Raw genomic sequence first — 57,671 nt, forward strand, 5'->3', positions numbered from 1 at the left:
CCGCCCAGGCAGGCACCGATTTCCTTCCGATCAGCGGCACCCTGACGAACCTGGTTCCCGGCGGGGAGTGGGAGCTGTCAGTGCCCCTTCTCCCACGGCCGGAGCCTGGGCCGGATCGTTCGTTCTTCGTGATCGTCGGCACCCGCACCAACACCGTGACCATTCTGGATGAGCAGCGACCCGGCTCCGTGAAGGCGGAAGCGCATGCCGTCGCCGCCGATGGCGGTCTGAACTGCCGGTTGCGCGGTGACGGACGGCTGTTGGTCTGGGGCAACTTCTCCACAATTGGCGGGGTTCCCCGGTCGGGCCTCGCGTTGTTGAACCAGGATGGCAGCGTGGACGAGTCATTCCGGCCGCCCGAAATCCTGCTCGGACACCGAAGGATGGCCGGGATTGGCACCACGGAAAGCCAGACCACCAACGCCGTCATCTCCCTCGTGCGACCGTTGCCGGACGGACGATTGTTGATCGCGGGCGAGTTCTCGCGCGTTGATGGTGCCGTCCGGCGCACGCTGATGCGGCTCCAATCGGACGGAGGGGTGGATGAATCCTTTGGCGTGCTCGACCTCAACGGAGCGGTGAAGGAGGTGTTGGTCCAGGCGGACGGACGCATCCTGGTGGGAGGCACTTTCACCCGGTTCAACGGCGAGTCGCGAGCCTACCTTGTCCGGCTTCTTCCGGATGGTTCCATGGATTCCAGCTTCCAACCCAAGGGGGGTCCGACGAGCAATTTCGTCGTGGCCATTCTCTCCCTGGCGCAGCAATCCGACGGACGAATCCTGATGGGTGGGCTGTTCCGGAAGGTGGATGGCCTTGCCATGACGAATCTCGCGAGGCTGAACGTGGATGGCACGTATGATCCGACCTTCCGACTTTCCCGCGGTGCCTCCGGTCCGGTCACCTCGGTACGGGTGATGGAGGATGACCGACTCTTGGTGGCCGGATTCTTCGACACGATTGGCAACCGGAGCAGCCCCCGGATCGCGCGTCTTCAGGCCGACGGCACCGCGGATCCCACCTTCCGTTCGCCCAACCCCGACGCGGAGATCCGCGAAATCCATCCTCTGCCCGACGGACGCATCCTGATCAGTGGACGCTTCACGAAGCTCGGGAACGTCGCCCGCCGCTCGCTGGCGATGCTGAATGCGGATGGTTCAGTCGACCCTTCCTTCGACGCGGGTGACGGCCCGGACGTGGCTCCGGGAATCGCCGCCGCCTTTGCCAGCCAATGTCTCGCACCCTCGCCCGATGGCACCCTCTGGGTCACCGGTGAGTTCAGTCAGTTCAACCGTCACGCAGTCGCCGGGGTGACTCGCCTGAACCTTGGCACGGTGAACCCGCGCCTTGGCTTTCCGCATCGTGCGGAAGGCGGTATGGCGATGACTGTTCACGGTCTGTCGGGCGGCCGCCATCCGTTGGAGACCAGCACCGACCTCGAACAGTGGGAGCGGGCGGGTGAAATCCGCTTGGAAGGGTACGACACCCGGATCGGGATCACGGTCCCGACCGGGGAATCCTCCCGGTTCTTCCGCCTGAAGCCTCCGGGCCATTAGCCCGGCAGGCCGGCGTAGGTTCCTGCGCCTTCCCGGCCCGTGTGGACCGGGCCTGGAGTTTGGACATTTTCTGGGCCCGCCTTGGGCAAATGTGAGGCGAGGGAAATCGACCCAACGCCAACGGCGTTGCGTCCCAGAGCCCAAGGTTCGCGCCCCGCGCCTACCTTGGGTCCACTCGCGATGGATCGCCAACCCCAACGGGGTTGCGCCCCATGGGAGGGCGAACGAACAAGGGTCCGGACTTCCTTCCCGGCGTCGAGGAGCCAGGTGGATTTGCTCATTGATGCGACGGCTCTTTCTGGAATGGGATGAGCGGTGTGTCTGGGACTCGGACGCAACCCCGTTGGGGTTGAGGGCATCCACTTCGTCCCCACCCAAGGTAGGCGCGGGGCGCCAACCTTGGGCTGAGGGACGATACCCCGTTGGGGTAGAGCAGTCGGAACAGTTCGTGTCGAAAATGTCCAAACTCCAGTCCCGGCCCGCCGTCACTTTGTGCCGTTACTTTCGCCTACCCGGGACGGCGGCAGTCGGATTGGATCCGGTGCGGTGAATTCCCCGGAACCCAGTCCAACCAGCCCGGACCCGCCCGCAGGCCGGGTCTTCGCGACGACCCGCTGGAGTGTGGTGCTGCAGGCGGGCGGTGCGAGCCCGGAGCAGGCACAAGCGGCCCTGGAACAGCTCTGTCGGGACTATTGGTATCCGCTCTACGCCTACGTGCGCCGCAAGGGGCACGGTCCGGAGGATGCCTGCGACCTGACGCAGGACTTCTTCGCCAAGCTGCTGGCCAACGACTTCGCCCAGGGCCTCTCGCCCGAGGGCGGCCGCTTCCGCTCCTTCCTGCTCACCGCCCTGAACCGGTTCCTGGTGGACGAATGGCGCCGGTCGAAGTCGCTGAAGCGAGGCGGCGACACGTTCACGACCTCGCTGGAGATGTTGATCAGTGAACGAGGGGAGGCCGGCTATCTCGGGGATGCGGCGACGTTGGAAACGGCGGAACACCTGTTCCAGCGCGCGTGGGCGGAAACCCTGTTCGCCCGGGTCCTGCGGCGGCTGGCCGCGGAGTGTGCCGGCCGGGCCGACACCCGCTTCGAGGTCGTGGAGCCATTCCTCGCCCTCAATGGAGAACCGCCCGCGTTGGCCGACGCGGCGGCCCGACTCGGATTGACCCTGCCCGCCTTCAAGTCGCTGCTCCACCGGTTCCGCCAGCGCTACCGTGAACTGCTCCAGGATGAGGTGAGCCAGACCCTCGGCAGCCACGGGGAGGTGGAGGACGAACTGCGCGGCCTACTCCAGGCGTTGCGGGGAACTTGACGAGGTGTGGAAAATCCGGCGAATCCCCGCTCGATGACTTCCGTGTTCTTCCGGCATGAGTGAATCGGGCCAGACGTGCGGCCGCTGCGGGGCGCCCCAGGGCAATTCCCTGCGGGGTGGCGTCTGCGCCGCCTGCCGGCTGGAGGCCATTCTCCCGCCGGAGGGAGAGTTTGCCCCGTCGGCCGCGGAGCACGCGCTGATGGCGGACGTGGCGCTGGTGCAGCACTTCGGCCCCTACGAACTGTTGGAGGAGGTCGGCCGGGGCGGCATGGGCGTGATCTACAAGGCCCGGCAGCCGGGCCTGGACCGGGTCGTCGCGCTGAAGATGCTGCTGGCGGGCGAATTCGCCGACGCCAGGGCAAGGGAACGGCTCCTGCGCGAAGCCAGGATCGCCGCGCGGCTGACCCACCCGCACATCGTCACCATCCACGAGGTGGGCGAACACCAGGGCCGGCCCTACTTCGCGATGGAATACGTGCCGGGACGCAACCTGGCCCAACATTGCCGCGACGGGCTGCTGCCGGTGGCCACGGCGGTGCGGTATGTCGAGCAGCTCGCCCGGGCCGTCCATTACGCGCACCAGCACGGCGTCATCCACCGCGACCTCAAGCCGGCCAACATCCTCATCAGCCCCGACGACGAGCCCAAGCTCACCGACTTCGGCCTGACCAAGTCGCTGGTGGACCCGACCCAGACCATCGAAAGTGCCGGTTCGCCGAACTTCATGGCCCCCGAACAGGCCGACTCCACGCTGGGAACCACGGGCACGCCCACCGACATCTACGGATTGGGCGCCATCCTTTACTACCTGCTCACGGGCCGGCCCCCGGCGGTGGGGGAAACCCTGAGCGAGACGTTGCGCAATGTGGTGAGCGGGGAACCGGTGGCCCCGCGGCAACTGCGACCGGCGCTGCCGCGGGACCTGGAGACCATCACGCTGAAGTGCCTGGAGAAGGAGCCGGCCCGCCGCTACGGCAGCGCGCTGGAAGTCGCCGACGAACTGGCCCGGTGGCAACGCCACGAACCCATCCACGCCCGGCCCAGCACCGGCGCCGAACGCCTCGGCAAATGGGTCCGCCGCCATCCCGTCGTCGCCACCCTCACTGCGGCCGTCGTCCTCTCGCTGCTCGGCGGCATCGGCGCCACCTCGTGGCAGACCCGGCGCGCCAACCGCGCAACGGCTGAGGCCCGGACGGTCGCCATCGAAGCACGACGGCAAGCCTATGCCTCGGATATGAATCTGATCCAACGTTCCCTAGAACTGAACAATCTTGGCCGGGCCCGTCGCCTGCTGGACCGACACCGGCCTGAGGCTGGAGAGGTGGATCTCCGCGGATGGGAATGGCGTTATCTCTGGCAACTGACCCGAAACGGTTCCCTGACAACTCTGACCAATCGCCCCGTGCGAGGATTCTCCCTCAGTTTCTCGTCCGACGGGTCCGGGTTGGTCGCCGGATGGAGCGATGGTCGGTTGGAATTGTGGAACGTGGTTGCCCGAAGTCTCGTCCGGGTGCTTGCCGATCATCAAGAGGCATTTTTTGCCCGGGGTGTGTTTTCGCCCACGCAAAACCGGCTGGCAGCCACACCTCACTATGACTCCGTGGTGATTCATGACCTCGAGTCCGGCAGGGAGCTGCCGGTTTGGACGGGTCCGTCGGGCGCCGGCTTCGGGGTGCGCGACTTGGCTTACTCGCCCGATGGCACCCGTCTGGTTTTCTATGCGGGGACCTACGACGGGTTCCGAGATGAAATCGTGATCGCCGATGCGGCACGGGCGACGGTGGAACACCGGTTCACAAATGGATGCAACAGTCACCGACACAGCGGTGCGGCCCGGCTGTCACCCGACAACCAACGTCTCTACCTGAGCCGTTCTGAACTGCACAACTACCGCTATGCCCTGCAGTGTCTGGAAGTCTCGTCCGGCAGGGAAGTTTGGCATACCGAATGGCTGCCGGACTCAGGCTTGAGCACATTGGCGGTTTCGCCGGACGGTCGATGGCTGGCCTCCGGGTCTGGCTTTGAAGATGTCTCGGTGCGCATTTGGGATACTTCCAACGGCCGGCAGACGGTGCGACTGGACGGTCATACTGCATGGGTCAGCAAGGTAGACTTTACCCAGGACGGACGGCATTTGCTGACGGCCTCAACCGACCAAACGATCCGGATTTGGGACACCACCACCTGGAAATTGGAGAAGGTGTTGCGCGGCCATCGGCACGAGGTTTACGGACTTGCCTTCTCGCCGGTCACGAGGCGCATTGCAACCGGCAGCAATGATGGCGATCTGCTGCTTTGGAATTGGGGCGATGGCCAAGCAGACGCGGAATACCAACGATACCCTGAGAACAGGGAAGTCAACGAGGTCATTCCCCTGAATGGATGCAATGTGCTTCTGGCCCGCGCAGAGGGCGATATGGCGGTCGGAGAGGGTCGGCGTGGAACCATCACTCGAACGCTGCCAGGCTGGGGATCCCGCACCAATCTGCTAGCACACGGCAATCCGGGCTGGGTCTGTCGCTGGAATGGCACACACCAGATCTTGGTGGAGACCGAGCGAGACGGTGAGTTCAGCCGGCTTGGAGCCATTCCAACGGCTGGATCCCAGCGGCCGGTCGGCGTTGCGTTCAACGCAATTTCCCTGCGATTGGCCTGGAACGAACCAGGCCAGTCAAACGCGCTCTTTTTGGCAGCCTTGGAATCCCCGGACCGCCGGCAGGAACTGGCCTCTTCCATCAGGCAGCCAACGCCATACCGGTTCAGCGAGGACGGCCGCCATCTGGCTGTGCGGGGTCCATCCGGCAAGGGGCTTGAGATCTGGCGGACGGACCGGTTGTCCAAAGTGCTGGAATCCGATATTTCGGCCACGGATGTCGCATTTGCCCTGGGGGGCAAGTTGGCGGTGGTTTTGGTGACCGTGGCGAGTGAACGCCATGAAGTGCGGTTCTATGATCTTGAACATCCAGACCATCCTCCCCGGATCGTTCCCGGCAAACAAACCCCGGCATGGTTGGCGGTGTCGCCGGATGGCCGAATCGTCGCCTCGTCCGGACAAAGCGGCACCGTCAAACTTTGCGATGCCGCCAGTGGCACCCTGCTGAACGACCTGCATGGTCCGCTGAACGGATGTTTTGGGCTGGCGTTCTCACCCGATGGCAAACGGTTGCTGGTGGCCGGAACCGGACGGGAGGCGGTCAAGCTGTGGGACCTGAAGTCGTTTCAGGAACTCCTGACTCTCCCCGGCGTCGGCTCGCAATTGGACCGGATTTGGTGGAGCGAGGCGGGGGAGAGCATTGTTTGTGGACCGCCCTGGCAGAGTTGGACCGCACCGTCATTCGAAGAAATCGTGCGTCGAGAGGCAGACGGTTCCGGCTTGCGATGATAAAGTGCCTGCGCGTTCGGCCGCGGTAATCTGCGAGTCCTTCCATCCTCCTTCGTGTCGCACCTTCGTGTCATTCGGTTGTCGCCTCAATTTCGTGGAAATCGCTGAATCTCGCGGATCGTTTTCCCGGAAGAGCCGTGTGCAATCGGTGCATGAACTCTTATCTTCTTCGCCGGTCGTCACGGTCTCACCGTTCAAGCGGACGGTCCCTGGGCGTCGCCTGCCTGGTTTGGATCTGCGGGTTGCTCCACGCACAGGTTCCAATCCCGTTCAGCGTTGTCACCAACGAAGCCACCATCACCATCACTGGATACACGGGAACAGGAGGCGACGTTGTCATCCCGGCCAGCATCAACGGCCTTCCGGTGACCTCCATCGGCATCCACGCCTTTTCTGAAAACCAGGATATCCGCTCGGTGGTGATTCCTGACAGTGTCAAAGTGATTGAGGCCCGGGCGTTCCACCAATGCGGAGGTCTCCGGCGAGTCATCGTCGGCCAGGGGGTGGTCCGCATCGATAATGAAGCTCTTGATGCCCGGACGCCGATATGTACGCGCGGGGTAGGCGGAGCCTGCTACGAGTTCGTGTTTTACGGGCCTGGAATGGAGGTGATCTTCCTCGGCTCCCGGCCTGACGGCGATTGGCCGTTTGGCTGCCGGGGACCGGGTTCATTTGAGGATCGTTCGGCACCTTCACGGGTCCGCTACCTGCCAGGATCGGGCGCTTGGGGCAGTGAATTCGGGGGAGTTACCGCCTCGGCGCTGGAGGCGCCGTCCATTCAGACCCATCGCAATTCTCCCGTTGTGGAAGACGGGGTGTTCTCCTTCAACGTGTTGTGGATGCCGGGCAGTCGCGTGGTAGTCGAGGCAACGGATGGGCTGACACCGCCCAACTGGATTCAGATTGGCGACATTGTCGTGGGCGCTGCCTGGGACACCCGCTTCAGTGATCCGGAAAAGGCCAGCCATCCCTCGCGTCTTTACCGTGTCCGCCCCCTGTGAGACTCAGTCCCTTGATTTCGGCGGCGGGCGGCGAGAACGAACCGTGGATGCGCCCCGGCCCGCCATTTCCATTCGTCCTGAGCGTAGGGGAAAGATTCTCGAAAGATTCGCGAATCCTCTTCCCGGAGACTCCGTGGGCAATGGGTGCATGAACTCTCTCCCAATATCCCCATCCCGGTTTCGCCGAAGCCTCACCCGCTGGCTGGAAACGGGGTTCCCCTTCGTGTTTGCCGCCGCACTGTTGCTGCACGCGGATTCCCGACCGGAAACTGGTCTGCCATCACGATTGCGCATGGCGGATCCGGTCCCGACTGTGGTCGGAGTCATCGGTCCTCGGCGGGCGCCAGCGAATACCGATGTGGAGCGAGGAATGCCACCTTCCGTGGAGCTGGAAAGGACTCACGAAGTCACCAGAGCCGGCTCGCAGTCGGCAGACTCGCAGGGTTCGTCCGAAACCGCGGACTTCTCGCTCACCTACGCTTCGTGGCCATTGATCGAGAACCACTCGAATCTCATCGTGACGATCACCCAAACACAGGGGCTGCAAAACCCGAATCCAATTCATCTAAAACTCTCAACTTCCTCGGAACCCCATTCCGGGGAGGATCGGCCCTTCCGGCCCGCATCTCCTGGTCTGGACTACCTCCCGGTCCATGGACTCCTCGAGTTTCGACCGGGAGCGCGTACCCAAACCATCCTTATTCCTCTCCTGGACAATCAGGAGGTGGATGGATTCAGGTCCTTTACCCTTCGTGCTGATGGAGTGGGATTTCCATTCGAAAAGGCACTGCATTGCGACATCCAAGATGATGAACCACAGCTCATCAGCAGCCAGTTGGACGTGACTCAGCATGGGGTCCATCAGATCGTGTCCCTGTTCCAGGATGGTGCCGGACGAATCATGGTCGTTGGAATGGAGCACGGCGGAAACACACTGAAGCTCCTCCGCTTTCACGAGAATGGGGATTTGGATGCTTCATTCAACAACGGGCAGGTCGTGGAGGACTCGATGATCTCGGACACCTTCCATTTCATGCCAACGATCACTTCGTCTGGAACCGATGGATTCTGGATCTACTCCCAATCGAGTCTGCGGCGCTATTCCAGTGACGGACGCATTGATCCCAGATTCCAACAGGCTCCTGCGACTCTGGCCATGGGGGGGGATCCCGTCGGAACCCTTCCCATGGCTGACGGAAGAGCCTACGTGTGGGGATACGATCAGGAGGTCTTCAAATTGTATCGCCTGTCTCTCGATGGAGCCGTTGACCCTTCGTTTGATCCGCAGATTGATCCCGAGGAAGGGCTGGGGCAATTCCTGGCGCAACCCGATGGAAAACTCCTGTGGGCATCGGAGAAGGCCGTGAGGAGGTTGTTGGACAACGGACGCGCCGATCCCGCGTTCACCCCGTACTTGCCGGACTCAAATTCGGAGGACGAAACATCTAATCTCCGTGTTCAAACCGACCAGTTCGGGCGAATCTACATCATCGCCAGTTCCCAAACCGCTTCCGACAATCAGGAGTTGGTGCGCCTCAATCCCGACGGAACAAGGGAGGCGGCATATCCCAATCTCAAAGAGTATGGCGGCATTGGGAAGACTTTTGTGAGCGCCCTGGGAGAGGTTACGCTCCAGGGTGTCGGAAAAAAGATCATCGTCTCACCCGATGGACAGGTCTCTCATCGTGCCTCGTTCGTGGGGTCACCTGATGTTGCCACGTTATGCAGTGGACGACTCGCCTATTTTTCCTTTCCGCGTTGCGCCGGCTGCGGGAATGCACTCGTGCACTTCTTCATCGAGACCCCAGACCGCAAAGGCGAGGGCGAACTTGCAGTCTTCGTTCGGGGCGACTGGCCTTGGCCTCAATTGCTCGCAGTCAACGACACAAGCCTCTGGTACAGCTTCTCCGGCAACCTGTTTCGCGCGGTTGCAAATCCTGCCCCATCCATTCGGCCGGCGTCCCGTTGGACAATCACGTCGTCCTTGCGCGGACAACTGTCCTATCGCCGATCCGGCGACCTTTCGAGGCCGGCTTCGGTGGACTGCCGCTTCACCTTGCAGGGTCCCGAAGGTGCCGCTTCGTCCTTCGTGCGAACGCTTGAGTTTGAGCCCGGTCAGGCGGAAGCCCGGCTCGATGTGCTCGATCTCCCCGATGCCCAACGACAGGGTCACCGGGAGTACGCCCTGCAATTGCGCTCGGAGGGGGGAGAGTTTGATCCGGTGGAATCCGCCCACTGGGTGCTGGTTGATCCACGGTCCATCGGGGTGGATGGTCTGGCATTGATTCCGCTTCATTCCATCCGCGGTGCCGGAGTCCTGGTCGCCGCCGGACCCACCCCCTCCACCGGAGGGCCGGGCATCGAGGCGGCGTTTCGGCTTTCAAGTTGGGTTCCGTTTCTCCCGGCGCAGCGGCGGGAGGATGAGGGAGCGCACGGCTTCTGGTTGGAGGATCCTGACCGGCTTCGAGTGCTGGTGGCCGAATGGATCACATTCGGGAATCCGGATGCCACGTTCTTCCGAAGCATCCATCCTTAGTCCGGATTTCTCACCGGGTTTCATCGCGAGGCGCCGCGAAAGCCCTTCTGGCACGGCGGCCAATGCGGTTCCGAGCCGGGCTGCATGAGACCATACTGTCCAGTGAGGAACCCGAGGCCAACGCGGCCAGACGGGATTGCAGCAAGCCACAGCAGAAACCCGGTGAAAAATCCGGGTTGGCAGTGCCACTCAGCGCGCCCTTGGGCGCGCCCTGGAGTTTGGACATTTTCGACACGAACTGTTCCGACTGCTCTACCCCAACGGGGTATCGCCTCCCTAGCCCAAGGTTGGCGCCCCGCGCCTACCTTGGGTGGGGACGAAGTCGATGCCCTCAACCCCAACGGGGTTGCGTCCGAGTCCCAGACACACCATTCATCCCACTCCAGAAGGTGCCATCGCAGCAAAGAGCAAATCCACCTGGCTCGTCGACGTCGGGAAGTTCGGACCCTTGTTCATTCGCCCTCCCATGGGACGCAACCCCGTTGGGGTTGGCGATCCATCGCGAGTGGACCCAAGGTAGGCGCGGGGCGCCAACCTTGGGCTCCGGGACGTAACGCCGTTGGCGTTGGGTCGATTCACTTCGCCTCACATGGGCCCAAGTCGGGCCCAAAACAAATGTCCAAACTCCAGAGCGCGCCCTTGGGCGCGCCCGCCGGGCAACCTGCCGGCCAAGCGCGCGTGGTCCGCCTGAATCAGGCCGTTCCCTTCACGCTACCTGCCGCCAGAGCTTCCCAGTTCCTCTGCCTCACAGTTTGAGGCATCTGGCCCCTTGTGGGGGGCGATCAGGCGCCTCGGCAGGCAGGCTTCGCAGTCCCGGACCACCGGTCGAACGTGTCCGTCTTGATCCCCGGAGCCGATCTGCAAATTCCGCGAATCCTCTTCCCGGAGACTCCGTGGGCAATGGGTGCATGAGCTCATCCCAATCACTTCCCGGCCGGCGGCCCCGGGGCTTCTTCCGCCGGGGACTCCACGTCGCACTGACCACACTGGCCTGCGCGTTCCTGTGCATCCTCCAATCCCAGTGCCAGACCCCGCCCGACGGGATCTGGGATCCCTCCACCGAACCGACCGAGGTGGACATCATCGTCCTCTACACTCCGAGGGCGTTGGCGGCGCAGGGCGATGAGGAAGCCCTGCGCCGGTCCATCCGGACAGTCATCGACAGCGCCAACTACTCCTATGCCCGGAGCCTCATCGGCGTGCGGCTGAATCCGGTGTTGATCGGACTGCACAGCACCTGGGTGGAGAGCGGTGACATGTTCATCGAGATTGGCGCGATGTATTCGGACTCTCGAATCACAGCACTGCGCAGCGACTACAAGGCGGACCTCGTCTACCTGGTAATCGAATCTGACGCCAACTTTGCCGGCGGTGGGGCAGCACTCCTGGGCAATCCCAAAGGCGAACCGAATCTGTGCATGGGCATCATGCGGAGGACCGTGTTCGTGGGAAATCCCCGCTGGGCCGAGCATGCCGGCCTGACCTTCATGCACGAGACGGGCCATTTTCTGGGGGCAGGTCATGACGTCGAGCACGGCTATCCCACCCAGTTTCAGTCCACCCGGGCGCTCTTTCCCTACAGCAATGGGCGGCGATTCGAAGTGGGCGGGGTGCTGTATCGCACCGCGATGGCCTACGATCCCGGCATCCAGCTCAACCTGTTCTCGAATCCCAACCTGAACTTCGCCGGTGTGCCCCTGGGTATCCCCGCCGGACAGCCGGGCGAGGCCGACAATGCCCAGACCCTGAACCGGGCGGCGCCCATCGTGGCCGCCTATCGCACCGCCCTCAGCCGGATCGGTTTCGTCAACGACTCCCTCTCGGTCGCTGAAGGAGAAGGCTCGGTGACCGTGCCCTTGTTACGTACTGGCGATCTGAACAGCAGCACCCGGGTCACCGTGACCTTCGACAACACCAGCCCCGCCAGGGTCGGACAGGACTACACCCGGCCGGTGAGCTCCGTCGTCACCTTCGGGACCAACCAAGCCACGGCGGAACTGGTGATTCCCATCCTGGAGGATGACCTGCTCGAAGGGGACGAGACGCTGCGAATTGGACTTTCGACCGTCCAGGGCAATCACGGTCTGAATGCCGACTCCGCCTGTACCATCACCATCCGCGACAACGAACCGGCCATTTTTCTGAGCCAATCTTCCGTGTCTCTTGCGGAAGGCGGCGGCATCGCGGAGGTGACGGTCGAGTTCACCGGTCCCTTGGCGGAAGGTGGGACGCATGAAGTCGATTTGGCCATCGGCAGGGAAGGGGACACCGCGACACCGGGCACTGACTTCGAAGTCACTCCCGTCCACTTGGTGTTCACACCGGAAAACCGGAGACAAACCCTTCAGATCCGCGCGATATCCGACTCCCTTCCGGAAACGGACGAGTTTGCCCGTATCGGCCTCGGAAACGCGGAGCTGAGGGTGGAGATCCTGGATGATTCACGACCCGGAAGCCTCCTGCCCGTCGCCGCGCCGAATGGAACGGTCATCGCCCTGCGTGCCCTCCCTTCCGGCGGCGTCCTGCTGGCGGGCGACTTCACGCAGGTGGGAGGCGTCCGGCGCACCGGGCTGGCCCGCCTGCGAGCGGACGGCAGCCTCAGCACAGAGTTCGTGCCGCCGGAACTTGTCTCGGCACCGTTCGAACTACCGGAGATTCCCCCCACCAAGATTCTCTGTGTGACGCCGCTGGCGAGCGGCCACTGGATGGTGGGCGGGTTCATTGGGCTCGCCGACGGGACACCCGCCCGCAATCTTGTCCGGATCAAACCGGATGGACGTCTGGACACGACGTTCCAACACCCCGGCTTCGATGGCGCCGTCTGGACGGTGGTGGAGCAACCGGACGGGCGGTTGCTGGTGGGCGGCACATTCGAGCATGTCGGCGACCGCCCGGTTCAAGGTTTGGCCCGATTGAACGCCGACGGCTCGCTCGATCCGACGTTTCGCCTCGAACCCGGAGTGCAGGGCACCGCCGTGGCGGTGTCCGGCATCGGCCTTTTGGCCGACGGACGTCTGCTCATCGGCGGTGACAACATCACCCACTACAACAACGCGGCCGCGACAAACCTCTTCCGGCTGAATTCGGATGGCTCGCTGGACACGACATTCCCTCTGCTCAAGACCGGGTCTATATCCGATGTTCTGGCCACCACGGTCCTGTCGGACCAAAGATGCTACGTGGGCGGGTTTTTCGAGCGCATCGGCGGCCGGTCCATTCGGCGTCTGGTGCGCCTGAGTCCGGATGGAAGCATCGATCCCACGTTCACGGCGCCGCAGCCCAACGGCGAGATCATCCACGTGCAGCCGTTGCCCAACGGACAACTTCTGGTGGCGGGCGGGTTCACCGTCATCGCGGGGGCCAATCTGCGCTTCGTGGCGCTGCTGAATGAGGATGGAACCCTCGACCGATCCTTCGACCTCGGGCGCGGCGCCGGCGACCATGTGTGGGCTCTGGCCGCCGGTGGCGACGGCTCACTGTATATCGGCGGGGCATTCCAGAGTTTCAACGGGCAGCCCGCTCCCTATCTTGCCCGCCTGCGCCTCCCCGAAATCGCCGGAGCGTTTGCGGGGACCACCAAAGACGACACGAGCCAGTTCAGCGCGCGCGTGCTCGGCCTTCCCGGTGTCCGCTATGAGATCGAATCCACGACCGATCTCAAGGTCTGGCGGTCTGCCGGCGAGGTGCTGGTGGATGCGCCGGACAATTCGACCGTCTTTTCGGCGTCCGTTTCCAGCGATGCCGAGCTCTTCCGGATCAAAGGCTCAAGGTGACTTTGAGTGGGTGAGGGGTGGCGGGTTCGGGAGATCGAAGTCCAGATGAGAGCCGATGAGGCAGATGATGGCGGAATCGGTTCGCAGCCCTTCGGCTGTTTCTGCCGCGCTTGGGCAATCGTCCTCCTACGCTGTGTTTCCGCCACGGCGTATGCATGCCCCTTGCCGCTTCATCGGACGTCGCAACCGGCGCCGCGCCTTCTACCGCGTGGACACGCAGGCCTGGAAGCGGATCCGCCCGGCAACCGACCGCGGATCGTGATGCCACCAAACCGGTGGTCCTCCCCCCGCACCAGTCCCTCCCTCAACTCACCATCAACCTCGATGTCACCCGGCGTCCCGCCACCCGCCCGACCACCCTGGATTCCCGACCAAACTTGCCGATGTCAAACGCATCGGCTTCCAAACAAAATACGCATTGGCAACCCCGCACCGGCTTGATACTGGTGTGGGCTCCGGCCGGGCCGTCCATCAACGGCCTTCCAGCCGACCACGCCCTATGTCACAGCATCGCAGCCTCCGCAGCGCCGGAACCACCACCGCCAAGCGCAATGTCCTGAAGCGCTTTGAACGCGTCGCCCTCCTGAAGTCGCGCCAGCAGTGGAAGGATGGCGACCGCGTGATCGGGTTGCGCAAGACCCGTCCCGCGGAGTGATGGACCCGGGCCCTTCGGATCGTCCCCGGGCCATTCGGCTCCAAAAGTATCTGTCCGACGCCGGGGTGGCCTCCCGACGGGAGTCCGAGCGGCTGATTCTGGAAGGGCAGGTCTCCCTCAACGGAAACCCGGTCCGGGTCCTTGGTACCCGGGTGGATCCCCGGTCCGACCACGTCACTGTGGACGGCCGCCCGGTGCGCCCGCGACGCAAGTTGTATGTGGCCCTGCACAAGCCGGCGGGCATCCTTTGCACCCGACGGGATCCCGGCGACCGCCAGGTGGTGGCCGAGCTGCTGCCCAAGGAATGGGGACACCTCTTCACCGTGGGACGACTCGATCGCGACAGCGAAGGGCTGATCTTCCTGACCAACGACGGTGAGTTCAGCCTCCACCTCACCCACCCCCGCTACGGGATCAGCAAACGCTACCGGGCCGTGGTGGCCGGACGGGTGACCTCGCCCGAAATCGCCACCTTCACCCAGGGCATCCGCGATGGCGGCGAGGTGTTGCGCGCCGAGCGGGTCCGCGTGGTCAGCGCCAACAACACCCGCAGCACCGTGGATCTGGAGTTGCGCCAGGGAAAAAATCACGAGGTGCGCCGCCTCTTCGAGGCGATCGGCCACCCGGTGGAACGGCTCCAACGCGTCCAGATCGGCCCCATCCCCCTCGGCGAACTCCCCCCCGGACGGTGGCGCGTCATGAGCGAGGCCGAGGTCAAATCCCTCTTGCGGCCGCCGGCACGAGTCCCGGACGATGTCCCCGGGTCTTGATCTCCCCGGAGCGCTCCCGATCCCCGGTACATGAAAACGTTCGTTCGCCTTCTGACCGCCCTGGTGGCCGCGTGGTTTTCCGCCGCCGCCGCGCAGCCCCCAAACCGCGCCGTGGTCACCGCGGACCGCACCAACCTCCGCGCCCAACCGTCGCGCGATGCCGAGGTCCTGGCCTCTCTCCGCAAAGGGGATCCCCTGATGGTCCTCGGCGAGGTGTCCGGGGCCGGCGGACGCGAATCGTGGAGCCGGGTTGCGATGCCGGACTCCGTCGCCCTGTGGGTCCACCGGCCCGGCGTCGGATCGGACGGCACCGTGAAGTCGCCCAAACTCAACTACCGGACCGGTCCCGGCCTGAATTACAGCGTGCTCGGCAGCCTGCCCCGGGGCGGCAAGGTCCGGCGAATTCGCGATCGGGGTGACTGGGTACAAATCGCCCCGCCAGCCGGCGCGGTCGCCTATGTCGCCACGCGGTTGCTGGCGCCGCCGGGAAGCGTCGCCGCCACGCCCGTCCCCGCCCCTGCCCTTACACCGGTTCGCCCGATGCCTTCTGCAGAGGCTGCCCCATCCGTCCCGCCCCCTTCCTCCGCGGTCGTTCGATCACCCGCACCGGAGCGCCCCACCCCACCCACGCGCCCGCTCGCGACGGTGCCCGTTCGTGAGCCCGTTCGTGAGCCATTTGCTGAGCCTCGGGAGGACCAACCGGTGAATGCCCCGGGAGGCACCCCCGTTCCTCCGCCCGTCCGGAGCGCGATCGCCGCACCCGCCCCCCCTCCGGCATCACTCCCAGCCGCCCAGCCCACCGACGCCCTGGCTCCCATCCCTCCCGAAGAGCCCGTGGTCGAACCGGAATCCACCGATCCGGACGAGGCCTCACCGGCGCCCACGCCCCGACGCGGCTCGCCCAAGGATCAGGCATCCCGACGGTTGCCGGGAGTGCCAACGTATCCCGTGCTGACATCCGACTCCGAACCACCCCGCGCCCCTGATCCTGTCCCCGACAGCCCGCGGCAGGTCCTGCGCGAAGGGATCGTCCGCAAGACCTGGAGCCCGCAGGCACCGACGGAGTACGAACTCCGCGAGGCCGAATACAATCAGGGCGTGATGAACTATCTCTTTCTGGAGCCGCAGGCCGACCTCAGGAAGTTCGTGGGCCAGCGGGTGCGGGTTGAAGGCGAGGAGTACCGGGATTCCCGATGGCGCACGCCCGTGCTGAAGATCCAGACCATCGAGCTGGCTCCCTGAACCGTGTGGTCCGCCGCGCGAGACATGCCATGGGCCAGCTGATTGACGGCCGCGCCATTGCCGCAGGCGTCCATGCCGAAACGGCCGCCTCGGTGGCCGCGCTCAAGGCCCGCGGGGTCGTGCCGGGCCTGATGTTCATCCGGGTCGGCGAAGACCCCGCCTCCCAGGTGTACGTCGGCATGAAGGAGAGAAAGGCCGCGGAGCTCGGGTTCCGGTCCGAGACGCGCGTCCTGCCATCAGACACCCCGGAGCCGGCCCTTGTGGATTTGATCGAGGGGATCAATGCCGACCCGCGATGGCACGGACTGCTGATCCAGGCACCCCTCCCCCCCTCCATGGATGCCCCGAAGGTTTATGGACGGGTTTCGCCGGAGAAGGATGTGGACGGCTTCCACCCGGTGAACGTGGGCAAACTATCCCTCGGGGACCGATCGGGATTCGTCCCCTGCACCCCGGGTGGCATCCAGGAGCTCCTGATCCGCTCCGGAGTGGCGCTGGATGGCGCCGAAGTGGTGGTCCTGGGGCGCGGGAACATCGTGGGCAAACCGATGGCGGCGCTGCTGGTTCAGAAGGCGCCGCACGCCAACTGCACGGTGACCGTGTGCCACAGCGGGACCCGGGACATCGCTGCACACTGTCGGCGGGCCGACATCCTGATCGCCGCCCTTGGAGTTCCCGAGTATGTGCGGGGCGACATGATCCGGCCGGGCGCTGCGGTTGTGGATGTCGGCGTAAACCGGGTTCCCGACCCGGCGGCCCGCGGCGGCAGCCGGTTGGTGGGTGATGTTGCCTTCGATGAGGTGGCGCCGATCGCGGGCTGGATCACGCCCAATCCGGGCGGCGTCGGCCCGATGACCATCGCCATGCTCCTCGCCAACACGGCGCGGGCCGCCGCCCAGGCATCCGGGCTCCGTGAAATCCTTTGACCGTTCCGGGACCGGCTGGAACCTTGGCCCTTCTTAATGACTCCGAATCGAATTCTTCCCGACCTTCAATGTTCGCTGCTGTGTGAGGATGTCCGGGCCGAGGCCTCCGGCAACCTGATCCTCATCGGGGTCCTCGGCGTGATCCGCGTGCCGCAGGTGCCAATTTCCGCCCCCAAGGTCTGCGTCATCAACCGTTGGTGCGCCGGAATCGGCCAGTTCACCGAGCAGGTCCGACTGGTGGGTCCCGACGGCCAGCAGGTCATCCGCAAGAGCGCCTCGAAATTCCAACTCCCCGATCCCTCCCAGTCGGCCACGCTCGTCAGCGTCTTCCCCGGAATCGAGTTTCCCGTCGCCGGCGTGTACCACATCGAGGTCCTCGTGGACGACGTCATGAAGCTCCGATTCCCGGTGCCGCTCGTCGTGGTTCAGCAACCGGGCCAGACGGCGCCGGCACCCAAGGCGTCCTAAACCTCCGAAATCGCGCACCGTCCGGCGGGGACCCGATCGCGCCTGCTCGTCGCCTGCCGGGCACCATCGGCGGATCTCCCCCCCGGTGTCATCCGGGTTGAGGCCCGCGGACACACGCATTCGGGTCTGGCACCTCCTGCACACGCGCAGCACGGTTGCGTCCCATGGCAGTCGAGCACCAAAGCCCCGGATGGCGCTCCCTCCCGGGGCGGTGTCTCGACCTGCTTGGGGCCTGGCAGCCCTTCACCGGACGCGGCCTCGCCGCCTTCGCCGGAGTCTCCTGGTGGCATTTGTTGATGTTTCAGACCCTGTTCGCCGGGTTCGTCGTCGCCGGATTCGTCTGGAGCCTCCGGCAGGTCATTTTCCCCGTGGTGCATACGGCACTGGCGGCTCTCCCCGACGGACCGGCATCCATTCAAAACGGCTTCTTCGACTGGCCCGGTTCCGGGGCGGATTTGCTGGCAGCAAGCCCGCGGTTTGCACTGGTCGCTGATCCGGACGCCACCGGTGTCCTCGGCCTCAATGGAGATCTTCAACTGGAGTTGTCGCGGACCCAGGCGGTATTCCGCGGAGTCCTGGGCACCCTGCATCTGCCTTATCCGGCATCGTTGGAACTGCCGCTCGACCGGGGCACCGCGCCGGCTGTTTGGGGTGCCTGGCGCACCCCTGGGCTCGCCCTCATCGCGATCGGAGGTTTCCTCGCATTGATGTCCTCCTGGTGGGTGGTGGCGCTGCTCCACGCGCTGCCCGCATGGATTCTGGGATGGTTGCTACGCCGGGAACTCAGCCTGGGCGGGGCGATCCGGATCGCGGCGGCGGCGCTGCTCCCTGCCGCACTCATCCCCACCGCCGGTATCCTCCTCTACGCGACCCTCTGGCTGCGGGCCCCAGGATTTGCCGCAGTGTGGATCCTTCACTGGCCGGCCGGCTGGGTCTGGCTGGCCTGGGGTGTCGTGCATCGGCCGGCCGCCAACCGGGCGCGATCGGACACCGCGGCGAACCCGTTCACAAACGGACCCGCGACACCCGCCCGGGGAGGGACCCGCCGCAAAAACCCGTTCGCGCGCTGACCCGATTGCCGGTGAACCAATTGCCCGTTGCCAGGAGCCGCTCGGCGTCCCAGCGTGAACCGATGCGGCACTTTTTCACCGGTCCGCGAATCAAGACCGACCTCCTGGTGGTGTGGCTGGAAAAGCACGGCATCCCGGCAACCACCGAGTGGGTGGATCCGGCGCTTCCGGAAGATGACGAAGACCTCGACCGCGAGGCCCGGGTGCTGGTTCCGGAGGCCGACTACCCCAGGGCGTGGCAGTTGTTTTTCGCGGATCGTCAGGACGAGCTATGAGCGCACCCTCCGTAAACGAGCGATTCGCCCGCCTCGAGGGGGCGGTGGCGCATCTTGAGCACCTCTGCGATCAGCTCAACGCGGTGGTCACGGAGCAGGACCGGGAGCTGGGACGCCTCCGTAAGCGGCTCGAACAGCTCAGCGAGGACCTGGAATCCGGCGAACAGGAACGGCTCCGCCAGCATCAGGAGAAACCGCCGCACTGGGGGCCTTGAATCCGGCCGGCGACTTCACCCACCGGTGCCGGCAATGCAGAAGAGGTGGTCATCCCCCCGCAGAATCAAACGGTTCGCCGCGGGAACCGGGGTCGCGATGATGCGTTCCCCCATTGGATTTTCCGACAAAAGCTCAAAGCGTTCACCCACGCGCGCCGCGAACACCACGCCATCCTCGCGTGCCGCATAGAGCACCCCGTTGGCCACCACGGGGGATGCGTAGTACGGAGCGCTGGTTCTCGGAAACGCTCCGGTCCACAAGGTCTTGCCGGTCTTCGGGTCCAGACACACCACCTCGCCCCGGTGACGGAGCAGGTACACCCGGTGGCCCGACGCCGCGGGTGCGGCCACGAAGACTCCGAGGTCCCCGCGACGCCAGGCAATCCGGGTGTCCGACACGTCCCCCGAACCGCCCAGCCTCACGCCAAACACCCGCGCCTGTCCCGGTCGGTCGTCCCGCCCCACCGGCACGACGACGAGGTCGTCCTGCACCACCGGAGTCGCAATCGCCGGCCAGTAACCGGTCCCGTCCGGATTGAAGCCCCCCGCCGTCCACAAGACCCGCCCGTCGCTGACGGCGTGCGCTGTGAGGTGGTCCGATCCCCAGATCAATACCGCCGGTTCCCCTTCATGCTCCACCACGACCGGTGTGGCGTACCCGTTGTTGTTCTCCGGCGGCGACTTGAAATTGCGCGCCTGCCGCCAGCGCAACGCGCCCGTCATGCGATCGAAGGCAGCCACCCAGGAATCCCCATCGTGAAGGCGGGTCAGTAGGACTACATCTCCAACCACCACCGGCGACGTCCCCGTGTCCCAGTAAAGGTTCTCCGTCCCGAACTGGTCCGTCAGATTCCGCTTCCACCGCACGGTTCCATCGGTGTTCACCGCAGCGAAATGTCCGCTCCGGAAGTACACGTAAACCGCCTCCCCGTCCGTCACCGGCGACGCGTTGCAACTGGAGGCCAGCGAACGGTGCTTGGGATCGCTCAGCGGACCGAGCCGTGTCTCCCAAAGCTTTTTCCCGTCCAGGTCAAACGCGAGGACGGCGTCCTCACCGTCGGACGGGGATGTCAGATAGATCCGCCCGTTCGAGACGATCGGGGTCGAAGTACCCTTGCCTGGCAGCGGCACCTTCCAGGCGATGGAATCGGCCGACCAGGCCACCGGATATTTCCCGGGTCCCGCAGCACCCTGCGCCGCCGCACCACGCCACGCCGGCCAGTCCGCGCCGGCCGCCAGCGATTGGAAGCTCATGACCGCCGCGGCGCACACGCCCAGCCAGTCCCCATTTCCACGTCCCAATGTGCCCGGAGCCATTGTGGAACATTGCATGACGCCACCGGCACAGGCAACCCGCAGTGCACGGGACGGCCATACGGCGACAGGGCGACACGAAGGGAAATCTCCTGCGCCCCTGCTCCGGGGCGTGTGAGGTCGCCGTCTTCGGGGTTCTTCACACCGCTGGTCCAACGCCGGGAGGATGCCCGCGACGGGGAACACGCTTCCCATGCGGACAGGCGCCGCACAGATTGGCGCCATGAAACGAGCCCTCCGGTGCCGTTTGGACCGCCTGTTCCTCCTGCTGGCCGTGATGGGCCTCGCCGGCGGATGCGGCACGCCTCCCGCAGATCCGGGATGGATGCCCGCCGGCGTCGCACGAGTGGACATTTCGCCCCGCCATCCCGTCCGGCTCATGGGGTACGCCTCGCGCGCCGGGCTCCCGCCGCCGGATGCCGTGCTGCTGCCGATCCATGCCCGGGCCCTCGCGCTGGGGGCGGATCCAAATGCCGCCGTGCTCCTGACCGTGGACAACTGCATTCTTCCCTCGGCCGTGACCGAGACGGTGCGGATGCGCCTGTCACAGCGCCTTCAACTCCCGCCGGACCGGGTGGCCATCACGGTCACCCACACCCACAGCGCCCCCTGCCTCACGGGCGCGGCGCCCAACATCTTTGCCGCCGACATCGCGGCCGACGACCAGGAGGCCGTGGATGCCTACACCGGGTTCTTCACCGACCGGCTGGAGGAGGCGGCGGTGACCGCCCTGCAGAACCGTCAGCCGGCAAGGCTGGCCTGGGGACAGGGAACGGTCGGGTTCGCGAAGAACCGGCGCACGGCAGGCGGCCCCGTGGATCATGATCTGCCGCTGCTCCGGGTCAGTTCCCCCGAGGGCCGGCTGCGTGCGGTGCTGGTGAATTACGCGTGCCACTGCACGACGCTCGGGGGCGATCTGAACGCGACGCACGGGGACTGGGCCGGTGTCGCCGCCGCGGCGCTGGAACGGGCGCATCCCGACGCCATCGCCCTCGTGGCCATCGGCTGCGGCGCCGATGCGAATCCGGACCCGCGCGGCAGCCTGGAACTTGTGCAACAGCATGGCGAGGCGCTGGCCTCGGAGGCCGCCCGGCTGTTGGACCTGCCCCTCACCCCGATCACCGCAGCCCCCATCTGCCGGCTGCGCACCCTGGCGCTGCCCTTCCAGCCGCATTTCACCCGGACCGATTGGGAGCAAAGGGCCGCGGAGTCCGGCATCGTGGGCTATCATGCACGCAAGTGGCTTGCGCGTTTGGACCGTGGCGAGCCGCTGCCGGAATCTCTCCCCTATCCCGTCCAGACGTGGGCCTTCGGCGATCAGCTCGCGATGGTGTTCCTTGGCGGCGAGGTGGTCGTGGACTATGCGCTGCGACTCAAGCAGGAGCTCGACGCCTCCCGGATCTGGATCAACGCCTACGCGAACGATGTGCCCTGTTACATCCCCTCCCGGCGCATCCTTGCCGAGGGCGGCTATGAGGCGGAGTCGTCGTTGTGGTATTACGACCGGCCACAACGGCTGTCCGCGGAAATCGAGGACCTGATCGTCTCGACGGTGCTCGACCTGCTGCCGGCGACCTTCCGTGCCGACCCCCGGCAGGCCCGCCTGCCTCCTCCCCTTCCACTGCCGGCAACGCTCAGCGCATTCCGCACGCGTCCCGGACTCCGGGTGGAACTGGTCGCAGCGGAGCCCTTGGTGGACGCACCCGTCGCCGTGGATTTTGGGGCGGACGGCCGGGTGTGGGTCTGCGAGATGCGGGATTATCCCTCCGGACTCGACGGCGAGGGTCGGCCCGGCGGCCGGATCTCCGTGCTGCACGACAGCGACGGCGACGGGCGGCCTGACACGGCGGAGCGGATTGCCGAAGGGTTGCCGTTTCCCACGGGACTCATGACCTGGCGGGACGGCGTCCTGGTCTGTGCCGCTCCGGATGTTTGGTGGATCGCTCCCGCAACATCCGGTGCGCAGCCCGGTCCCGACGCCGGCACGGTGCAACCCAGGCCGGGCTGGACGGCGACGCGGCTGCTCACCGGGTTTGCCACCCACAACTTACAGGCTCGGGTCAACGGGTTGCGCTGGGGCCTCGACGGCTGGGTGTACGGCTCCGGATCCCTGTTCGGCGGCACGATCACCAACCTTCGGTCCGGCGCCGTGGTGGACTGCCGGAACCGCGATTTCCGTTTCGATCCGGACACCGGGCATCTGGAGGCCCTGGCGGGCGTGAGCCAGCAGGGTCGGATCCGTGACGACTTCGACGAATGGTTTGGCAATGACAACGGGGCCCTGCTCTGGCACTTCCCACTGCCTGACCGGTATTCACGCCGCAACCCACACGCCGGCCCTCCGGGCACACGACGGGTGCTGCCCGGGGAGGCGGACATCGGACGCGTGTATCCCGCCAGCCGGACCCTGGAGCGCTTCAATGATCCGCATACCGCCAACCACCTGACCAGCGCCTGCGGACCGGAGATCTACCGGGATTCGCTGCTGGGTGACGCCTTCACGGGCAACGGATTCGTCTGCGAGCCGGTGCACAACCTGGTACGACGGGCCCTCCTGGAAACGGACGGAGTCAGTTTTCGCACCCGGCGCGCACCAGGCGAGGGCGCCTCGGAATTTCTCTCAACCACCGACCACTGGTTCCGCCCGGTGGAGGTCCGCACCGGACCCGACGGCGCGCTCTGGGTGGTGGACATGCACCGGTTCGTGGTCGAGCACCCGCGATGGATTCCGGAGGACCGTCTGGCCGAACTGGACGTCCGGGCCGGAGCCGGCACCGGCCGCCTGTGGCGGGTGGTGCCGCAGAACGCTCCGCCGCGGCCGGTGAGAAATTTGGCATCCTTGGACCCCACGGCCCTCGCCGAAGTCCTCGCATCCCCCAACGGGGTTGAGCGTGATCTGGCCCACCGGCTGCTGATCTTGTCGCAAGCGTCCAGCGACCCTTCGGTCCGGGATGCCGTCCGGCGGATCGCCGGACCGGATTTTCCGGCGCCGATCCGCGCCCAGGCCCTCGCAGTGTTGTCGCGTTGGGAGGCCCTTCCGGAGGATTGGCTGGCCGACGCGTTGACGTCCGGAGATCCCCGATTGCGCCGTTTTGCCATCCGGCTGGCGGAGGTCGGTGCGGACCCTGCTGCCGTCCCCGAGCCCCTCCTCCTCAGTGTGGAGGACCCGGATCCCGGGGTGCGCTTTCAGCTCGCGCTCACCTTGGGGGAATTCCACGACCCGGCTGCCGGCACAGCCCTGGCGCAGCTGGCCGCCCGCGATGCGGCCGATCCCTGGGCTCGTGCCGCAATTCTCAGTTCGGTGCTGGCGTCCCCGGAATCCTTCGCAATGACGCTCGCCGCCATGGCGACCTCCGACGCCTTGGCCGCCCTGCGGCGTCCGGCGCTCGACTCGCTCATCGCGGCGGAACGGACCCAGGCGGTCACGCGTTGGCTGGTGGCGGCATTCCCCCCGGAACGCGACCTCTCCATTGAAGCCACCTCCGAAGCCCTGCACCTGCTGGCCGCTCTGGCATCGCGCCCGCTGATGGTCCAGGACCTCGCCGCAAATCCGGACGTTGCAGCCGCCATGGCAACGCTGGAAGCGCGCTTTGGCGATTCCGCGGCGGCATTCATTCCCGACGCAGGCCAGCCCGAAAGCGTTCGCCTGGCCGCCGCCACGCTCCTCGGCGAATCGGCCCGCGTTCGCGAGGACCGGCGCGAAGAACTGCTCGGGATGCTCGAGCTCGAGTTGCCGTCCGCCATCCGCGGCGCCGTGCTGAGCGCGTTGCGGCGTCAGGAGACACCGGCCGTGGCGATCCGAATTTTGGAGCGCTGGCCCGACCGCTCCCCGGGGCGCCGTGCAGAGCTGATCGGAGTGCTCCTGGCGCGCGAGGCCTGGGCCGACGTCCTGTTGTCCGCCGTGGAGGACGGACGTGTCCAGGGGGGCGAGCTTTCCCCCGCGCAGCGTGAGCGGCTGCGGCAATCCCCGGAGGTCGCGCGGGCCACCCGGGCAAGCCGACTGCTGCCTCCGGCCGATTCCGACCGCTCCCAGGTGCTCGATCGCTTCGCTCCGGCGGCCCACCGGGCCGGCGATCCACACGCGGGAGCCGCGCTGTTCGAGCACTTGTGCGCTTCATGCCACCTCCTGCGGGGTGTCGGACACGAGGTCGGTCCGGATGTTGCCGCCTTCCGGTCCAAATCAGGAACGGACTTCCTCGTGGCCATCCTGGATCCGAACGCCGCCATCGAACCGCGCTACGCCGCCTGGACCGTGGAGACCCAGGATGGACGGTCCTTCACCGGAGTGGTCCGGGACGAAACCTCGACCCATCTCACCGTGGTGCAACCCGGAGGGACCCGTGAGGTGATCGCCCGCGCCGACATGGCCCGGCTGTTCCCATCAGACCGCTCGCTCATGCCGGAAGGCCTGGAGGACGGGCTCGAACCCGGGCAACTTGCCGACCTGATTGCGTGGATCCGGCAGGCGCCCCGAAATTTTGGCGAAACCACGGCGGGCCAGCTGGCGGCCGCACGGGAGCGATTCCGCGAACTGGCGGGATCCCCCGCAACCCTCGAGTCGGATACCGCACCCCTCACCTACCCGAGCTGGCTCGGATCGCTGCCGATGCACTACTGCCGGGCCACCGATGGCAACTCCCGTGTCCGCTGGCAGGTTCCCGCCGGCCCCGGCCCCTGGCGGCTGCCCGCAGCCACCGGATTCGCCTCCCAGCCACCGGGACGATTCACCCTCCTCGTGAACGAGCGGCCTGCGCTGGAGTTTGATGTCAGCCTGGAGGATGCCCGCTGGACCAGCGCGGACAGCGGGGTGGTGGTCACCTACCGCGTCGAGGAGTCCAGCGCCGAGGACAGCAATGGCCTCCTTGAAATCCATGCGGCACCCGGGTGGGCGACGGCGGACGCCCCGATCACCTTCGAGGTCCGGGGTTCACCCTCAGGCAGTCAGCGATGGTTTGGTGTCTACGATGCACGGGACATTGCCGCCAAGACAGGGGGGCGTTGATGTTCATTCCGACTTGATGTTGATCGAGTTTGGCGACGCGTTCGACTTCTCCGCCGCCGACTTCCAGGGCTGGTGCCGGGAGGTGGGCTTCCGGGACTTCAAGACGATCGCGCTGAATGACAGCCACAGCGCCGCGGTCGCGTACAAGTAGGACCGCACCGTCGCCGGGTCTTCGGGCGGCCGCGACGCGGCCAACCCCGGCACGCCCCATCAGCCGCGATTGGCCCGCCAGATCAGGAACATCCCGATGCCCTGGAACGCAACGTTGGGGATCCAGAACAGCAGGTGCGGATGATACGCCGACCGGGTTTCAAAGGCGTGCCCGAGAATCACGAAGCTGTAATAGACCGCAAGCAACGCCAGGGCGATGGCCACGCCGATGTTCGTCTCCCGGCGATGAACGCGGATGCCCAGGGGGATGCCCACCATGGGGAACGCCAGGCAGGCAAAGGCGAAGGCCAGTTGCTTGTGGAGGTGGACCAGCACCGGACCGGCAGGCACGCCCTCCTCGCGGCGCTGCGCCAGCTCCTCGCGAAGCTGGGGATACGTCATGAGGCTCATCTTGGGTTTCAGGCGGCCACCCGGACGGAATCCGCGAATGGGCTCCAGGTGCTCCGACAAAAAACCCGACTGCCAGCCCTCGCTGGTGAGGCGGAGCCCCTGCAGGTCCCGCAACCGCAGCGCCTCGGGAAACCCGTTGGTGCCAATCACCAGTTCCGCCGACGGCGCCCATACGTCCAGATCCCGCATGCGCAGGGTGACACCGTCCCGGACGACATTGGTCGTGCCATAGATCAGCACGTCCCTGAGCTGGTTCCCGCGCACCTCCTTCGCGTAGAGCGTGAGATGTCCGAGGGTGACGTAGCGCCCTTCGCCGATGAATGCCGTGGGATTCTGCCGCGCCAGGGTGTCCCGGAGGTCGTTGAAGGCGACCCGGCACCGGGGCGCCACGACCATGTTGAGCGTCGCGCTCACGCCGGTCATCACCAGCGCCAGCAGCAACACCGGTGTGATCGCCGCCACCAGGCTGATGCCCCCCGCCCGGATGGCGGTCAGTTCCTGGTCCACACTCAACCGGCTGAAGACCAGCAACGACGCGGTGAGCATGCCGATGGGCAGCGCAAAGGAGAACGCGAAGGGCAGCAGCAGTGCGATCGCCCGCAACGCGGCACCCGGAGTCAGGGCACCGACGGCGATGAGGTCGAACACGTCCTTGAGCACGTTCCCCAGCAGCAGGACGAGCGTGAACGTCGCCACCGTCAGCAGGCAGGTGGCCAGCGTCTGTCGGAGCAGATAGCGGTGGAGGGTCGGCATCGGACGCTTGCAGCGCGGCCCATCATGCCGGGGCCGCCGGCGAGGGAAACCGCCGGGCTAGCCAAACTTGGGGAAGTAACGGGACAGTTGCGATGCGGCCGAAGGCGACGGCGGTTCCACGAATCCCAGGGTGGGCCGCCCCGTCTCCTCGCCGACGACCATTGGCGCTCCGCCAGCGGACTCCGGATACTCAAAAATCCGCCCCTCGTAGTTGCGCAACACGACGCGGTCATGGTTGTGGCTGAGCACGTACTCGGGTTGCACCGGCACCTTTCCCCCGCCGCCGGGGGCATCAATCACGTATTGAGGCACGGCATAGCCCGTGGTGTGCCCGCGCAGGGCCTCCATGATCGCCAGACCCTCGCGCACGCTGGTCCGCAGGTGGGCGGAGCCCGAGATCAGGTCGCACTGGTACAGGTAGTAGGGGCGGACCCGGCACAGGAGGAGCTTCTGAACGAGCGCCAGCATCACCTCCGGCCGGTCATTCACGTGCCGCAGCAGCACCGACTGGTTTCCGAGAGGGATGCCAGCATCGGCCAGCCGGCCAAGCGCCTCCCGGACCTCCAACGTCAACTCCCGCGGGTGATTGGTGTGGATGCTCAGGAACAACGGATGGTGCCGGCGCAACCGCCCGCACAGGGCCGGGGTGATCCGTTGCGGCATGAAGATCGGAATACGGCTGCCGATGCGCAGAAACTCCACATGGGGGATGGCCCGAAGCCGGCCCAGCAGATGGTCCAGCTTGTCGTCGCTCAGGAGCAGTGGGTCGCCCCCGCTCAACAGCACGTCCCGGATCTCCGGATGCGCCGCGATGTAGGCCAGCTGCCGCTCGAAGTCGGGGTGGAAGTCATAACCGCTGGCGTTGCTCACCAGCCGCGAGCGGGTGCAGTAGCGGCAGTAGGCTGCACAGCGGTCGGTGACCAGCATCAGCACCCGGTCGGGGTAGCGGTGCACCAGGCCGGGGACGGGTGAATGGGAGTCCTCTCCGACCGGATCGCTGGACTCCCAGGGCGCCGTGTGCGTCTCCTCGATCCTCGGGATCACCTGCCTGCGGACCGGACAGTCCGGGTCCCAAGGATCCACGAGATTGAAGAAGTACGGCGTGATCGCCAGGGCGAGCTTGGACTGCCCTGCCAGCAGGATGCCCGCACGTTCCTCCGGGGTCAGGGTGGGCAGCAGCGGTTCGAGTTGTTGCAACGAGGTGATCCGGTGCCTCAACTGCCAGTGCCAGTCATTCCAGTCCGAGTCCGGAACCCCCGCCCAGGAGCCTCTGCCGGAGTCCCGGAAGATTTTCAGATGCTGCAGATTCGAGTCCTCGACAGCCGCCCCGGACGCTGGCACCTCAACCTTGGTCTTCAATCGCCGCGAAGTTATGAGGGGGCGGGTTGGCGTCAAGCGGAGCCATCACCCGGGACGCGGCGCGGGGACGCCGCCGCCTCTCCCGTCGGGTTCCATTCCATCGCCGCGCCGCGCGTTTGCGGCATTTCCCGCTGGTTCCCGCCGTGAATCCGGCGCAGCGTTCACGTCATGGGAGTCAACTTGGGACGTCTGGTCATGGTGTATGGCGCGTTTCTCATCCTGGCCGGTGTCGCGGGGTATCTCTCGAACCCGGAGAAGGCGAGGACGGCGCTGATGTCCGGCGGCACGTTCGGCGCGCTGTCACTGTTCTGGGGCTGGCAGGTCCACCGGGGCCACCGGTGGGCGGTGTGGACGGCGTTGTTCACGACCGGCTTTCTCGCCCTGATCTTCGGGTGGCGTGCCGCCGCCGGATGGCAGCAGTACGCCGCCGGCAACCCGGACAAACTCGTCGCCGCGGTCCTGATCTCGCTGATGCTGGCGGCTTCCGTGCTGCTGCTGCCGCGAATCGTCATCGGCCTGCGGCGCCACCCGGCCGACGGGCAACGCCCGCGTCCATGAGGTCGCGTTGAAAGGCGGCGCCGAACCGCTTCAGGGCCCTGCCACAGCAGCATTCCCGGGTCTCGGAATCTCGAGGACCACCGACGCCGAGGGGCTGGTGCCCATGGCGCGTCGCTCATTTCTGCGGAAGTCACAGGATCCCCAGCCATCCCGCCCCCAGAACCCACAGCGTTCCGCCCGGGTGCAAATTGAGCGCGTGTCCATTCACAATGTCAGCTACGTTGATTGCGGTCCCATTGTTTCCAGTGAACCGATCCCTCCGCCAATCAAGGTCGGTAGAGCCGAAAAAAGCACATTGCCTGGTCCGCTGGCATCTTGAGGATGAAGCGGTCGCCCATTGTCACCGGCGTGCCAGAATCTAAGGTCCAAGCGCCCGCATCACGCACCGCAGACGCAGCGGCTCTCGCGAGGCCGGAATGTTGATCACTCCGGGAAACCGACGGAGAGACGGCCCGCATTTCCTCCCGTCGCGGCAACCATGTCCCTGTCTCGGCTCGTGGGTCGCCTCCGCACACACAGCGGCGCACTGCACAAGGCAATTGTGCGCTCATCGGAGCAAACGGGATGCTGGTGGTAGCCGCGCGCCACGATGGTGCTCCGAAATCCGCCGGCTCGGTCGGGTCGGAATCCATTGACGCCAACAGCGTCAGACACGATGAGAACGATCCCTTTGCGCCAGCGAGTTCGCGCGCCACCGAAGGTCAAACGCCGGACTCGTTCCGGCGAGGTTCCAGTGCTTGGCCCCTCCCCTGGGGGTGAGCGTGCCGACCATTGCGCAGTGGCTCGGTGTGCTCGAAACCCCTGCGCAACTCCGTGTCGTGCCGCCGTTTTACGAGAACTTCGGCAAGCGCCTGATCAAGTCCCCCAAGGTAGGTCTCGCCGACTCCGGTCTCGCGTGTCGTTTGCCGGGCATTGAGACGGCGGCGGAACCCGAAAGGTCCCCGCTCGCTTGATGGGCGTTGGGGTGGCCGCGGTGTGGGCCATTGCCCGGAACGCCGGATCCTTGGGGGCGACACGGCGGCGGACGCGGAGGGGCCGTCAGTGTTCCCGGACGTCGTAGCAATGGAGGTATTGCTGGTCGCGGAGATACAGGCGGCCGTTGACCACTACGGGATGGGGCCAGATGGCGCCCTGGGGATGCCGGAGCTCGCTCTGGGGCGAGAGCCGGAAGCGGCCCCGTTCGTTCCAGCCCCGCGGACTCGCCTCCACCAGCGCCACGTCCCCGCTGCGTTCATCGAGGCAGTACAGCATGCCATCCGCGTAGTGGACCGCTCCCTTGCCGAGGTTCTTGCTCGACCACACTTCCTCACCGGTCTTGAAGTCCTGACACACCCATCCAGGCCCGTCGCTGTAGCCGTAGAGGTGGTCCCCGACGCGCAACACGCCGCCGTGGTGGTTTTTCATGACCTTGTTCTGATACACGGTCTCCACCGAATGGTCGGCGCCAAGGCGCACCGCCTTGCAGCCGACGCCATAGCCGGCGGTCACGTACACCATCCCGTTCCATTGGATGGGCGTCGGGATCACCGCCACCGTGCCGGGAAAGTCCGAGGTCCACAGCACCTCCCCGGACCGCGGATCCACGCCGAAAAACCTTTTCATGACCAATTGCACAACCTGGGGTCGCCCGCCGTGCTCCATGACGATCGGCGAGGCGTACTGCGCGCTGTCCGTGAGTCCGGTCGTGCGCCAGCGAACGGCGCCAGTCCGCTTGTCGAGCCCGGCCATGGTGCCCTTCGGTCCGCCCGGGGTGCAGACCAGCAGGTCCCCCACCACCAGCGGGGACTCCGTGTAGCCCCAGTCCTGCAACACGCCACCCAGATCCTCCACCAGCGATTGCTGCCAGCGGACGGCGCCGTCGGCGACCGAGGCGCAGACGAGCAATCCCCGACCGCCCACGGCGTACACCCGGTCGCCATCCACAGTCGGTGTCATCCGCGGACCGTCGCCCCAGCCGTTGCTGTACTTTGGGCCGATCGGTGTGGACCACAGTTCCGTGCCGTTGCGGGTGTCCACGGCGATCAAATACTCCTCATCGCCGCGCAGGCCGACGGTGAAGAGGCGGTCTCCGGCCACGGAATAGCCGCCATAGCCGAGGCCGGCATTCTCGAAAAGCCATAACTGTCGCGGCCCACCTTCGGGCCATCGTTTCAACAGGCCGGTGTCCGGAGAGTGGTCTTCGCGGCCGGGTCCGCGCCATTGCAGCCAGTCAGCCGCACGCACGTCAAAGATCAGCGTGGGGTCGAGCAACGCCGGTGCGAGCAGCAGGCCGGCGAGGATGCGTCGGGAGATGCGGGAACAGCGGATCATCATCACGCGGTAACGATCCCGGATCCGCGGGTCCCGTCGAGTTTGTTTCCGCATGAGGACCCGGCTCAACCGGGAGGGCCAGGGGGACGGGACGCCTGGTTCCAAGCACGACGCAAGGCCCGGGTCTCCTCCAGAAGTTCCGCAGCGGCGGCAAGGGCGGCGGTGCCGGCTGCAGGCGTTGCCGGTCCGATCGTCGCGCGACGCCCCTCCTCGGGGTCCCCGAGACCGCTTTCCCGAAACTGACGCAGCCGCGCGGCAATCAGGTCCCGGATCTCGCCACCGTTGTCCACGGAACGGAAGTACCCCAGGTGGGCCGACTCCCCGACCGCATCCGGCTTCGGCATCCCGCCACCGCCGCCCGCGGACTGCACGCGCACATCCGAAAGGCCCAGCAGGCGTTGCAGCGGATTCTGGCTTACGGTGATCTGCTGCAGGTTCGCAAAGCTCATGGTCACTTCCCGAACGGTCCACACCCCGCTGCGCAGCCGGAGGCTGCGATCGGTGACCACGTACCAGCGTTGCTCGTATTCCAGCCGGCGCAGGGCGTAGGTGACGGGGAACTGGAGCACGAAGGTGGCGAGGGCGACCCGCTCGAAAAAGGTCCACCATCCAATGAGGCCCTCGGGTGTCCCGCGAGACAGTCGGGCAATCAGATCGCGAGGCCTTTCCACGCGGCGCGATGCCCGCCCACGGGCCTTGGGCGGCCCGATGAACTCCGGGTCGGCCTCCGGGCCGACCGCCGGCACGTCCCCTTCCCTGACGGGAGTCTCCCGGAGAATCCGCCACTCCCCGAGCACCGTCAGCCAGAAGGCCAGTCCGACCACCGCTATCACCTGTTGAAACGCCCACACGGTGAGGCTGAGCCGAAGGGCGTTGCGTCCCGACCGGAAGACCCGTTCCGAACCCGGGGCGCCGAGGGGCGGTTCAGGGGGCGGAGGCACCCGAAGGCAGCGCATCGTGAACTGCCGCCAGCCGTCAGCCATGGGCATCCTTTCCCGGAGTGCGTCCGCCGGATTCCAGATCCTCCCGCAGTCCCCGAAGCTCGGCCGCCACCTCGCGCAGGGCTTCAGCCAGGGGATCGGGAGCCCTGCCACCAGCGGCTTCAAGGCCCGGGGTCCCCTCCCCCCGCTGGGTGGCAGGTTCGCGGACCCCCCGCATCCGGGCATACAGGAAATCGCGGACCTCCTCGTAGCACGTGAGTCCCTCCAGCGTCATTTCCGCCGCCGCACTGCCGCTGGCGGTCTGCACGAGCACCCGGGCCAGTCCCAGCCAGCGCTCCACCACGTTCGACTGGAGATGAATGTCCTGGATGCGGGCGTACTGGAGCAGGATCTGGCGCCGGAACAGGATCCCCCAGCTCATGGAGACGCCCTCCTCGGTGAACCGGTATCGCAACGTGCGATAGCGGAACCAATGGACCAGCAACAGGACCGGTGCGAGCGGCGGGAACACGAGGCTGCACAGGATGTAATAGGTCCACAGCTTGGGATCCGGGCGCTCAATCGCCAGAATGGCCGATTCGTCGAAGCCGCGGTTCATGGCCGGATGGAGCCGGAGGGGACGGTTCGGACGCAAGCTCGCTGACGTCCGGGACACCGGGCCCGGCGAATTCCAGAGGCGGCAGCCGGGCCGCGAACCGTGGAGATCACCGGTGGCTCCGCTCCGGATGGACCAGCCCTCGGTGTGCCGTCTGAGCAAGCGGGATCCGGCGCTCGTGGAGACTCCACCTGCGGACGGCTCGGCGGAGCCTCACCGGGCAAGGTGCCACACTCCACCGGACAGGACCCGCATCCGGCCGCGGCACTCACCGCTACCACCACCGGTGGGTCGAGAGTCCTCGCGAGCCGTACGCGGGCGGAGTCTCCACGGGCCGGGCCACGAGTTACCCGTACGGCTCGGCGGGAGCCTCGTACCACCAGCACAGCCGCCGGATTCGCACTTCATCCCACCAACCCGTTCCGGCACCCTCCGCTCGCTGCCATGCGTCCTGCCTGCCTGCTCCTCCTCGCCTCAATGGTCCTCGCGCGGCCCGCATCCCACGCCGCCACCCTGCCCGCGGAGGGCCTCTTCGCCCGCACCAATCTCGTGGCGTGGTGCATCGTGCCGTTTGACTCGAAACGGCGCGGTCCCGAGGAACGCGCCGCCATGCTGGAGGCCCTCGGCGTGCGCCGCCTCGCGTACGACTGGCGGACGGAACATATCCCGACCTTCGACGCCGAGGTCGAGGCGCTCCACCGCCACGGCATCGAGCTCACCGCCTGGTGGTTTCCCGCAGCGCTCAACGACGAGGCCCGCGCGATCCTCGCCTGCCTGGAGCGGCACCAGCTGCGTCCGCAGCTCTGGGTCACCCTCGGGACCGAGCCCGAGCCGGATCCGGACCGTCTGGCCGTCAAAATGGAGGAGGCCTTCGCGACGCTGTCCGGCATCTGCGAGGCCGCGGCGCGCGTGGGCAGCACCGTGGGCCTTTACAACCACCTCGGCTGGTTCGGCGAGCCCGTGCAACAGATGGCGCTCATGGACCGACTCCGCGTGGCTGGACACACCAACGTCGGCGCGGTGTATAACTTTCACCACGCCCACGACCAGATGGACCGGCTGGATCAAACCCTGGCGCTGCTGCGGCCGCATCTGCTGGCCGTGAACCTCAACGGCATGGTGCGCGGCGGAGACCGGACCGGACGCAAGATCGTGCCACTGGGTCAGGGGGATGAGGAACTGAGAATGCTGCGGCAACTGGTGGCCAGCGGCTGGCGCGGGCCGGTGGGTATCCTCGGCCACACGGACGAGGACGCCGAAGTCAAGCTGCGCAAGGAACTCGACGGCCTCGCGAGGCTGACGGCGCAGCTCGGTCCGGAGGGCTCCGGCGTGACCTCCCGCCGGCGGCCTGCCGGCGAACCGGCGGTCTCGGGTCAGGACCCGGGAGCCCAGGCAGAAAAGGACTGGGTGGACAACCGGTGGCAGGAATCGGACATCGGCCCGTTCCTCGCCTCCAACTTGAAGCTGCCCGCCGGCGCCATGATCGCGAAGGCGCTGACGATCCGGGTCGGCGCCGACGGCCTGGCCGCGGTGGCGTATGACACGGCCACGGCCAGCCCCCGGGCCGCGTGGACCGGTGGGTTTCTCCAGTTGGATCCCACCCGCTTCGGATTGATCGGGACACCGCGACCGGCTTCGGAGCCCCGGCTGGTGTTCCCCGCGACCCCGGCCTGGGGAGATCAGCCTGTGACCATGCGCGGCTGGAATGTCCACGGCCAGCGCACGGTGCTCGACTATCAGGCCGGCGATCTCCGGGTTCTGGAAATGCCCTGGGCCGACTCGACACCCGCCGGGGTGGTCTTCCTCCGCGATTTCTCGCTGGGCCCTCGCACCCGCGCCACAACGCTCGGGGTGCTGCCCGAACCGTTGCCGGACGTGCCGGAGGTCGCGGTGGATGTGCGTTACGAGCCCGGTGCGGGCGAAGTTCCCGGAACCCTGCGCCTGACCCGCAGGACCGGCGGGCGAGTCCAATCCACCACCGTGATCGCTCCGGAGGGAGCCGTCCGCGCCACGGAGGACGGGACGGCTGTTGTCATTCAGCCCGGCAACACGGACAAGCTGCTGGGGGTGGCGTATTGGACGGGACCCGAGGAGGCGCTGGACGCGTACCTCGAATGGGAACGCAAGCACTTCGAGCTGTATGAGGTGACGCCGTTCACACGGCCGGGTCCGGGCCGGTGGCCCGCACTGGAGACCTCGGGACAGCGCGGACCGGATCGCGAATTCCTTGCGGTGGATACCCTCACGCTGCCGTATGACAATCCGTGGGGGGCGCTGCTGTTTGGCTCGGGCGTGGACGAGTCGCCGGACGGCGCCGTCTATTTCAGCACGATGCATGGGGACGTCTGGCGCGTGACCGGCGTGGACGACACCCTGCGGCGGCTCACATGGAAGCGCTTCGCCACAGGGCTGTTTCAGCCCCTCGGATTAAAGGTCCGGGATGGCGGAGTGTTTGTTCTGGGGCGCGACCGGATCACGCGCTTGGTGGACCACGATGGCGACGGCGAGGCCGATTTCTACAAGAGCTTTCATGACGGCATCACCACCTCCACCGGTGGGCATGACTACGTGACCTGCCTGGAGATGGACCGGGAGGGGAATTTCTATTATGTGGATCCGGTCGGCGTGCACCGGGTGTCGGCCAACGGCCGCTCGCAGGAGACCCTGGCCACCGGCTTTCGGAATCCGAACGGCATGGGGGCGAGTCCGGACGGACGGGTGGTGACGGTCGCCCCTCAGCAGGGGGAATGGACCCCGTCGTCATTGATCGCCGAGGTGCGCCGGGGCGGCTACTACGGCTATGGCGGCCCGCGGCCGGGTCCGGACCGCCCGGCAGGCTACGATGCGCCGCTGTGCTGGATTCCGCATGCGGTGGACAATTCGAGCGGATCCCAGGTCTGGGTGCCCGAGGGACATTGGGGGGCCCTGGGCGGCCACATGCTGCATCTGCTCTGGGGCCGGTGTGGGATGATGCTGGTGCTGCGCGACGCGGGGGGAGACCCGGGAGCGCCGGCGCGCCAGGGGGCGGTGGTGCCCCTGCCGGTGAAGTTCCTCAGCGGACCCAACCGCGGCTCATTCGACGCGCGCGACGGTTCGCTGTTGGTGGCCGGGAGCACCGGATGGCAGACCAGCGCTCTGAAGGATGGCGCGCTCCAACGCGTGCGGTACACCGGCAAACCGATGGCGCTGCCGGTCGGCTTCCGGGTCCTGCCAGACGCCCTGCAGGTGACGTTCTCGCAACCACTGGACCCTGAGGCGGCCGGGGATCCGGACAGCTACGGCCTGCGCCAGTGGAACTACCGGTACGCCCGGGACTACGGGTCGAAGGAGTGGTCGGTGGCGCGGCCGGATCAGGAAGGGCGCGACGAAATGGCCATCACATCGGCCATCCTTCAACCGGACGGCCGCACGGTGATCCTTGGGGTGCCGGGGCTGGGTCCGGTCATGCAATGGGAACTGCGCTACAATCTGGAGGCTCAGGAGGGCCCACCGATGCGGGGTTCCCTGTGGGGCACGGTGAACCCCTGAGGCTCGTGCGTGCCGGGCGTGGACTCCCGCCGCTCCGTCCCGGGAGTCGCGCGTGTCACGCCGCCAGCGCGGCACGTGTGCGCTGCACCAGCTCGTTGTCGGATTCGCGGGTTCCCCGCAGATTGAACACGCTTGCGGCGAGGTACCGGTCGCGCCAGGGCTGCGCCATCACGCGGTAATCTTCCAGGACAGCCGAGCTGAACTTATAGTCGTGCGAGTCGCGACCCTTCAGGAAGATCAGCCGGCGCGCGGCGTCGCCGAACGGCTTGGGGTCGGGATGGTCGGCGAGGTGCGTCAGGAGCTTCCGGGCCGCCAGGAGGCGGTCTGAATTCAGGTCCGCAAAGATCTCCTCCACCGCCGCCGCCCCGGACGCCTGCAGCGGCGCCGGCTCGAGCGCGTCCACCCGGATCCCCTGATCCCGGGGCTGACCGCGAAAGAGCGGCAGGAACGCCGCATTTTGCAGCAACAACAGCCTCCGGGTCTCCTCATCGTGGGCCTGATGCCATGCGTAATGCACCGCGTTGGTAAATGTCATGGCGTGCAGCGATTGGATCCCGGGCGCACGCATCAACAACTCGCCCGCACCGTTGAAGCAGGCGTCGAACACCGACTGCGGGGCCACCCCGCGATTGAGCAGCTCGATGGCCTTCGCGCTGGTGTCCGCGGCCGAGCCCTCGCGCAGGATCTGCAGCATCTCGGAGGTGGCATCGGCACTGGGCCGGCCGTCGAGCCAGCCGTCGCGGATCGCCCGGACCGCTTCGCGGTTGCGTCGGAACGGCCGATCCGCCGGAAGGTCCGCCGTGGACGGGTTCGCCGGGGCACCCACGCGATCCAGCATCGCGTAGGCGAGCGAGCGCAGCACCGGCTCTGCATGCTGCCAGCCGATGACTTCGAGGGCGCGAAAACTGTTCGCCAGATAGATCTGTTTGTGCCCCAGCTCGCGAAAATCGCGCACGCCGCACCGGCACAGAATCTCGAAGATCTCGTTCGCGCCCGCTGTCCGGGCGAGGCCCACGATGGCGGCATCCGCCGCCGGTTCATCCCAGCGGTCCATCGCCTCCATGAAGGCCTGTCGTGCCCGATGGCTCGGGGGCACGGCGGATTCCTCGACCGGCCCCAGGGTCCAGTCGCCTTCGCGCACATCGGCGGCCTGAGAACTCTTGAACTGGTCCAGCGCCCAGAAGATCGGAAGCCAGCGATCGGAATCCGGCGAGGACAGGCTGGCGAGGTGCGCGGAATTCACGACCAGCACGGCGTGAAACTTGAAGCCCACCGGACGCGGCTGGATGTTGCGCACGCCCGCCAGGAGCAGGGCGGTGAGCACTTCGCGGTAGGTCGTGCCCCCCTGCACCCGGGCGCCCACCTCCTCGAGCAACCGTTCGCGCGGCGTTTCCTCCAGCAGGCGCACGAGCGGCTCAACTTCCGGGAGAAAACGGACGCGCCCCGGCTCGATCACGGCTTCGGCCGCGGACACCGGCGGAAGCGCCGACAAGAAGTCCAATCCGCCCAAACCCGCCGACGCGGCAGCGCCCGTCGTCAGCTTGAAAAATCTCCGACGCTTCATGCCATTGTTCTGCGCCTCGCGTCCCACAAAGTCACGCAAACATTGACCACGCCGGTTGCCTCTGGTGGGTGACCTGATGAATTGAGGCTCCAACGTGCACCAGGGACCTGTCCCTCTGACCCCATTCGCGGTAGAGGGTACTCACAAAGGGGTGAGATCAAGGGACTTATTTCAATACTGATATTGCCCAGCACGTCGTTTGCCATTGCGGCAGGAATGCATGGATGCTGCATCAGCTCACTTTCCCCGAATCCCCGAGCAGCGAATGCAAGGCGGCGAGATTCTCCGCGGGGTCAAAGAGGGCGCGGATCGGAATCTTGAAACCATCCACGACCCGGCAACCAATCCATCCGCTGCCGGATTTCAGCTCCAGCACATAGGCACCGTCACGCAGAAGAAACTGCTCCAGCGCCTCGGCGTCGGGATCCACCAGCCAGTAATTGGTGACCCCGTGCGCCTCGTAGTCCCGGAATTTCACGCCGCGGTCGCGCTGGGCGGTCGAATCGGACAGGATTTCGCAGGCAAAGTCCGGCACCGGCAGCCGAAGCTGCTTGGGCTGGAGCGTCACGGACTTTTCGGGGCCAAAGAAAATCACGTCGGGCATGAAGTCATTGCGCGGGAAGACACAGAGCCCCTTCTCGGCGAGGACGGTGCCGAGCCTTCTAAAATTGACGTAGTTCCACAGCAGGGATTCCAAGTTTCTCCGCACCGCCATGTGACGCACCATGTCGGGCGAGTGCCTGATCACTTGGCCGTTGATGAACTTCCACTTCGCGCCGTCGGGAATCTGCTCGTAGAACTGCCGGCGGCGCTCGCGTTCGGCGGCGAGGCGGGTGTCGAACTCCGGCAGCGTGGGCAATTCCATGACCTGTTCCAGCAGCCCCGTCACTGCCGAAGGCTAACGGGCGACAGGGGGGCGGCAAGCCGGATGAATTTCCGGATTCGAAATGAAGAAGCAGGCCGCCCGGCCGAACGATCCTGGATGCGGACGATGTCGCGATTCTGCGGGGCAGCCTCGGGCGACTGGAGGCCCTGGGCGCGTCATCACCCCAAACGATCGGGATTCCAGGGCGCTCGGAATGCTCGCCAGCGCCTGAAAACGGCGCCGCGAAAGCAGACCGGCTTCAGCGCATCTGCGCCAGCTTCAGCGCGATCTGGGTGGCGAGCTGGGAAGCCAGCGCGATATCGGGGCCGCCCATGCTGCCGCGAACCTGAACCCCCACCTGGCTGATGCCCGCCTCGGGCTCCGTAACCCGGACCCAAACCGATTTGTTGTCCACCCGGGCATCCAAGGTGTTATCAATCGTGTTTTCGCCGGTCAGTGTGCCGTTGAATGCCAGCACCTCGCGCGCCGCCGCGAAGGCTTCCGATACCGGGCGCTCGTAGCGGTTGGAAATGGTGTCGTTGGCGAAGGGCTGGCCCATGTGTCTGCGACCGGTCTCGGTGGAGTAGCACCCGCCAGTGATGGCGAGAACAACGGCAAGGAAGGAAAGGGCCAACAAATTCCTCTTCACAAGCGCCATGCAAACACAGCAGCCCGGACCGTCAAGCTTCAGACATCCTGAATTATGCGGGCGAAATGGATGGGAAAGAGGGACAGGACAATGGTCTTGGTGCGAGGCGCTGCCCGCGTTCCCTGTCGTCGGTCCACGAGCGCGAGAGGATTCAGATGGGGTCGCGGGTGGAACGCGACCCTACCAATAGCGAGGGGGCGCCTTCCCGTCGGCAACCGCACGGGGTTTGCGCATCCCGGGAGTTCCCGGCAGGATGGCTGCCGCATGGCGCTGCTGGACATTACTGGACTCGAGAAGTCCTTCCAGGGTCCTGACGGCTCCCGTCACCCGGTGATCCGGATCCCGAGATTCACGCTGGAGCCCCGGGCGCAGGTGGCCCTGAGCGGCACCAGCGGAACAGGCAAGACCACGTTCCTCCACCTGATCGCCGGCATTCTCACCCCCGACGCCGGCTCCATCGAGCTCGATGGCCGGCCAATGTCCACCCTGTCGGAGGCGGCCCGGGACCGGCTGCGGGCCACCCACATCGGGTACATCTTCCAAACCTTCAACCTGCTCCAGGGCTTCACGGTGCTGGAAAACGTCCTGCTCGGCATGAGCTTTGGTCCGGGAGCGGACCGCGCCCGGGCTGCCGCGCTGCTCGACCGCGTCGGATTGTCCGGACGCCTGCATCACTTCCCACGCCAGCTTTCGACCGGACAACAGCAGCGCGTCGCCGTGGCCCGTGCGCTCGCGCACCGGCCCCGGCTGGTTCTCGCCGACGAGCCGACCGGCAATCTCGACGCCGCCAACGCCCGGGAGGCCCTCGCGCTGATCCGTGGGGGCTGTGCCGAGAACGAGGCGGCGCTCCTGCTGGTGAGCCACGATCCTGCGGTGCTCGACGGGTTCGAAGGCCGGATCGCCCTGGCGGAACTCAACCGGGCCGCAAACCCCTCCGGAGGACCTCAATGACCCTCTGGCTGATCGTTCGTCGCAGCCTGCGGCAGCATCTGCTGTCCTCAATCGTCACCGCCGTGCTGATCGCCCTGGCCGGTGGGCTGCTGATGTCGGTGTGGTCGGTGCGGCGGCAATCGCACGCCACATTCACCGGTCAGAGCGGCGGTTGGGATGCCGTCCTAGGCGCACGCGGCGCGAAGCTGCAGCTGGTGCTCAACGCGATCTTCCATCTCGAGGCCTCCCCGGGAAACGTCCCCTACGACGATTACCTGGAGATCGCCGCCAACCGCGCCGTGGCGGCCGCAGTGCCCCTGGCGGTCGGCGACAACTACCATGGGTTCCGCCTGGTGGGCACCCTCACCAACCTGTTCGCGACCGAATACCGGCCGGGTGCCACGTTCCGGGTGGCACCCGGCGGGCGGATGTTCGAGGACGGCTATCGCGAGGCGGTGCTCGGCAGCTTTGCGGCGCAGCAACTCCGACTGAAGCCGGGCGACCTCTTCAAGCCGTATCACGGGCTGAACTTCGACCCGCAGGCGCAGCATCCCGACGAATACACCGTGGTGGGCGTGCTGGAACCGTCCAACACGCCGGCGGACCGCGTGCTTTGGATCCCCCTGGCAGGCCTGCAAAACATGAGCGGGCATGATCCGGAGTCTGCGACTGATGTGAGCGCCGTGCTAGTGAAGCTGCGATCGCCGGTTGCCGGACAACAACTGGACATGCTCTACAACCGCCAGGGCAACCGCCTGACGTTTGCGTGGCCGATTGCCCGTCAGATGGCGGAGCTTTTTGACAAGTTTGGCTGGTTCGATGCGGTGCTGGCGCTGGTCGCGTGGCTGGTGGCCCTGGTGGCCACGGGGGCCGTGCTGGCCAGCATGTACAACTCCATGAGCGCCCGACGTCGCGACCTGGCCATCCTCCGGGCCCTGGGCGCCCGGCGTCGGACCGTCTTCGCCGCGATCGTGCTCGAGGCGGCCACCATTGCCGCGGCCGGGGTCCTCCTTGGGTACGCAGTGTACCTCGCCATCCTCACGGGCGCCGCCTCCGTGATCCGCGCGCAAACCGGCGTCGTGCTGGATCCCCTCGCACCCGACCCGGTGCTCCTGTGGGCGCCGGTCGCGCTGATCGCCCTGGGCGCGCTGGCCGGAATCGTGCCCGCGATCAAGGCGTATCGCACCGACGTCGCCGCCAGCCTGGCACCGGAGTCGTGAACCCGGCCTCGAAGTTCCCGCGGGGCCGCGGGCGGCGATTTACACGGAACGCCGACCTGCTACACCTTCTGTCCGGATGAAACGTCGTTCCCTGCTGGGGGCCCTTGTGGCCGCCGTCCTTTGCCTCGGCCCCTGGGGTTGTGGCGAACCTCATTCCGATCACTCCGGGGGCAGCCATCCCGCCGGCGGTCATGCCCACGAGCCCAAGTACGGCGGGATCCTCGTGGAACTGGGCAACCACGAGGGCAACGTGGAGGTGGTGCTCGATCCGACGGCCGGGCGGCTGACGCTCTACGTGCTGGATGCCCATGCGGAGAACTTTGTGAGGCTGCCCGTATCGTCCATTGCAGTCGTCGCCGATGCCCCGGGCGGCCCCCGCACCCTGAACCTCCAGCCCGTCGCCAACACCGCGACTGGCGAAAAAGCCGGCGACACGTCGCAGTTCGAGGTCGTGGAGGAGTGGTTGAAAACATCCCCGACGCTGACGGGCCGGATCCAGGAACTGCCGGTCCGGTCCAAAACCTACCGCGACGTCGCCTTCCAGATCACCCGGTGACCCCCATGAACCGCCACCACCTGCCTGCAATCGCCCTCGGGCTGCTGACGTTTGCCGCCGTCCCGGCGCAGACGCCTCCGCGCGGGGAGCCCATCAAACCCCTTGCACCCAAGGGCGAGCCCATCAAGCCGCTCGCCCCTGCAACAAAGCCCTCCGCGGATGCTCCGGCGGCACCGACGGTGCCCGCGACCCCCGCAGCGACTTCGGAAGGTGTGACGTCCGTGGGATTCGAGACGCTGAGTGCCTTCAAATACGACGTTCCGGACGACACGCCCAACCCGGACACGACGGCGGATCCCGACGCGCAGATTCCCGAGACGGTCAAGGCCTTCCATGGAAAGCGGATCTCCCTGAAGGGGTTCATGCTGCCCCTCAAGGTGGAGCAGGGCCTGGTCACCGAGCTGCTCATCATGCGCGACCAGTCCATGTGCTGTTACGGAACGGTGCCGAAGATCAATGAATGGGTGTCGGTCCGCATGACCAGCAAGGGCGTGAAGCCGGTCATGGACCAGGCCATCACCCTCCAGGGCACCCTGAAGGTCGGTGCCATCCGGGAGAACGGCTACCTCGTCGGGATCTATCAGATGGACGGTGAGAAGATGGACGGCCCCGTCGGCTATCCGTGACCGGCGCCCTCTTTGAGGTGTCCGGCCGTTTTCACGGGGATTTGAACGCCAACGCCCCGGGACGTTTCGATCAATGGACGTGTCTGAAGCCAGCAGTGCCCCCGGTGCCGGCTCCATCCGGTTCAACCGGCGGAAGTTCCTCGCCCATGCGCTATGGGTGGCCCCGGCGGCGGCCGTGGCCGACGCCACCGTGCTCGAACCTTCGTGGTTGTCCGTCCGGACCGTGCATCGTCCGGGTGGGACCGGACGCCACCGCTTCGTCCATTTCAGCGACGTCCATTTCAAGGGGGATCCCGGTCCCTTGGAGACGGTGGTGCGGCGGATCAACGATTTGAGTCCCGATTTCGCGTGTTTCACCGGGGACCTGGTGGAACGTGCGAAGGATCTGCCGGCCGCGGTCGAACGGCTGAGGGCATTGCAGGTGCCCTTGTACGCCGTCCCGGGCAACCACGATCTGGCCTGCAAGGCGAACCTGAATCTTCTGGACGACGTCTGCCGGGCCACCGGTGGTGCCTGGCTGGCCAATCGCCAGGTTCCGGTGGGCGGGGGCGAGCTTGAAGTGATCGGCATTTCCCAGGTTCCCTGCAAGTTCGCGCCGCGTCCCGGAGCCTTCAATCTTCTGCTGGTGCACTACCCGGCGTCGAGCCGGCGGCTGGAGGGTCGCCGTTGCGATCTCATCCTTGCGGGGCACACCCATGGCGGTCAGGTGCGTCTGCCATTTTTCGGCCCGCTGATCACGCCAACCAACACGGACGGTTACGACCTCGGCCTGTTTGAGTCCCCCGGGGGCCCCCTGTACGTCAATCCCGGCATCGGCACGCTGGCCCAGTACGAGTTCCGCTTCAACTGCCGCCCGGAACTGACCGTCTTCACGGTGTGATTTGGTGTGCGACTGCCAATTCTCGACCGTCCCCTTCCCACCAGCCACAACGAGATTCCCGCCGGGAGCGACCCCCCAACCTCCGGGAGACATGCCGCGAACGATCCCACCGGTCGTTCGGCGCTCCGTGTCTGCCGAGGTCCAAAAGCTGTGGACGAAGCCGGGTGCGATCCGAGCCATTTTTTGCGGTAGATATACCCGAAGTGGTTGCCCGCTGGTTCTCCGACACATCCGTCGCTTCACGGCCTCGGAGGAAGGAGCATGGCTCAACCGGATCACCCGTCCGAGACGACGCGAAACACAGACTGTCTCAGGTTCCGCTGCTCCGTTGCCGGCAGGATCGCGGGCGCAACGTGCGAGACGGAATCTCCGGGTAACCTTCGAGGCCGCGCCGGGGTCTGTCCCCGAGACATCACGAACGGCCTCCATGAAATCCCTTCCCCTGCTCGCCGCGGCCGCCCTGGGTGCCGCGGCCCTCGATGCCGCCACCGGCGCCGCCCTCAATAATTGGCCCGCATGGCGCGGGCCGCTCGCCAACGGAGTCTCCCCCACCGCCCAGCCGCCCGTGGACTGGAGCGAGGACCGGAATGTGCGGTGGAAAACGGCCATCCCGGGACGCGGGACCTCCACCCCTGTGATCTGGGACGACCTGGTGTTCGTGCTGACCGCGATCCCCCAGGGGACCACCGGTGCCGCACCGTCCGCCGCACCGGCGGCAGCCACTGAACCGCCTTCCGATCCACCCCGGGGCCCGCGCGGGCCGGGCGGGCGCGGAGGTCCGGGTGGCGGGATGACTGAGGCGCCCACCGTGCCGCAGCAGTTCACGGTCCTCGCCTACGAGCGCGCGACCGGCAAACCCCGATGGGAGCGCGGCGTGCGCACCCAGTTGCCGCATGAGGGACATCATCGTGACCACGGATTCGCCTCGGCCTCGCCGGTGACCGACGGCGAGGTGCTCGTCGCCTCCTTCGGGTCGTTTGGCATCTACGCGATGGACTTCAAGGGACAGGTGCTCTGGGAAAAGGACCTCGGCGACATGCGCACGCGGAACAGCTTCGGCGAGGGCAGTTCTCCCGCCATGCATGGGGACATCGTGGTCGTGCTTTGGGATCATGAGGGTGACGACTTCATCGTCGCGCTGGATCGGAAATCCGGACGGGAATTGTGGCGTCAGGAACGGGATGAACCCACCGGATGGAGCACGCCCCTCATCATCCAGCATGCCGGAAAACCCCAGGTCGTGGTGAACGGCACGCAAAAGGTGCGGGCCTACGACCTTGAGACAGGGCGCCTGCTTTGGGAGGTGGGCGGCCAGACGGTCAACGCGATTCCATCCCCCCTCCCCTTCGGCGACCGGGTCATCGTGATGAGCGGCTTCCGGGGCAGCGCCCTTCAGGTGATCCGGCTCGGGGGCAGTGGTGACCTGGAAGGCAGCGATGCGATCGTGTGGACCCACAACAGGAACACCCCGTATGTGCCGTCACCGATGCTCTACGGCAACCACCTGTATTTCTTCTCGGGCAACAATGCCATGCTTTCGATCTTCGACGCCACGACCGGGAAGGCCGGCGTGGAGGCGGAGCGTCTGGACGGCCTTCAGGGGGTTTACGCCTCTCCGGTCGGCGCCGCGGACCGCGTCTATCTGCTGGGACGCGACGGCGGGGCGCTGGTGATCCGCAACGGATTGGCACTGGAGATCCTGGCCACCAACAGGCTCGACGACGGCTTTGACGCCTCGCCGGCGCTCGCCGGTACGGATCTCTTCCTGCGCGGACGGGAGCACCTGTACTGCATTTCGGAATCAAAGTAAGGGTGGAGCCTCGTCCGGCTTGCGGATACATCTCTGGGGTGCGCCTTCCCCTGTTGATGTCCCTCGCCGCGCTGCTTGCCGCGGGCTGCAGCCACCCTCAATCCGCTTCCGGCGGAAGTCGCCCGCTGTTCAATGGTCGGAACCTGGACGGCTGGGTGGTGATGCATGGCGGTGAATGGACGGTTTCGGACGGGGTACTGACCGGGCGCAACGGGGTCAACTGGACCACCGATCCGGAAACCAGCGGGTCGTGGTTGCGGACGGACCGGGAATACGGGGACTTCGTGCTGGAGCTCGAATACGCGATCAACGCCAAGGGCAACAGCGGCGTCTTCATCCGGTCGGCCCTCGAGAGGAATCCGGCGTTCACCGGCAATGAGATGCAGATTTTGGACGACAGCCACCTGGCCGGGCCCAAGAAGTGGAGCACCGGGGCGTTGTATGACGTGGTGGCCGCAAACCGGGTTGCCTCAAAGCCGGCCGGGGAGTGGAACACCGTCCGCATCGAGGCCCGCGGCCCAACGGTCCGCATCCAGCTCAACGGCGACGAGATCCTGAATCACCACGGGGTCCGGTCGCTTCGCGGATATCTCGGCCTGCAGAACCACGACGACCAGTCCGTGGTGATGTTCCGGAACGTCCGGATCACGGAACTGTAGGATTTCCGGGCCGGATTTGCGCTTGTTGCCACCGGGGCGCATGGCACGTTGACCCGACATGGCGTCCATCCTCTTCCTGCTGATTGCCGGGGCGCTGCTCATCCTGTTGGAGCCGGTGTTCCCGTATCTGGCGGCTGCCGCGATCGGCCTCGCCTTCTGGACCGGGGCGGTCCTGCTCACCTATTCGCGCTACGGAACGCTGGCCGGGCATTGGACCCTCGCCGCCGTGCTCGGCGGGGCGATCGCCGGGACGTGGTGGTACTTGAAGCGCCTGCCGGGCTCGCGGATCGGGCGCCTGCTCGGGTCGGACCAGGTCACCCCCGTGGAAACCGCCGCGCAGACGTCCCTGCTCCACCGCACTGGCGTGGTCGTGACACCGTTGCGTCCGGGCGGCGTTGCGGAGTTCTCCGGGGAACGCGTGGACGTGGTCACTTCGGGAGAACCCATCGAACTGGGCACGTCCGTTGAAGTGGTCGCCATCGAGGGTTCCCGCATCCTCGTGCGGGCCGTTCCGACGCCGCCCACAGACTCCCGATTTCTTCCTCCCAACAGCTGATGAACACCCTTCCCATCAATTCCATGCAAACCGGCTCCCTCGTTCTGATCGCCATCTTCGGCGTCCTCGGCCTCGCCCTGCTCTTCCTGCTCGCGAGCTTCGGTGCCGTATGGCTCCGCGCCCTCGCCTCGGGCGCACCGGTGGGCGTCGTTGAGTTGCTCGCGCTCCGGCTGCGCGGCATCCCCGTCGGATTCGTTGTGGACAACCGGATCACCGCCGTGAAATCCGGCCTGCCCCTCACCATTGACGACCTGTCCACCCACTTCCTCGCCGGTGGCAATATTGACATGATCGTCCAGGCACTCATCGCGGCGCAGCGGGCCGGCATCCATCTCGACTTCAATCGCGCCTGCGCCATTGATCTGGCCACCAAGGGCACCGGCAAAAACGTCCTCGACGCCGTGAAGACCTCGGTCAATCCGCGGGTGATTGACTGTCCGAACCCCGCCAGCGGCAAGGGCACGATTGATGCCGTGGCCAAGGACGGCATCGTGATCAAGGCGCGCGCCCGCGTCACCGTGCGCACCAACCTCAACCGCTTCGTCGGCGGCGCGACCGAGGAGACGATCATCGCCCGCGTCGGCGAAGGGATCGTGTCCACCATCGGCTCGGTGGAAACCTACAAGGCCGTGCTCGAAAACCCCGACCGCATCTCCAAGACCGTTCTCGACAAGGGTCTCGATGCCAATACGGCGTTCGAGATCCTCTCGATTGACATCGCCGACGTGGATGTCGGTGAGAACGTGGGTGCCAAGCTGCAGTCCGAACAGGCGGAGGCCAACAAGCTCAAGGCCCAGGCCGAAGCCGAGGCGCGACGGGCCAACGCGGTCGCGCTCGAGCAGGAAAACGTGGCGCGCGTCGCCGAAATGCGGTCCCGCGTGGTCGAGGCGGAGGCCCAGGTCCCGCTGGCGCTGGCCGAAGCCTTCCGTCAGGGCAACCTCGGGGCCCTGGACTACTACCGCCTGCGCAATCTCCAGGCGGACACCTCGATGCGCGAAAACATCGCCGGTGGCAACCCCGCGTCCTGACCGTGGCCTCAACCTCCAGTCTCCCGTTGTTCGCCGCCTGGTGGGAGCCGCTGATTCCCGTGGGCATGGTCGTGGCCGTCCTGCTCTACGCCTATCTCCAGGTGGCCTGGAAGCAGAGCCAGCGACCCGGATCCGGGCGAACAGGATCCGGTCCCCAGCCCAACGCCCCTCCCCGGCCCCGCCCCGGTCACGATCCCGGCGCACCGCCGTTTCCGCGGCCGGTACTGTCCCGGTTGCCCGAACCCGCCCCAAAAGCGCCGGTCAACCGTCCAAGGGCACCCATGGATTGGGAGGAGGAGCTGGAGCGGATGTTGGGGCGACCCCGACCGGCACCGTCCGCACCCCCGGCACCGTCCGCACCCCCGGCACCACCGCCCATGCGGCCGACGCACCGGGAGGCTCCGGCCCCGCCGCCCCCGGTCTTCGCGAAGCCCGTGTCCCGGGCCGCCGCGGTGCTGCCCACGCCCCCGGTGCCTCCCGGCGCCACGTTCGTCCCCGGCGCCGAATTGGCGCCCAAGCCGGTTCGCCGCACCCCCCGCACGCCCCCCGCCACGGTCACCCATCGGCCCGCCGGCGGCGGTCCGGCGGTCGCCGCGGTGATCCGGGGCCTCCACGCGCGCGACAACGCGCGACAGGCCTGGATGGCCGCCTTCATTCTCGGACGTCCCAAGTGCCTCGAATAGACGGCACCGGATCGCCGCGGCTTCCGCATCGCCCTCCCGCACACGACGTGATCCGACGGTTTCCATTCCTCGCGGCATGGTGGCCCTGCCTGCTTGCAGCGACGGTGGCCGTCGCGGCGGACAGCGCGGCGCACCGGGCGCCGGACGACGTCTTTGTCCTGCGCCGGTTCGAATGGATCCCGGCTTTCAAGCCTCCGCGGATCCAGGCACCGCTCGTCCCGCGGCGGTTTCCGGTTTCCTCGGTCCACGATCTGGCCATTGCCGGTGGACGTCTCTTTGCGTCCGTGCGCGCCCATGGCCAGCCCAACCCCATGGAGGGTGCCGGACGACTCTGGGCGCTCCAGGAGCGCAACTTTTTGCTCGAACCCGTTCCCGGCCCGCTGGAGGCCCACTCGATCACGACGCTCTTCGGTCAAAAGGAGGCCTTGTGGGTTGGGGTGGACGGCGGCCTGGCCGCGCTCGATCTCAATCGGAATGTCATTCATCCCTTTGGCGTCGCGCAGGGGATGGTGAGCACCAACCTTGCCGGCATCGGACTGGTGGAGGAGACCGTGGTCGCCCTCGGCCGGTACGGGCTCCTCTGGGGACTGGTCCCCGGCACCACCAATTTCATCCGGGCCTCGGCGGCCGCGCCGTCGTCGGATCCCCGCAATCCGGAGCCGTGGGACCACCTGGCAATCTCAGGCGACTGGCTGCTGGCCGTGGGAGCCCACCTGGTTGCAGCCCGCCACCAGCGCTCGCCCCAATGGCTGCCCATGCACGACGAGATGGCCACCGGCTCGCCGCAGATCTCCGAACCGAGGTTCAGTTGTGCAGAGGGCGACGGTGACGGCGGGTTCTGGCTTGGAAGCGACGCCGGGCTCCACTGGCTCGACCCCGAAAGCAGTGTGATCGAGAACCGGTTCTGGACGCCGTCGTTCACGGTGCCGGGGGGCTTGGGGATGAGCGTGGCACCCGGCTTCCAGCCGTCGGCGGCGGCGTACGTCATCGCCCACGAACGGGTCATGCAGGGCATCCGGGACCGGATGCGCGACCGGGCGCGACAGGCCCGGGCAAACACGGAGCGCAAACAGCGGGTGAATCCCTACTGGCCCACCAGCCGCGTTCCCGGGCCGGTGACGGCGTTGCATCGTGACGGCAAGTTCCTCTGGGTGGCCACGCGCGACGGGGCCACGGCGCTTCGCAGCCGCGTGCTCCTGCTGCATCAACCCACCCGGCGCTGGGTCGGCTGGTTTCCGGTGGGCGCGCCCGTCACCTGCATGACCTCCGACGCGCAACGCCTGTGGGTGGGCGCCGATGTCAGCAAATCTCCGGGGGGCTCCCCCCTGTTTGCCGTGGATCGTCTCGCGCTCGTCGCCGTGCCCCAGGCATCGTGGGTGAAGGATGCCATCGGCATCGAGGAACTGGCCGAACGCCTCGCCGGGTTGCCCCCGAAGGAACGCGCGACGCTGGCATTCTTTGGATCGGACCCGGAGCGCGTGGTGGAATTGCTGGCGCCGTCGGGTGACGCAGCGCCCGACGCCGACGCCGAAACCCTGTTCCTGCTTGCATTTGCCCATGACGCGGTGGGCCTCAATGACCCGGAGACTCTGGATCACTACGTCAACCGGTTGCGGCTCGAACATCCCGAATCGCCCTTCGCCGAACTCGCAGGCGCGGTCCGCAGCGCCCGGCCCGCGGCAGCCGCCCCGTAAGCGTCGCGTGCCATCCAACCGCGGGCCCGAGGCGATCAGCGGAACTCGATGCGGACCTCCTCCAACCCGGCCGCGCGCGCCAGCGCCGTCAACTGGAGGCGGGTGCGGTCTTCAGCATCCTGGAGAATTCCCGAAGCGCGGGCGGCCTTGCGGATCGCCTCAAGCGCCTGCCGGCGGGCGTCCTGTTCCATCTGCTGATCAAACATCCGCAACATGCCCGTGCTCCGTTCCAGAATCTCCGTCTTCGACTCGTCGAGATACACGTCGGTGAGCTGCGGTTTGGGGAGGACGACGCTGAGGGTGCCCCCCTCAATCCGGAGATCTGCCGGTTGGACACGTCGAAGGTCCACCCCGGCCTTGGCAACGCCGTGGGTGACCATGAGGAGGCGGTTTTGTCCGTACCACTTCGCATCCTCAAGGATCACCACCTTCTCGAAGACGTACTTCACCGTCACCAGGTGGGCGAGGGACTGGATCTGGGTGATGACCGTCGCGGAGTTTGCGATTTCCCGGTGCGGGGCGCCCGGCAACAACCGGCCCAGCAACAGCCCCGCCAAAAGCGCCGCCATCGGGACGAATCCCGCCAGTCCTCCAACCCCCACCAACACCCAGCGCCGATCCACGGCAAAGGCTTAGCGGGAACGGGCCCACCTGCAAAGCGGCGATGGAGCCACGCCGCCCCCGTCCCGCCAGCGGCCGGGCCTCAGCGGTTGCGCCGGCCGGTCCGGAGTTCCCGGACAAGTTCCTGCGCCTCGTACACCTTGTCGAGGGCCTCAAGGATTCCGCGGCTGTCCACGCTCAGGGCGCGGGCCTGCACGTCGTCGTAGGCGATGTCGAGCACCAGCGAATAAATATTCCCGTCGAAGATGACCCCCACGAACTCGCCGGAGCGATTCACCACCGGGCTGCCCGAGTTGCCCCCGATGATGTCCGCGGTGTTGATGAAATTGAGCGGGGTCGTCAGGTCCAGGGAGGCCTTCCGCTGCAGCCAGCGCTCCGGCAGATCAAACGGCGGGCGGTCCTTCATCCGGGCGTTGCGCTCATAGAGGCCGGCGAACGTTGTAAACGGCGCAATCGTCTGCCCGTTCTCCTCGTACCCCACAATCCTTCCAAAGGAGAGCCGCAGGGTGAAGGTGGCGTCCGGATATTGCGCGTCCCCCTCCAGTGCGAACCGCGCCCGCGCAATCGCCGCCTGGGCCTGTTGCTTGATTTCATCCTGGGCCTCCACCAACCGCCGCGCCTCGCGGGCCTCCTGGTCCACAAGGCGCGCCAGTTCGATCATCGGATCCCCGGACGCCGCCACTGCCGCCGCCCCCCCCTCGTACAGCTTCCGACGCACGGCGATGTCGCGCACCCGGGTGCCCCGGACGAGGTCCGACGCCCGGTCCCGCGGCGAACGGCCGGCCAGCACCTGCACGACCAGCGGATCCTCGAATCCCAACCGCTCGCCGAGAAATGTCAGGGAGTCGCCGAGCTTGAGAATCTCCAGATCCTCATGGATCGGCCGCTCGGAAAAGAGGTCCAGCTCGAACGAATCGCGGCCGGCATCGGCATACTCCCGAAGCCGTTCGCCGTTGGGTTTCGGACGTTCATCGCCGGCCCGCAGGAGCTTCCGGGCAATGTCGAAACTGTCGCTGTTGAACCCGTGCGCGGACTCGAGGAGACGCAGTCGCAGGGCCTGGAGGGAGATCGCCTGCTGCGCCGCCGCAATCCGGTCGTAGGCGGCGACGGCATCGGCAAACGCGGCATCGGCCGCAAGGCGTTCCCGGAAGTCACGCTCGCCTCCCGCCTTGCGACCCATCACCGCCGGATTGCACAGCCCGGCCATCACGCCATCGAGCGCCTTGCGCGAATTTTGCACCCCGAACAGTTCGTCCTTGGCCCGCCGCGCATTTTCCTCGCTGCGGCTGCTCCACGCCGCCAGCAGCACCTCCAGCTGCTTCAGCCGGCTGCGGGTGTACGGCAGCTGGACATCGCGCATGTACTCCAGCTCGGCCAGCGTGCGCAAACGGCTGGTTCGTCCCGGATGCCCCGAAACGAAGGTGAGTTCGCCCTCGCCGGCGCCCGACGGCGACCACTTCAGGAAGTGTGGCGCCGACACCGGCTTTCCATCCTCGTACACACGGAAAAGACACACATCGAGGACGTACCGCGGGAACTCGAAGTTGTCGGGATCGCCACCGAAGAAGGCGATCTGCTGCTCCGGGGCGAACGCCAGACGCACGTCGGTGTAGCGCTTGAACCGGTACAGGTGATACCGGCCGCCCTGATAGAGCGTGGTGACATTCGACCGCAGACCGGTCGTTTCCAGGGACTCCTTCTCGATCGCCGCAATCACCTTGCGCCGCGCCAGCACGGCGTCGTCGGGCGAGGCGCCCTCCGGCACCGCGGCGTTCACCCGGGCGGTCACGTCCTCAATGGTCTGCAGCACGTTGAGCTCCAGATCCACGCATTTCACCTCATCCTCAAGCCGGCGGGCCAGAAAGCCGTCCCGCAGGAAGTCGCGCTCCGGCGTGCTCAGCTTCTGGAGGGCGTCGGCCCCGACATGGTGGTTCGACAGCACGAGGCCGTCCTCGCTCACAAAGCTCCCCGACCCCCCCGAATTGAATCGCACGGAGGACTTCATCAGATGCTCCAGCCATTCGGGGGTCAGGTCGAACCCGTGGCGCTCCTTGAGGATCTGGCGCGGCGGATTCTCGTAGAGCCACATCCCCTCGTCGGCGAGATTGCGGACCGGGGCGGCGGTCGAAGCGGCAAGGGCCATGGCGGCAGACAGGGAGGCAGTACGGGAGGTCATGAGAGGCACAACGGGCCCAGAGGCCGCCAGAACTGTCGCGAAAAGCCCGGCGCTGTTCCAGTCCGCGATGAGGCGGTTGCCGTCCGGAAATCGCGATTCGCATGCCTGAACGGCCCGCCGCTTGCTTCCTTGGGGTTGTTCACGATCCTGTAACATTGCAATGAGCCGCATCCTTCGCTTCCTGGCCCCCGCCTGCGCCGGTCTGATGACCCTTCTCCCGGCGACCGGCCAACTGGTGATCAACGAGTTTCTGGCCAGCAACAACCGGGGACTCCAGGACGAGGAGGGCGACCGGCCGGACTGGATCGAAATCCACAATCCCGGAACCACCCCGGTCAACCTGCTGGGATGGACCCTGACCGACAATGCGTCGGTGACCGAAAAGTGGACATTCCCAGCGACGAACATCCATGCGGGCGGCTATCTGGTGGTGTTCGCCTCCGGGAAGGACCGCCGCGTGGCCGGTGCGCCTTTGCACACAGGCTTCAGCCTGAGCGCCGACGGCGAATACCTCGGACTGTTTCGTCCGGAGGGCGTCGTGGCGGCGTCCGAGTACGCCCCGGAGTTCCCACCCCAGAAGGCCGACATTTCCTACGGGCTGCAGCAAGGTCAGGAGCGATACTTCGACCCGCCGACCCCGGGGGCGGCGAATGGTTCCGGATTCGCGGATTTCGTTGCGGACACCAAGTTCAGCCATGACCGGGGATTCTACGACCGCCCGTTTGATCTGGTGATCACCTGCGCCACGCCGGACGCCGCGATCCGCTACACCACCAACGGCACCCCGCCGACGGCCACGACCGGCCTGGTCTACGACGGACCGATTGCCATTCCGGGCACGCGGGTGATCCGCGCGGCGGCGTTCAAAACGGGATTGCGTCCGTCGAACGTGGATACCCAGACCTACCTGTTCCCATCGGACATCTTCCAGCAATCGCCCAATGGTCAGGCGCCCCCGGGATGGCCGACCCGCTGGGGCGGCAACGTGGTGGACTACGGAATGGATCCCGACGTCGTCAATTCGCCGCTCTACCAGGACGAGCTGCTGCCCGCGCTGAAGTCCCTGCCGTCGTTCGTCGTCGTCACCGAGCTGCGTCACCTGTTCGATTCCTCGACCGGCATCTACGCCAATCCCGGTCAGGACGGCCGCGACTGGGAGCGCCCTGCCTCTCTCGAACTGCTGCATCCGGACGGACGCGAGGGTTTTCAGATCAACTGCGGGATCCGGGTCCGGGGCGGCTTCTCCCGGAGCACCAGCAATCCCAAGCATGCCCTTCGGTTCTTCTTTCGGAACGAGTACGGGGCCGGAAAGCTGCGCTATCCACTTTTTGGTGATGCCGGTGCGGACACGTTCGACAACATGGATCTCCGGACCTTCCAAAACTATTCGTGGAGCTTTCAGGGGGACAGCCGGGGCGTTTTTGTTCGGGATCAATTCAACCGCGACGCCCAGCTCGAGATGGGCCATCAGGCGGAACGGGGCGACTTCTACCATCTGTTCATCAACGGGCAGTATTGGGGCATCTTCAACACCTGCGAACGACCCGAAGCCAGCTACGGCGAGACCTACTACGGCGGGCGCAAGGAGGATTTTGACGTCATCAAGGTCGAGGCCGGTCCGTACACGATCAATGCGACCGACGGCAATCTTGATGCCTGGAATGAGCTCTACAACCTCTGCCGGGCCGGAATTACCAACGACGCCGTCTATCTCAAGCTCCAGGGGATGAACCCCGACGGCACGCCCAACCCCGCGTACCGAAACCTGCTCGATGTGGACAACCTGATTGACTACATGCTGGTGATTTTCTACGGCGGCAATCTGGACGCCCCGATCTCCAACTTCCTTGGCAATACTTCGCCCAACAACTTCTACGGAGTCCGCGATCGCACGGGGCGCTCCGGCGGATTCAAGTATTTCGTCCATGACGCCGAGCACACGCTGCTGGACCTCGGCGAAAACCGCACCGGCCCCTTTGCGTCGGGCAGCTCCAGCGTGTCCAAGAGCAATCCGCAGTACTTTTTTCAGCGGCTTGCCGTGAATCCGGAATTCCGCATGCGGCTCGCGGACCGCATCCACCGGCACTTTTTCAACGAGGGCGCCCTCACCCCGTCGGCGGGCCAGGCGCGTTTCTCGCGGCGCACAAACGAGATCTTCTCGGCCGTCGTGCTGGAATCGGCGCGTTGGGGGGATGCCAAGCGGGCGACGCCCTTCACCCGGAACCGGGAATGGCTTTCCGAAGCCAGCCGGATCCAGCGCAGCTACCTGCCCCAGCGCACCGCCCGGGTCCTCGCCCAGTTCCAGGCCAAGGGATGGTATCCTGCGGTCGCCGCTCCGTCCTTCAGTCAGCATGGAGGCCCTTTCGACCCGGGTTCGCCGATCACGATCACGGCGCCTGACGGCACCCTCTACTACACCGCCGACGGCACCGACCCACGGGCGCCGGGCGGCGCGGTATCCGACGGTGCCCGACGGTATGCCGGGCCCCTGGCGCTCGCGGAATCGGCAACCCTCAAGGCGCGCGTCCTAGGAGCCAACGGCACCTGGAGCGCACTGACCGAGGCCGATTTCCTGCTGCACCAGACCTGGCAGGACGTGCTGATCACTGAAATCATGTACCATCCGCCGTCCACTTCATGGGCCGAAAGCGACGACTTGGAGTTTCTCGAACTCAAGAACGTCGGCTCCGAGGAACGCGACCTCGGAGGCATGGCCTTCACCCGCGGGATTCGTTTCACCTTTCCCCGCGGGTTCCATCTGGCACCGGGGGCATTCGTGGTGCTCGTCAGCAACGCGGAGGCCTTCGCCCGGGCCCATCCGGACGTTCCGATTGGCGGTGTGTACTCCGGAAGGCTCAGCAACGCCGGGGAACGACTTTCGTGGCTGCACGCCACCGGCGGCACGGCCTTCGACATCACCTATGGAGACCGCCCCCCGTGGCCGGCGGCCGCCGATGGCACCGGCTTTTCCCTCGTACCGAGGAATCCCTCGGCCAACCCGGATCCGTCGGATTCCGCCCACTGGCGGGCCTCCACACGACCCGGCGGATCCCCGGGTGCGGATGACCCGGTGCTGGAAGTGCCGGCGGTCCTGATCACGGAACTCCTTGCCCACACCGATTCTCCCGATGTGGACGCCGTCGAACTGCACAATCCAGGGGCCACGGACGCGGACATCTCCGGCTGGTACCTCACCGATGACCGTCGCGAGCCGGGGAAATACCGGCTGCCCGCCTCCAGCGTCATTCCGCCGGGCGGCTACCTGGTTCTCACCGAGCGCGAGTTCAACGCACCCGGCGCCCCCGGCCGCTTCTCGTTCAATTCTCACGGCGAAGCGGTGTACCTCTACAGTGCCGACGCCACGGGCACGCTGACCGGCTACAGCGACGGATTCGCCTTCGGCGCGTCGGCCAACGGAGAGACCTTTGGCCGCCACACCAACTCGGTCGGCGACCTCCAGTTCCCACCCCAGAGCGAACCGACACTCGGCGGACTGAACGCAGGCCCGCGAATCGGCCCCGTGGTCATCAACGAAATCCAGTACGATCCAGCCCCCGGCGATGTGGAGTTCGTGGAGCTGCTGAATCTCACCGACGAGGAGATCCCGCTCTTTCATCCACAACACCCGGAGAACACCTGGCAACTCTCCGGTGCGGGATTTGTGTTTCCGCCCGGCAGTGTGCTCCCGGCCCGGGGTTTCGCGGTGGCCACGTCCGGGGATCCAACGTTGTTCCGTCTGAAGTGGCAGGTTCCGGATGCCGTCCCGGTGTTCGGCCCCTACGCCGGAAACCTCGCCAATACCGGCGAACGCCTCGAACTGCGGCGCCCGGATGCTCCGGACTTTGAGACCAATGCCCTTGGGGAGGTCACCGCCATCATTCCCATGCTCACCGTGGACCGGGTGCGCTACAGCCATCGGGAGCCGTGGCCCACTGGGGCTTCCGGCACCGGAGCCTCGCTGGAGCGGATCAGTCCCGGTCTGTACGGCGATGACCCGGCGTCCTGGCGGACGTCGGCCGCGGGGCCGTCCCCTGGCATGGACAACGCCGTGAACCGGGCACCCATCCCCTATGCCGGCCTGGATCAGGACCTGGTGGGCACGGTGTTTCCGCTCGCGACGACGCTTTCGGCGACGGCCACCGATGATGGCCAACCGGGCCTGGGGCTTCGTTTCCGATGGCGTCAGGTCGGCGGTCCTGTCGGGGTCCTCTTCAGCGCGACCGACATTCCGGACCCGGGCATCCGGCTGCCCGGCCAGGGGAGCTACCTCTTTCGCGTCACAGTCAGCGACGGGGAACGCGAGGCCTCCGACGACGTCGCCATCACCGTCCGCCGCACCACCGGGGACGTCGTCCTGCTGCCCGCCGGGGCGACCTGGAAGTACCTGGATCTGGGAATCCATCCCAACGTTGCGTGGCGAACGAACACCTTCGACGATTCGGGCTGGAAGACGGGCCGCGCGCGGTTTGGCTATGGCGATCCGGGCATGACCACGACGGTCGGCTTCGGTCCCAATGCCGGCAGCAAGCACATCACCACGTATTTCAGGACCCGGTTCCAGGTCGCGGATGCCGCCGCGGTCACGGAGTTCACGGCCCGCCTGCTGCGGGACGACGGGGCCGTGATCTACGTCAATGGCGTCGAGGCCGCCCGGAGCAACATGCCCGAGACCACCATCTCCGGGACAACGCTCGCCATCAGTGCCGTTGGCGGCGAGGACGAGACGACCTTCTTCGTCCTCCCGCTGGACTCCGGGCTGCTGCGCGACGGGGAGAACGTCGTCGCGGTGCAGATCCACCAAGCCAATCCGGATTCCTCGGATCTCGCCTTCGACCTGGAACTCACCGCGAAGGCGCTTCCGCCCAACACACCGCCCACCGCAAATGCCGGATCCGACATCACCGCAACCGTCGGAGACGGGGTGACCCTCAAGGGCAGCTTCACCGACGACGGCCTTCCAGTGCCTCCGGGGGTTCCCACCTTTTCTTGGAGCCGCGTTTCGGGTCCCGGCGACGTGAGCTGGTCAGATCCCGCCCTCCCGGAAACCCGGGCACAG

General features: G+C 66.4%; 41 protein-coding genes and 1 pseudogene (2 of these 42 cut by a window edge). 31 read left to right on the top strand and 11 right to left on the bottom strand.

Annotation, left to right across the window (positions count from 1 at the left end):
* The 14 genes from KF791_09965 to KF791_10030 all read left to right on the top strand — a co-directional run.
* On the top strand, positions 1-1,553 hold the 3' end of the coding sequence (locus tag KF791_09965) for a hypothetical protein (protein ID MBX3732906.1). It extends 1,729 nt beyond the left edge of the window; 1,553 of the gene's 3,282 nt are visible here — the last part of the coding sequence; its start codon lies off the left edge, out of view; the stop codon is at positions 1,551-1,553.
* A 546-nt stretch (positions 1,554-2,099) separates the two neighbouring features.
* A complete protein-coding gene (locus KF791_09970; GenBank protein MBX3732907.1) occupies positions 2,100-2,864 on the top strand; it encodes a sigma-70 family RNA polymerase sigma factor in 765 nt (254 codons plus the stop codon).
* 55 nt (positions 2,865-2,919) lie between these two features.
* A complete protein-coding gene (locus tag KF791_09975) occupies positions 2,920-6,246 on the top strand; it encodes a protein kinase (protein ID MBX3732908.1) in 3,327 nt (1,108 codons plus the stop codon).
* 152 nt (positions 6,247-6,398) lie between these two features.
* Positions 6,399-7,247 (top strand): leucine-rich repeat protein, encoded by an 849-nt coding sequence (locus KF791_09980; protein MBX3732909.1) that lies wholly within the window; start codon positions 6,399-6,401, stop codon positions 7,245-7,247.
* A 763-nt stretch (positions 7,248-8,010) separates the two neighbouring features.
* Positions 8,011-9,783 carry a hypothetical protein gene (locus KF791_09985; protein MBX3732910.1) on the top strand — a complete coding sequence of 591 codons (1,773 nt, stop codon included), beginning with the start codon at positions 8,011-8,013 and terminating at the stop codon, positions 9,781-9,783.
* A gap of 908 nt (positions 9,784-10,691) precedes the next feature.
* Positions 10,692-13,556: a hypothetical protein gene (locus KF791_09990; protein MBX3732911.1), complete on the top strand. Its 2,865-nt coding sequence runs from the start codon at positions 10,692-10,694 to the stop codon at positions 13,554-13,556.
* Between the two features lie 499 nt (positions 13,557-14,055).
* Positions 14,056-14,211: a small basic protein gene (locus KF791_09995; GenBank protein MBX3732912.1), complete on the top strand. Its 156-nt coding sequence runs from the start codon at positions 14,056-14,058 to the stop codon at positions 14,209-14,211.
* Positions 14,208-14,981: an rRNA pseudouridine synthase gene (locus KF791_10000; GenBank protein MBX3732913.1), complete on the top strand. Its 774-nt coding sequence runs from the start codon at positions 14,208-14,210 to the stop codon at positions 14,979-14,981. The genes KF791_09995 and KF791_10000 overlap by 4 nt, the downstream gene beginning before the upstream one ends.
* A gap of 30 nt (positions 14,982-15,011) precedes the next feature.
* Complete coding sequence (locus KF791_10005; GenBank protein ID MBX3732914.1) at positions 15,012-16,223, top strand: SH3 domain-containing protein; 1,212 nt, start codon at positions 15,012-15,014, stop codon at positions 16,221-16,223.
* A 29-nt stretch (positions 16,224-16,252) separates the two neighbouring features.
* Positions 16,253-17,149, top strand: coding sequence for a bifunctional 5,10-methylenetetrahydrofolate dehydrogenase/5,10-methenyltetrahydrofolate cyclohydrolase (locus KF791_10010; protein MBX3732915.1), 897 nt, complete (start codon positions 16,253-16,255; stop codon positions 17,147-17,149).
* A gap of 36 nt (positions 17,150-17,185) precedes the next feature.
* Positions 17,186-17,617, top strand: a complete 432-nt coding sequence (locus KF791_10015) for a hypothetical protein (protein ID MBX3732916.1) — start codon at positions 17,186-17,188, stop codon at positions 17,615-17,617.
* A 164-nt stretch (positions 17,618-17,781) separates the two neighbouring features.
* Positions 17,782-18,687 carry a hypothetical protein gene (locus KF791_10020; protein MBX3732917.1) on the top strand — a complete coding sequence of 302 codons (906 nt, stop codon included), beginning with the start codon at positions 17,782-17,784 and terminating at the stop codon, positions 18,685-18,687.
* A 62-nt stretch (positions 18,688-18,749) separates the two neighbouring features.
* The gene (locus KF791_10025; GenBank protein ID MBX3732918.1) at positions 18,750-18,962 is read left to right on the top strand and encodes a hypothetical protein; all 213 of its coding nucleotides are present in this window, start codon (positions 18,750-18,752) and stop codon (positions 18,960-18,962) included.
* Positions 18,959-19,177: a SlyX family protein gene (locus KF791_10030; GenBank protein MBX3732919.1), complete on the top strand. Its 219-nt coding sequence runs from the start codon at positions 18,959-18,961 to the stop codon at positions 19,175-19,177. Before KF791_10025 ends, KF791_10030 begins: the two co-directional genes overlap by 4 nt.
* Positions 19,178-19,192: 15 nt before the next feature.
* On the opposite strand, the gene KF791_10035 is transcribed toward KF791_10030, so the two are convergent.
* Positions 19,193-20,509, bottom strand: a complete 1,317-nt coding sequence (locus tag KF791_10035) for a PQQ-binding-like beta-propeller repeat protein (protein MBX3732920.1) — start codon at positions 20,507-20,509, stop codon at positions 19,193-19,195.
* Positions 20,510-20,714: 205 nt separating this feature from the next.
* Here KF791_10035 and KF791_10040 point away from each other — a divergent pair, with 205 nt between their 5' ends.
* Together KF791_10040 and KF791_10045 are read left to right on the top strand one after the other, a co-directional pair.
* Positions 20,715-25,493: a neutral/alkaline non-lysosomal ceramidase N-terminal domain-containing protein gene (locus KF791_10040; GenBank protein ID MBX3732921.1), complete on the top strand. Its 4,779-nt coding sequence runs from the start codon at positions 20,715-20,717 to the stop codon at positions 25,491-25,493.
* A 13-nt stretch (positions 25,494-25,506) separates the two neighbouring features.
* Positions 25,507-25,644 (top strand): annotated as a pseudogene (locus tag KF791_10045) (methyltransferase).
* A gap of 59 nt (positions 25,645-25,703) precedes the next feature.
* Here KF791_10045 and KF791_10050 read toward each other — a convergent pair.
* Positions 25,704-26,807, bottom strand: coding sequence for an LptF/LptG family permease (locus tag KF791_10050; GenBank protein ID MBX3732922.1), 1,104 nt, complete (start codon positions 26,805-26,807; stop codon positions 25,704-25,706).
* Positions 26,808-26,864: 57 nt separating this feature from the next.
* Entirely contained in the window at positions 26,865-28,112 is a 1,248-nt protein-coding gene (locus KF791_10055; GenBank protein MBX3732923.1) for a KamA family radical SAM protein, read from the bottom strand.
* Between the two features lie 222 nt (positions 28,113-28,334).
* Between KF791_10055 and KF791_10060 the strand changes: the two genes are divergently transcribed.
* On the top strand, positions 28,335-28,724 hold the full coding sequence (locus KF791_10060) for a TMEM14 family protein (GenBank protein ID MBX3732924.1): 390 nt from the start codon (positions 28,335-28,337) through the stop codon (positions 28,722-28,724).
* Between the two features lie 737 nt (positions 28,725-29,461).
* The gene (locus KF791_10065; GenBank protein MBX3732925.1) at positions 29,462-29,677 is read left to right on the top strand and encodes a DUF4143 domain-containing protein; all 216 of its coding nucleotides are present in this window, start codon (positions 29,462-29,464) and stop codon (positions 29,675-29,677) included.
* An 85-nt stretch (positions 29,678-29,762) separates the two neighbouring features.
* Here the strand turns inward: KF791_10065 and KF791_10070 are convergent, their stop codons facing one another.
* The 3 genes from KF791_10070 to KF791_10080 all read right to left on the bottom strand — a co-directional run bounded on the left by KF791_10070 (position 29,763) and on the right by KF791_10080 (position 32,573).
* Positions 29,763-31,034: a PQQ-like beta-propeller repeat protein gene (locus KF791_10070; GenBank protein MBX3732926.1), complete on the bottom strand. Its 1,272-nt coding sequence runs from the start codon at positions 31,032-31,034 to the stop codon at positions 29,763-29,765.
* Between the two features lie 65 nt (positions 31,035-31,099).
* Entirely contained in the window at positions 31,100-32,017 is a 918-nt protein-coding gene (locus KF791_10075; protein ID MBX3732927.1) for a PH domain-containing protein, read from the bottom strand.
* Positions 32,010-32,573: a PH domain-containing protein gene (locus tag KF791_10080; protein MBX3732928.1), complete on the bottom strand. Its 564-nt coding sequence runs from the start codon at positions 32,571-32,573 to the stop codon at positions 32,010-32,012. Before KF791_10080 ends, KF791_10075 begins: the two co-directional genes overlap by 8 nt.
* Before the next feature lie 441 nt (positions 32,574-33,014).
* On the opposite strand from KF791_10080, the gene KF791_10085 reads away from it, so the two are divergent.
* On the top strand, positions 33,015-36,098 hold the full coding sequence (locus KF791_10085) for a hypothetical protein (protein MBX3732929.1): 3,084 nt from the start codon (positions 33,015-33,017) through the stop codon (positions 36,096-36,098).
* A gap of 55 nt (positions 36,099-36,153) precedes the next feature.
* On the opposite strand, the gene KF791_10090 is transcribed toward KF791_10085, so the two are convergent.
* From KF791_10090 to KF791_10100, 3 genes are all read right to left on the bottom strand, one after another.
* Positions 36,154-37,662 carry a hypothetical protein gene (locus KF791_10090; protein ID MBX3732930.1) on the bottom strand — a complete coding sequence of 503 codons (1,509 nt, stop codon included), beginning with the start codon at positions 37,660-37,662 and terminating at the stop codon, positions 36,154-36,156.
* A gap of 232 nt (positions 37,663-37,894) precedes the next feature.
* Entirely contained in the window at positions 37,895-38,551 is a 657-nt protein-coding gene (locus KF791_10095; protein ID MBX3732931.1) for a Uma2 family endonuclease, read from the bottom strand.
* Between the two features lie 235 nt (positions 38,552-38,786).
* Positions 38,787-39,185 carry a hypothetical protein gene (locus KF791_10100; protein MBX3732932.1) on the bottom strand — a complete coding sequence of 133 codons (399 nt, stop codon included), beginning with the start codon at positions 39,183-39,185 and terminating at the stop codon, positions 38,787-38,789.
* A gap of 255 nt (positions 39,186-39,440) precedes the next feature.
* Between KF791_10100 and KF791_10105 the strand changes: the two genes are divergently transcribed.
* The 11 genes from KF791_10105 (at position 39,441) to KF791_10155 (ending at position 49,818) form a co-directional block, all read left to right on the top strand.
* Positions 39,441-40,127, top strand: coding sequence for an ABC transporter ATP-binding protein (locus tag KF791_10105; GenBank protein ID MBX3732933.1), 687 nt, complete (start codon positions 39,441-39,443; stop codon positions 40,125-40,127).
* On the top strand, positions 40,124-41,326 hold the full coding sequence (locus KF791_10110; protein ID MBX3732934.1) for an ABC transporter permease: 1,203 nt from the start codon (positions 40,124-40,126) through the stop codon (positions 41,324-41,326). Before KF791_10105 ends, KF791_10110 begins: the two co-directional genes overlap by 4 nt.
* Positions 41,327-41,402: 76 nt before the next feature.
* Positions 41,403-41,882, top strand: a complete 480-nt coding sequence (locus tag KF791_10115) for a hypothetical protein (GenBank protein MBX3732935.1) — start codon at positions 41,403-41,405, stop codon at positions 41,880-41,882.
* A gap of 5 nt (positions 41,883-41,887) precedes the next feature.
* Positions 41,888-42,508: a DUF3299 domain-containing protein gene (locus tag KF791_10120; protein MBX3732936.1), complete on the top strand. Its 621-nt coding sequence runs from the start codon at positions 41,888-41,890 to the stop codon at positions 42,506-42,508.
* A gap of 79 nt (positions 42,509-42,587) precedes the next feature.
* Positions 42,588-43,388, top strand: coding sequence for a metallophosphoesterase (locus KF791_10125; protein MBX3732937.1), 801 nt, complete (start codon positions 42,588-42,590; stop codon positions 43,386-43,388).
* 427 nt (positions 43,389-43,815) lie between these two features.
* On the top strand, positions 43,816-45,198 hold the full coding sequence (locus KF791_10130) for a PQQ-binding-like beta-propeller repeat protein (GenBank protein ID MBX3732938.1): 1,383 nt from the start codon (positions 43,816-43,818) through the stop codon (positions 45,196-45,198).
* Positions 45,199-45,236: 38 nt separating this feature from the next.
* Positions 45,237-45,857 (top strand): DUF1080 domain-containing protein, encoded by a 621-nt coding sequence (locus KF791_10135; GenBank protein MBX3732939.1) that lies wholly within the window; start codon positions 45,237-45,239, stop codon positions 45,855-45,857.
* A 58-nt stretch (positions 45,858-45,915) separates the two neighbouring features.
* Complete coding sequence (locus KF791_10140) at positions 45,916-46,413, top strand: NfeD family protein (GenBank protein MBX3732940.1); 498 nt, start codon at positions 45,916-45,918, stop codon at positions 46,411-46,413.
* Between the two features lie 23 nt (positions 46,414-46,436).
* Positions 46,437-47,441 carry a flotillin-like protein FloA gene (gene floA, locus KF791_10145; GenBank protein ID MBX3732941.1) on the top strand — a complete coding sequence of 335 codons (1,005 nt, stop codon included), beginning with the start codon at positions 46,437-46,439 and terminating at the stop codon, positions 47,439-47,441.
* 2 nt (positions 47,442-47,443) lie between these two features.
* A complete protein-coding gene (locus KF791_10150) occupies positions 47,444-48,124 on the top strand; it encodes a hypothetical protein (protein ID MBX3732942.1) in 681 nt (226 codons plus the stop codon).
* 47 nt (positions 48,125-48,171) lie between these two features.
* Entirely contained in the window at positions 48,172-49,818 is a 1,647-nt protein-coding gene (locus tag KF791_10155; GenBank protein MBX3732943.1) for a hypothetical protein, read from the top strand.
* Positions 49,819-49,853: 35 nt separating this feature from the next.
* Here the strand turns inward: KF791_10155 and KF791_10160 are convergent, their stop codons facing one another.
* Together KF791_10160 and KF791_10165 are read right to left on the bottom strand one after the other, a co-directional pair.
* Positions 49,854-50,441, bottom strand: a complete 588-nt coding sequence (locus KF791_10160) for a DUF4230 domain-containing protein (GenBank protein MBX3732944.1) — start codon at positions 50,439-50,441, stop codon at positions 49,854-49,856.
* A gap of 80 nt (positions 50,442-50,521) precedes the next feature.
* Complete coding sequence (locus tag KF791_10165; GenBank protein ID MBX3732945.1) at positions 50,522-52,615, bottom strand: S46 family peptidase; 2,094 nt, start codon at positions 52,613-52,615, stop codon at positions 50,522-50,524.
* A 160-nt stretch (positions 52,616-52,775) separates the two neighbouring features.
* On the opposite strand from KF791_10165, the gene KF791_10170 reads away from it, so the two are divergent.
* Positions 52,776-57,671: the 5' portion of a lamin tail domain-containing protein gene (locus KF791_10170; GenBank protein ID MBX3732946.1), read on the top strand. 321 nt of this gene lie beyond the right edge of the window; only the first 4,896 of its 5,217 coding nucleotides appear in the window; its start codon is at positions 52,776-52,778; its stop codon lies off the right edge, out of view.

This window comes from Verrucomicrobiia bacterium, assembly GCA_019634635.1.
GTDB lineage: Bacteria > Verrucomicrobiota > Verrucomicrobiia > Limisphaerales > UBA9464 > UBA9464.

Excerpts from the sequence above, each read along its gene's own strand:
- KF791_10090 (MBX3732930.1), bottom strand. The coding sequence starts at position 37,662 with ATGAAGCGTCGGAGATTTTTCAAGCTGACGACGGGCGCTGCCGCGTCG.
- KF791_10060 (MBX3732924.1), top strand. The coding sequence starts at position 28,335 with ATGGGAGTCAACTTGGGACGTCTGGTCATGGTGTATGGCGCGTTTCTC.
- KF791_10100 (MBX3732932.1), bottom strand. The coding sequence starts at position 39,185 with ATGGCGCTTGTGAAGAGGAATTTGTTGGCCCTTTCCTTCCTTGCCGTT.
- KF791_10010 (MBX3732915.1), top strand. The coding sequence starts at position 16,253 with ATGGGCCAGCTGATTGACGGCCGCGCCATTGCCGCAGGCGTCCATGCC.
- KF791_10110 (MBX3732934.1), top strand. The coding sequence starts at position 40,124 with ATGACCCTCTGGCTGATCGTTCGTCGCAGCCTGCGGCAGCATCTGCTG.
- KF791_10075 (MBX3732927.1), bottom strand. The coding sequence starts at position 32,017 with ATGGCTGACGGCTGGCGGCAGTTCACGATGCGCTGCCTTCGGGTGCCT.
- KF791_10070 (MBX3732926.1), bottom strand. The coding sequence starts at position 31,034 with ATGATCCGCTGTTCCCGCATCTCCCGACGCATCCTCGCCGGCCTGCTG.
- KF791_10140 (MBX3732940.1), top strand. The coding sequence starts at position 45,916 with ATGGCGTCCATCCTCTTCCTGCTGATTGCCGGGGCGCTGCTCATCCTG.
- KF791_09975 (MBX3732908.1), top strand. The coding sequence starts at position 2,920 with ATGAGTGAATCGGGCCAGACGTGCGGCCGCTGCGGGGCGCCCCAGGGC.
- KF791_09990 (MBX3732911.1), top strand. The coding sequence starts at position 10,692 with ATGAGCTCATCCCAATCACTTCCCGGCCGGCGGCCCCGGGGCTTCTTC.
- KF791_10050 (MBX3732922.1), bottom strand. The coding sequence starts at position 26,807 with ATGCCGACCCTCCACCGCTATCTGCTCCGACAGACGCTGGCCACCTGC.
- KF791_10120 (MBX3732936.1), top strand. The coding sequence starts at position 41,888 with ATGAACCGCCACCACCTGCCTGCAATCGCCCTCGGGCTGCTGACGTTT.
- KF791_10040 (MBX3732921.1), top strand. The coding sequence starts at position 20,715 with ATGAAACGAGCCCTCCGGTGCCGTTTGGACCGCCTGTTCCTCCTGCTG.
- KF791_10130 (MBX3732938.1), top strand. The coding sequence starts at position 43,816 with ATGAAATCCCTTCCCCTGCTCGCCGCGGCCGCCCTGGGTGCCGCGGCC.
- KF791_09995 (MBX3732912.1), top strand. The coding sequence starts at position 14,056 with ATGTCACAGCATCGCAGCCTCCGCAGCGCCGGAACCACCACCGCCAAG.
- KF791_10085 (MBX3732929.1), top strand. The coding sequence starts at position 33,015 with ATGCGTCCTGCCTGCCTGCTCCTCCTCGCCTCAATGGTCCTCGCGCGG.
- KF791_10015 (MBX3732916.1), top strand. The coding sequence starts at position 17,186 with ATGACTCCGAATCGAATTCTTCCCGACCTTCAATGTTCGCTGCTGTGT.
- KF791_10165 (MBX3732945.1), bottom strand. The coding sequence starts at position 52,615 with ATGACCTCCCGTACTGCCTCCCTGTCTGCCGCCATGGCCCTTGCCGCT.
- KF791_10025 (MBX3732918.1), top strand. The coding sequence starts at position 18,750 with ATGCGGCACTTTTTCACCGGTCCGCGAATCAAGACCGACCTCCTGGTG.
- KF791_10035 (MBX3732920.1), bottom strand. The coding sequence starts at position 20,509 with ATGCAATGTTCCACAATGGCTCCGGGCACATTGGGACGTGGAAATGGG.
- KF791_10030 (MBX3732919.1), top strand. The coding sequence starts at position 18,959 with ATGAGCGCACCCTCCGTAAACGAGCGATTCGCCCGCCTCGAGGGGGCG.
- floA (MBX3732941.1), top strand. The coding sequence starts at position 46,437 with ATGCAAACCGGCTCCCTCGTTCTGATCGCCATCTTCGGCGTCCTCGGC.
- KF791_10105 (MBX3732933.1), top strand. The coding sequence starts at position 39,441 with ATGGCGCTGCTGGACATTACTGGACTCGAGAAGTCCTTCCAGGGTCCT.
- KF791_10020 (MBX3732917.1), top strand. The coding sequence starts at position 17,782 with ATGGCAGTCGAGCACCAAAGCCCCGGATGGCGCTCCCTCCCGGGGCGG.
- KF791_10115 (MBX3732935.1), top strand. The coding sequence starts at position 41,403 with ATGAAACGTCGTTCCCTGCTGGGGGCCCTTGTGGCCGCCGTCCTTTGC.
- KF791_10005 (MBX3732914.1), top strand. The coding sequence starts at position 15,012 with ATGAAAACGTTCGTTCGCCTTCTGACCGCCCTGGTGGCCGCGTGGTTT.
- KF791_10080 (MBX3732928.1), bottom strand. The coding sequence starts at position 32,573 with ATGAACCGCGGCTTCGACGAATCGGCCATTCTGGCGATTGAGCGCCCG.
- KF791_09980 (MBX3732909.1), top strand. The coding sequence starts at position 6,399 with ATGAACTCTTATCTTCTTCGCCGGTCGTCACGGTCTCACCGTTCAAGC.